We start from the raw sequence: 54,445 nt of genomic DNA on the forward strand, positions 1-54,445 counted from the left end.
TGTCATGGCCCAGGTGAACAGGGTCGCCGCGCCGTGCCAGTTCAAACTCGCCCTGTCGAGAAATAGCCAAAGGGCCGCGTAAGCCAGCAGCACCAGGAATGCTGCCGGCCGAGAGGTCAACGTGCCAATTGAGGTGAGCACGCTCGTGATCGGGCGAGTTGCCATCATCAAGAACTTTCGACTGCAACGCAGGTTCCCGTTGTGCCAAGCTCTACAATGCATGCCGGCGGAGCGCCAAGCAGTGGTGGGAGCGCATGTTCCATTCCAAGCGGCGTTCGATCATCTTTTTAGGAGCAGCCTGCGAGCATTCTCTATCTCACCATTTCGGCAGCAACGATCACCGTGGTTTGTGTTCCTCGATTGCGCGTTCGATAGCCTTTACGCGTCTCACCCAAGCGAAGGTCGGCAGTCTGGAAATCGTCTGATGGCCGCGCCACTGACAGTCTCCGAAGCCGACAGTTCCTCAACACGGGTTCGGGCGTCCAGCCGTGTGAAGATGCAATCGCTTCCAGTTCGGCGGCGGTTTGCGTCGTCGGCGCCCGCCAAACGGTGAGTACCCCGCAGCCGTGAGCGAGGCGGCCCATCAAATGACCGAAGATGTTGTCGCTCGACATCGCTGCATCGTACTTCAGCTGCCGAACCTCACGATTTGAGCTTCTATTGTGCAGCTTGCATCCGGAACCAAAGTCTGAGGAGCAAGTTTGGCCGTGAATGCCGAAGTTTGGCATGGCCATTCAAGGAAGGAAAATCCGATGAAAGTACAATGTGGGACGACGGCAGCTGCCGCTGCTTTGGTCATGTTAAGCTTGCCGGCGCTGGCCCAGACGAGTGGGACACCGGAGCTTAAGCCGCCGCCGCAGCAGTCTGGATCCACACCACTGCCAGGCCCTAACAAACAGACAGAAGACCAGACGCGTGAGATGATGCGGCAGATGATGGACGAGATGTTACAGGACAAGCTGCAGGGAGATCGCGGCCCCGAAGAAAGGCCTCCGCATCGGCAAGATTGGCACCGGGACACAGGGCAAGGGCCGCACGATGGGGACAGGATAGCTCGAAAGCCTGATCGCATGGGGCCTCGCATGATGCACGCGGCCAGGATGAAAATAATGTTTGCGATAATGGACGCCGACGGCGATGGAGCACTTTCGCAGAGCGAGATCCAGGATGTGATCGGGAGGATATTTGACGTCGTCGACGAGAACGGCGATGGCAGGATTGATTTGGAGGAGATTGAATCCTTCTCACATAGTCGCGGAAGTGGAGAGATGCAGTAGCACTTCGAACTTAGGCGCTTTTTTGGACGCTATCCCTAGCATCGGTTGGTAGTATGCCCGGCTGGTCGATCGGACCTCCACACCGATGCGAGCATGCTCGTGCAGTGACCCGAAGCAGGCAAGCGTCTCTTCAATTCGTGGAACGTGCCAGAGGCCGAAGTGCCTCGGCGCTTCCAGCAAGGTTTCATGAATTGGCTCAGTTCCGCACCCTGATGGGCGGCTGGTGCAGGCAAAGCACGTCTATTCAAATGCAGGACTGCACAAAACCCGGCGCAAGCCGAACATCCGCCTCACACACCCGACCTTGCGCGTCTCCGATGCCGCGGCGGCGCGGACTCGCCACGACTGATCAGATAATTCGCGACGATTCTCCTGTGGCAGCGCCACCAAAGCGTTTCCGAGCACATGATGGCGCACCGCTGCTGCCTGCCGACGGACAAACGAACCTTAACGGAGACTTTCATGGGCAAAAATCAGCATGTCGTACCTCGCGACGGTCAGTGGGCGGTGCTCGGCGCCGGCAATAACCGCGCCACTTCGCTTCATCCGACCCAAGCCGGTGCGGTCGCCTCGGCAAGAGACATCGCCATCAACCAGCACAGCGAGGTGGTGATCCATCGCCCCAACGGGCAGATCCGCGACTCGAACTCTTACGGCAACGATCCCTTCCCGCCGCGCGGTTAGCGGCTTCAACACAAGGATATCCTGCGCACGTAAAAATAGGCGCTCTTCTTTCTTATCAGACCAGCGACTTTTGCCAACCAAAACCACCCAAATGTTGGAGCCAATGTTGGAACCATACAGGGCGGAAAGCGCTTGGAAACAGCAGTTTGTAGGATTTACAAGGGGTCTAGAGGACGATGGTGGGCCCGGAGGGACTCGAACCCCCAACCAAGCGGTTATGAGCCGCCGGCTCTAACCATTGAGCTACAGGCCCCACGCGGGCTGGATTAATGTTTTTCGCATCGCGGCACAAGGCTTTCCGGGACCGCTGGTCACAATCGTCCAAATCAGCCCATAATCGCGCCATAAGGAGCCGCGTGCGCCCGCTGGGCGCGGATATGCTTACCCGAGGAGATTTCATGACCAGACCTCTTTTGCCCCTCGCACTCGCCGCCGCCATCGCCTTTCCGGCGCTGGCCGCGGCCGCTGAGTCGCCGACACCGCCCCGTATCGTGGTTTCGGGCGAAGGGGCGGCGACCGTAGCGCCCGACCTGGCGGTCCTGACGCTCAGCGTCATGCGCGAAGCCAAGACGGCGCGCGCCGCACTGGATGCCAACAACGACGCCATGGCGGCCGTGATCGCCGCGATGAAGTCGGCCGGCATCAAGGACCGCGACCTCCAGACCGCGGGCATCCAGATCAATCCGCGCTATAACTACACAAACAAGCCCGACGGCGGCCAGGAGGCCGAATTGATTGCCTACCAGGTAACCAACACGCTGTCGGTGCGCGTGCGCGATGTCGACAAGACCGGCGAGATCCTCGACAAGGCGGTATCGCTGGGCGTCAACCAGGGCGGCGGCATCGTCTTCACCAACGACAATCCGGCTGCCACCGTCACCGAAGCGCGCAAAAAGGCGGTGGCCGATGCCATGGCCAAGGCCAAGACGCTGGCGGAAGCCGCCGGCGTCAGCATAGGCCGGGTGATCGAAATCACTGACCAGAACATCGCGCCGCCACCGATGCCGATCAACGCCAAGGCCTTCGACGCGGCCGTCGGTGCTGCTCCGGTGCAGGCCGGCGAGAACGCCTACAATGTCCAGGTCACCGTTACCTTCGAACTGAAATAAGCGTCTTCGATGGTCCATGGCCGAGCCCGACCCTGAACCGTCCGCCGTGGTGCATGAAAAACCCGCGGGATCGCTCCCGCGGGTTTTTTGAGCCGCATTCTTCCCGAAGGAAAGCGGCTCCACTACTCCAGACCGACCTTCGCAGAAGGTCGTGTCTCCAGACTGATCCTGAAAGGATCATGTCTCCAGACGGATCTTCGCAGAGGGTGGTGTCTGCGACTGACCCCGCAGAAGATCATGCCGCTACCAACCCTCGCAGAAGGTCGCGCCTTAAGAGGCTCAGCGGTTGATGATCGGGCAACCACGCTCATTGGCGAACACGATGACGACGCGGTCGCCATACTGGCGGCCCATCACCTTGACCGTGCGGCGGCTGACGTCGACGACGCGGGCACGGTGCAGCCCCATGCGTTCGGCCTTGTTCAGGGCCCAGTCGGGCGAACAGCCGCGGCGCCAGTCGTCGCGGCGTTCATCGCGGCGGTGGCGATAGCCGTCATCGCCGGCATAGACGCCGAAGCGCGGATCGTTGTTGTTGCCGAAGCCCAGGTAAAGGCTGTCGGCATGGGCGGGAACGGCCGCCAGCGTGCCGAGGCCGACGAGGGCCGAAAGGGCTGCCGTTTTCACCGAGTTGAACATGGTCTTCTCTCCTTGTTGCGGGCTCTCGCCCGTCCTCTTGAAATCGATGATGGGAGAATGCACCCGCCTGTCTGAACTATTTACGAACCTGCCGTTCATCGGCGGTTCATGTGGCGGAAAAAGGAAGCTTCTACGGGTTTTCCAACAATGTGCCCCAAACGTCTCGCATGGTTCCTGGTTCCTGCGCGCCCTTACGGACACGGCCTCAGGGCTCGTCATCCCGATGCGAGCTATGGTTCCTCGTCCCGATGCGAGCTTATGGCTCGTCGTCAAGCATATAGTCGAAATAATCCTCCGCATCGGCCAGATCCGTCTCGTTGGCCTTGACCCGGCCGCGCATCGACATGCCGGCCTCATGCACCGTCTCGGCACTGCCCGACACCAGACGGTGCCACCAGTAGAGATCGTGCCCCTCCGCGACCAGCCGGTAGGCGCAGGTGCTGGGCAGCCAACTGATGGTGCGTACATTTTGCGGCGTCAGCCCGACGCAATCGGGAACGCGCGCCAGCCGGTTGTGATAGTCCGAACAGCGGCATGTCTGCGCGTCGAACAGGCGGCAGCCGACGCTGGTCCAGTAGATGTCGCCAGTATCCTCGTCCTCGAGCTTCGACAGGCAGCATTTGCCGCAGCCGTCGCAGAGCGATTCCCACTCGGCCGGGCTCATTGCTTCCAGCGTCTTTGTTTTCCAGAACGGCGTTTCCATCTCCGGCATGTGGCCCCAGCCGCCGCGAAGGTCAAGCAGGGCAAAGGCTGGAATGGGGCGGCACCCCCGTCGAAAGACATGAAGTTGCCTTCAAAAGGCCGGCCAATCGCCCCGTACGGTCCCTAACCATGAGCCGCCGGAACCAATTTCGTTAAAATCGGTTTCGGCAAGGATGGGACCCCACAAGGAGAATTTCGATGAAACGCCAACCACGGATTCTGGCAGGCACCGCACTCGGCCTGCTGATGGCATCCGCGCCGTTGGGCGCATCCCCGCTTCAGGGAAGTGCCGCGTTCGGCCCCATGCGAGACAGCGCAATGCCGCTGGTCCTGGCCCAGGACACCCAGACTGACGATGCACAGCAGAGCGACCAGGAACTGCTACGCAAGAAGAAGCGCGATCAGCAACAACAGCAGAGCGAACAGGCACCCGCACAGCAGCCCGCGCCAGCCGCCGAGGAACAACAGCCACGCAGGAAGAAGCGCGATCAGCAGCAGGTCGAGCAGGCGCCCGCTGGTGAAGCCGCGCCCGCCGTCGAGGAACAACAACCGCGCAGGAAGAAGCGCGATCAGCAACAGCAGACCGAACAGGCCCCCGCGCAGCAGGCCGCACCAGCTGCCGAGGAACAACAGCCACGCAGGAAGAAGCGCGACCAGCAGCAGGTCGAGCAGGCGCCCGCCGGTGAAGCCGCGCCCGCCGTCGAGGAACAGCAGCCGCGCAGGAAGAAGCGCGACCAGCAGCAGCAGACCGAGCAGGCGCCAGCCGGTGAGGCAGCACCCGCCACCGAGGAACAGCAGCCGCGCAGGAAGAAGCGCGACCAACAACAGCAGACCGAACAGGCACCGGCGGGCCAAACGGAACCTGCCAACGACAACCAGCGCAAGAAGCGCAAACAGGAGCAGCAGGCCGAGCCCAGCGCCGTGCCGACACCGAAGGAAGCACCTGCCGCAGAAGCACCCAAGGCAGAACCGGCACCCTCAGGCGAGAGGCCGGCAGCCCAGGGCGAACAACCCCAGGACAAGAGGAAAAAGAACGCCAGACAACCGGCTAGCGAGCAGCCGGCGAATGGCGAACAGCAGCCGGCCAATGGCGAACAACAGCAAACCGGCAGGCAGCCTGCAACGGGCGAGCAGCCGGCCACGGGTGAACAGCCCAGTGCCGGCAAGGCCGCGCCTGTCCAGGGGCAAAACCCCGAGCAGGCCGAGACGCCCGCCGACAAGAACGCTGCCCCCATTCTCGACAGCCAGAAGGATGCCCGACGCCGCGGCCGCGGCGAGAACGGCCAGGCCAGCAGGAACCCCGCCAACCAGAATGGCGAGCAGCAAAATGGCGAGCAGCAGAATGGTGGGCAAAACGCCCGGCAGGGCGGTGCTCAGGGCCGCCAGCCCGCGGTCGCTCCCGTCGACCAGGGTCCGCCTCCGACCGACGATAGAGCTGCTCAGCAGGAGATCAAACCGGAAAAAATCGTCCCGGTTACCGAGGAGAAGGGCAAACGCCTCGAGCGCGCACCGGACGAGAACATCCGCGACCGCCGCCGCCCCAAGGGTGTCGACGTGCTCAAGGAGATCGGCGATCGCGTCATCATCCAGCTCAACGATCAGACATACGTTCAGAGCAGTGACCGCCCGCGCCTGACCCGCGGCGCCAAGGATGTCTACTATGAGGATCTCTCGCAAGGCCGCACGCGCGAGACAGTCGAGCGCGACAATGGCGTGCAGATCGTCACCATCCGCAACCGCTACGGCGACATCATCCAGCGGTCGCGCATCATGCCCGACGGTCATGAGTATGTGTTGAGCTATGTCGACGAACGAAGCTACGACGACGATAATGATTGGCGCGATCCCGGCGACGACCTGCCACCGATGCGGCTGACCATTCCGCGCCGGGACTACATCCTTGACTCCGAAGAGGTCGAAAGCCCGGACGACTACTATACCTTCCTCGAGCAACCGCCGGTGGAGAAGGTGCAGCGCCTCTATTCGATCAACGAGGTCAAGCGTTCCGCACGGGTGCGCGACATTGCCCGACGCATCGATCTTGACACGCTGAACTTCGAATTCGGCTCTTCCTCGATCTCCGATGCCGAGGTGCAGAAGCTCGAGGGTGTCGCCACGGCCATGGAGAAGCTGTTGAAGAAGAACCCGGCCGAGACCTTCCTTATCGAAGGCCACACGGACGCTGTCGGCACACCGGAGGCGAACCTCGCTCTGTCGGACCGCCGCGCCGAAGCGGTGGCCGAAGCGCTGACCAACGCCTTCGGCATACCGCCTGAAAACCTGACCACGCAGGGCTATGGCGAGGAATATCTGAAGGTCGACACCTCAGGCCCCAATCGCGAGAACCGGCGTGTCGCCATCCGCCGCATCACCTCGCTGGTGGCGCCGGTGGCGAGCAACAACTGACCACGATCCGGGAGCCGGAAACCGGCTTTCGGAAAAGATCATGGTCCACAAATGTCTGCATTTCCAGGCGCTTGAGCAGGCTTCTGGAATCGGATCGGTAAAAAGCCCATCCCGGTTTCGCCGGGATGGGCGAGATCGCGGCAACGGCCCAAGTTCAACAAGAATTGTCCTGGCGTCGGGTCCCGCTCATTGAATCGCGAGATGGCCTACCCCAGATTCAGGATCGGGCGTTCCCTGCCCCGTCCCGACTCCAGCGGGACGCACTGAGCCCCGCCGGCCCTCTCCGGCGGGGCTTTTTGCTCAGAGCAACTCCAGGAATGTCTGAAACCGAGTTCCATCCGGAATTTGCGCCTCGATACATCTTTAGAAAGCCGTCCTGATCTTCGTGTCGGAATTGGCAAACACCTCGTCCGGGACAAAAAAGTCGCCGGCCAGCGGCCCGGCCGCACCCGGCGCATACACCGAAAAATCGCTGATCCCCTCGGCGCGCAGCACTTCCTCGTCGATGTAGAAATTGCCGGTCGCTTCGCGTGATGGCCGCATGAAGATGGCATGCGCGGCATCGGCCATGATTTCGGGCGAACGGCTCATCGCGGCCACCGTCGCGCCGCCCAGAAGATTGCGCACCGCCGCGGTATCGATGGTCGAGATCGGCCACAGCGAATTGACCGCGATGCCGTCCTTGGCGAACTCCGCGCTCATGCCCAGCGTGCACATGGACATGCCGAACTTGGCCATGGTGTAGGCGACATGGTTCTTGAACCACTTGGCCTTCATGTCGAGCGGCGGCGCCAGATTCAAGATATGAGGATTCCCGGCCAACTTCAGGTGCGGAATGCACATTTTGGAAACGAGAAACGTGCCGCGCGTGTTGATCTGGTGCATCAGGTCGTAACGCTTCATGTCGGTTTCCAGGGTCCCGGTGAGCTGGATAGCGCTGGCATTGTTGACACAGATATCGATGCCGCCGAATTTTTCGGCCGTCTTCGACACCGCTTCGGCCACTTGCGCCTCCTCGCGAATGTCGCACAGGACCGGCAGCGCCTTGCCGCCGGCTTGCTCGATCTCTTCAGCGGCGGTGTAGATCGTGCCCGGCAGCTTCGGATGTGGCTCAGCGGTCTTGGCCGCGATCGTCACATTGGCGCCATCGCGCGCGGCGCGCAAAGCGATCGCCAGCCCGATGCCGCGCGACCCGCCGGAGATGAACAGCGTCTTTCCCTTGAGCGACATTTTTCCTCCGCTTGCTTGTCTCGTAGCGCGATCCTTGCCTGTGGCGGTCCCCGGATACAAGAGCTTGCGGCAGCGGCTGACGGTGACGCTGCGGAGGGTCCGTTCCTTGCCGCTGTAAATGATCTGGAGCTATAGGGGCAGCGCTGACTTTGACGATGATCGTCAAATCCTGGCTGAGACGGCACCCTAGACCAGCACCAGCCCCTGCCGCATCGCAATGGCGATGGCATCCGTGCGGTTGGCAGCGCCCAATTTGATCAGAATCGCGGCGACATGGAACTTCGCCGTATGAACGGAAATGTCGAGCCGCCGCGCGATCACCTTGTTGGGCGCGCCTTCGGCCAGCAGCGCCAGCACTTCCGCTTCTCTCGGCGACAGCGTCGGGCGGGCGGCATGCTCGTCGGGATGCTCCTCGTCGAAAAGGCCGTCGCCGCCAATATCGCCGCCTTGGAAATCATCGCGGCGGCCAGGAACGGATCCGCTGTCGCCAAAGACGCGGTAGCCGGCCGCCGCCAGCCTGGCGGCGGCCGCAATCAGCATTGCATCCGCCGCCGTCGGCAGCACGGCGAACACCTGCCCCTGCGGCCGTGCCAGGCCGGCCTGCGAAGACAACAGCACCCGCGCGGTCGCGGCGGGAACGGCGTCGCCCTTCCCTGTTCCCGCACCCGTGGGGCCGGCGGTCTCGTCGACGATGGCGACATCAACCGCTTCGCTGCTGCCCGGCGTCACCGGCAGCAGATCGTCGGTCGCGGCAAGCGACGCGGACAGCCGCTCGGCGCGCGCGGCATCACCGAGCGCCACCAGCACGACCAGCTGCCGCTCGCCGGTGCCGCTTTGCGTCATCTCGCCTGTCGCGATCGCGTCCATTAATCCTCTCAGCTGAGCGGCTTTTCGCCGATCGTCAGCGCCACGTCTCGCTGTTCTCCGCCGCGCACGACACCGAGCGTAACCGAAGCTCCGGCGCTGTCGGGCCCGAGCCTGCGGATCAGCTCGCGCGGGCCGCTCACCGCCTCGCCGTTCCAGGCGACGATGATGTCGCCGAGGGAAAGGCCGGCGGCCTTGGCCGGACCGTTGTCATCAAGGCTCATGACGATGGCGCCGCGGGCCTCGCCGTCGCGGATCGGATGCAAGCCGGCGCCGAGATAGCCGCGGGCGACATGGCCTTTCTCTCGCAGCGTCGCGACCGCCCGCTCGATCGTCTCGTAAGGCATGACCAGCGCGCGGCCGCGCGGCCCGAACAACAGCATGCCGATCAGCGCGCCCTTGGCATCGAGCACCGGGCCGCCCTCGAAACGGCCGCCGGCGCCCACCGCCAGGTTGATGCGCCGGTCGATGGTGCCGCCGCGCATTGAGCGCCAGGCCGGGCCGACTTCGCCGACCGAGCCTGAAACTGCCAACGCCGAACCCCGGCTGTTGCCGATGGCGACGGCAATGTTGCCGGGCCGCACCGCATCCGCCCTGGCCAACGGCTCGGCATTGGTAGCACCGGCCGGCTTGAGCAGGGCGACGCCGGTCGAGGGATCGCGGCCGACAAGATCGGCCTTCACCGTCTCGCCCGAAGCCAGCGTCAGCTCGATCTCCTCGCCGGCCTCGACGGCTTCCTCGGCGGCAACGAAGTAGCCGTCGCGCCAATGGAAAGCGCTCGCTGTGCGATGATTGTGGGTGGTGAAGCTCGCGGTCGCCGGCGCCGCCTTGGCTGCCAGATCGGCAATGGCTTCCGAAAAGGCACTTAGATTGAATTCGCTCATAGCAGTCTCCTGGGTTCATCCATGCCCCAGATATCGCGCGGCAGCGCGCTTGGAGATACTCGCCTGACGGCTAGTCGGCCGGGCGACTGGCCATCTGGTCAGGTCGCGGCGGATGAAGCCGCTCCGCACATATAGTCATCGTTGCGCCTGAAAACATGGAGCCTGCCAATGGCCGTTGCTGCCGCCAAATTCCAATCCGACGACGCGCTGCTCGACGCCTACTCGACGACGGTGGCCGATGCTGTCGACCGCATCGGCCCGGCTGTCTGCCGCATCGAGCGCATCGGTGGCCAGGGCGGGCATGGGTCGGGCTTCGTCATTGCGCATGATGGGCTCGTCGTCACCAACTTCCACGTCGTCGGCGATGCCAGAACGGTGCGCGTGTCGATGCCCGACGGCGCCTCCAGCGAAGGCCGCGTGCTCGGCCGCGACGCCGACACCGACATAGCGCTGGTGCGCGCCGACGGCAGCTTTGCCGATGTCGCTCCGCTGGGCGATTCCAAGCGCCTGCGGCGCGGCCAGATCGCCATAGCCATCGGCAACCCGCTCGGCTTCGAATGGACCGTCACCTCGGGCGTCGTCTCGGCGCTCGGCCGCTCGATGCGCGCTTCCACCGGGCGGCTGATCGACGACGTCATCCAGACCGACGCCGCGCTCAACCCCGGCAATTCCGGCGGACCGTTGGTATCCTCGGCGGGCGAGGTGATCGGCGTCAACACCGCCATGATCCATGGTGCGCAAGGCATTGCCTTTGCCGTCGCCTCCAACACCGCCAATTTCGTCATTTCGGAGATCATCCGTTTCGGCCGCGTCCGTCGCGCCTTCATCGGGGTGTCGGCCGACACCGTCAACCTGCCCCGTCGCGCGGCCCTTCTGTCGCAAGTATCGAGCAAGACCGCGGTTCGGCTGCGCGGCGTCGAGAAGGAGGGCCCTGCGGCCAGGGCCGGCCTCAGGGAAGGCGATATCGTCGCCGCGATAGACGGCCGACCGGTCACCGGCGTCGACGACCTGGTGCGTTTGCTCGACGCCGAGCGGATCGGCCGCGAGACGCGGTGCACGGTGGTGCGCCGCACCGGTGTCAGCCAGGTGACAGTGACGCCAGTGGCAAGGGCTGGTTGAGGGTTTCCACTCAGGCGCTCACTGCACCCTGCGCATACTGTGCCAGGAATTCCTCGCTTGGCGGGATCGGCTTGATGACATCGATCAGGACGCCGTTGGGATCCCTGGTGATGAAATGGCGCTGGCCAAAAGGCTCGTCGCGCAGGGACCGAAGGATGGGCAGGCCGGCGGCTGTGATCCGCTCATAGACCGCATCGGGATCACGGACTTCGAAGTTGATCAGCAGGCCCGAGCTCCGACCCCGTCCCTCTTCCGGGATCGTCTCATGGTCGCCTTGCACGATACCGAGATTGACGCGCTTGCTCTCCACCGATTGCAGATGCACGTACCAGTCGCTCGTAAACAGCGGCCGGAAGGCGAAATGTTCGACATAGAACGCCGCTGTGCCGGCAACGTCCCCGGTCATCAGCACCGGATAATAGCTGGTCGTCTTCAACTTTCCTTCTCCCGTCAAGCAACATACAGTCTGCATGTAAATTGAATTAACATACAGGCTGCATGTATGCAACAGAGATCAGCGCGCCGTTCCAACCGTGACCGCACCGAGGCGACACGCGCCGATCTGATCGCCGCGGCGCGAAAACTGTTCATCGAAAAATCCTACGCCGAGACCGGCACACCAGAGATCGTCGCCGCGGCCGGCGTGACGCGCGGCGCGCTCTACCACCACTTCTCCGACAAGCAGGCGCTGTTCGGCGCCGTCGTCGAGCAGGAGGCAGAGGCCGTGGCGCGGGAGATCGAGGGCGCAGCGCCGCCTTCGCTCAATGCCCGCGACGCGCTCATTGCCGGCTCCGACGCCTATCTTGCCGCCATGCGCGCGCCCGGCCGCACGCGGCTCCTGCTGCTCGACGGCCCGGCCGTGCTCGGCCGCGCCGAAATGGACGCCATCGACAACCGCCATGGCAATCGCTCGCTGCGCGAAGGGCTGGTCGCGGCGATGCGGGCGCGGACCATAAAGAAGCTTCCGGCCGAAGCGACGACCGCCCTGCTCGCCGCCGCCTTCGACCGCGCGGCACTTGCCATTGAGGCGGGCGGTTCGGCCGAAGACTACCGCAACGTTCTCACGGCACTGATCGATGGGTTGTCCCGCGCGTGATCCGAGGCTTCCCGCCGATGAGATCCAGGGCAAAGGTTGGAATCAAATCTGTGCGCTGGAAATTTCCGGCTCTTCGTCGGGCACCTCGCCCGGCTCGAACTCGTTGAAGCAGCCAAGTTGGCGCTTGAACTGGTCGATCAGCCAGGCCGCCGCCGGCTTCGGGCTGCGGTCGGCGCGGTGCATGGCATAGAGCGGCGAACGCACCTCCCTGAAAGGCTCGAGGTCGAGTTCCACGAGACGGCCGGTAGCCAGATCGTCAGCGATCAGCCAACGCGGCAGCCCGCCCCAGCCCAGCCCCTCACGCATCAACATATGTTTGGTGCGCAGGTCCGTCAGTCGCCAGGTTCGGTAGGCGAAGACGCCAAAATCGCGCCCCTTGGTACGCTCGGACTGGTCGGTGACGACGAGTTGTGTGTGTTCGCGCGCGTCCTCGATCGCTACCGGTTTGGGCAGCAGCGCCAGCGGGTGGCTGGGCGCGGCTGCCAGCACTATCGACATGAAGCCTATACCCACCAGGTGGACGTCGACATCGCCCAGCAGGCCGCCAATACCGAGATCGGCCTGGCCACCGACAACGTGGTCGGGGATTAGGCCGAGTGTGCCGATGTGCAGGCGCAGCATCACGGTCGGAAATTGCGCCTCAAACGCCTTGAGCACCCGCACCAGCACTGGCGAAGGCAGCGCCGCATCTACCGACAGCGCGACTTCCGCCTCCAGCCCCCGATGGTGACCATCGACGCGTGAGCGTATGCGGTGCAGCACGCCGATCATCCGCCGCGCGTCTTCCAGCATCGCCCGACCGATCTCCGTCAGCTGCGGCTCTCGCGTGCCCTCGCGCTCGAACAGCTTCAGCCCAAGCTGCGCCTCGAGATTGGCGATGCCGTAGCTGATGACGGATTGCGCCCGGTTAAGCTTGCGGCCGGCAGCGGAAAAACTTCCGGTGTCGGCAACGGCCACGAGGATCTGAAGCTGGTCGAGTGTCGGGTTGGGTTGCATTATTGTATCTAATTAATGGATGGATCGTATAGAAAATATACCAGTTTATCTGATGGATCGAAAGCCCATATGTAGCGGGACAATCCAATTCCACTGGAGAGACCCACCATGTCCATTCTTCTCGTCACGTCGAGCCCGCGCGGCGCGGCCTCGCACTCGACCCGTATCGCCACCGAATTCGCTCAGAAGCTGCTCGCCGCCGACCCGTCGAACACGCTTGTCGTGCGCGACCTCGTCGCCAACCCGCTGCCGCATATCGATACCGACTATGCGACCGGCATATACACCCCTGCCGAAGCCCGCACGCCGCGTCAGGCCGAAGTGGTCGGGGTCTCGGATGCCGTGCTCGACGAACTGTTTGCCGCCGACACGGTGATCCTGGCCACCGGCTTCATCAACTTCAACATCTCCTCGACGCTGAAGTCCTGGGTCGACCATGTCGCCCGATCCGGCAAAACCTTTGCTTACGGCGAAAATGGCCCCAAAGGCCTCGTCACCGGCAAGAAGGTCTATATCGTGCTGGCATCCGGCGGCATCTACTCGGAAGGCGCGGCTGTGCAGTTCGATCACGCCGTTCCTTATTTGCGCTCGGTGCTCGGCTTCATCGGCATGACCGACGTCGACGTCATCCGCATCGAAGGCGTCGCCAAGGGTCCTGACGCAGTCAGCGAAGCGCTCGCCAAGGCAACCGCCAAGGTCGACGCCGTGGTGGCTGCCAGCCGGGATGTCGCGGCAGCCGCGTAAAAGCTCTGATTGCCAACCAGATCGAAGGCAGGCGCCCGCGCCTGCCTTTTTTGGCCTATCCAATGATGTGCCGCAGCAGTCCCGCCGAAGCGACCCCGATCAGCACGGTCGGCAGCATCGAAAATCGCGTGGCGGCAATCAGCGTGACGGCCAGAGCCAGAAGATCGGCCGGGTTTTTCGAGACGAAGGCAGGCGCGATCACCGAGATCAGCACGCAGCCGGGCGCCGCCTCCATCACGGCCGTTGCCCGCGCGCTGAGCACCCGATTGCGCAGCACGACATAGCCGCCGACGCGGCTGAGGTACGTGACACCGGCCATCAGCACGATGGTGAGAAGCGTCTGCGCGTCGATCATGCCTCATCCCTCCACAACAGCCAGGCCGAGACCAGCCCCGCCAGCGCGCCCGCCGCTACATACCAGGCGCCGGGAACGAAAAGGTAGGTCAGCGCCGCGATGATCAGACTGACCAGCCACGGCCGCGCAGCGGCAACATCCTTCCACATGCCGCGCAGCAGTACCAGGAAGACGGCCGCGAACGCCATGTCGAAGCCGTAGGTCTCGGCTTCGCCCAGCACCGGCCCGAGCAAGGCGCCAATTGTGGTGAAGGCCACCCAGGTCAGGTACATCGCCACTGCCGCGCCCATATAGTAGCGCGGGCTGAAGGCTGGCGCGACGCCGTCGGCGGCGCGCCGTTTGGCGTCGGCCAGGCCGAGCGCCCAGCTTTCGTCGCACATGAAGAACAGCGCGGAAAACGCCTTGCGCCGCGGCAGGTCGCGCAGGAACGGCGCCAGTGCCGCCCCCATCAGGAGATGGCGGCTGTTGACCAGGAAGGTAATGGCGACGATGAGCAGGACATGCGGCGGCGACGTCCACAGCTGGATCGCCGCGAATTCCGAGCCGCCGGCGAAGTTCAGTCCCGTCAGCAGCGACAGTTCTGCGGTGCTGAGCCCCCTTTGTGTGGCCTGTGCACCAAGCACCAGCGCATAAGGGATGGTGCCGAACAGCACGGGCGCGCAGGAGGCCACGCCGCGCCGGAACTCGGAGTTCAGTCCGCCGCCCGCCGCCGATCTGGTCTCTGCAATGCTCATGATCTTCCTCCGGCCGCGCCGCGCGGCCGCCTCTGCCGGTTCCGTTGGATGCCGCCGATGTCAGGGCAACCATAGCCGCCAGGTCTCGCAATTTGGTTGCGAAGATTGTTGTCTTTTACCAGATTTTGGCATCTTATGCCATGAATCAACAGATAAACGGAATTTAGAGCCATGAAACTTGACGAGATCGACAGGCGCATCCTGCGGGCGCTGCAGCGCGATGGGCGCATGGCCAACAATGAGCTGGCCGCTGAAGTCGGCCTGTCGCCGTCGCCGTGCCTGCGCCGCGTCAAGCTCCTGGAGGAGGCCGGCGTCATCGACCGCTACGTCGCAGTGCTCAATCCGGCCCGCATCGGCAAGGGCCTGACCTTCTTCACCCGCATCTGGCTGAAAGCGCAGGACGAAGACACGATCGAGCATTTCGCCACCGAAGTGGCCAAGCTGCCGCAGGTGATGGAATGTTATCTGATGCTCGGCGACTGCGACGCCATGGTGCGCGTGGTGGCGGCCGGCATCGACGACTACCGCCGCTTCCAGTCGGAACATCTCAGCCGCATCAGGGGCGTGCAGAACGTCAAGACCGACGTTCCCAGCCAGACCATCAAATACACATCGGAACTGCCGATCTAGGCGCCGGGAAATGGCCCATCCCGGACTGGATAAAAAATGCAACCGGATTGTAGGATTGGTGCCGCCGCCGGCGTCCTTCGGACGCAAGCGGCAGGCCAAGTCAGGCCTTGCCGCACAACAAATGCCTTACGGCATGGGAGAAAACCATGAACCTTTCCTATCGTTGGGTCATTGTCGCGGCCGGCGCGCTGATGTCCTGTGTCGCCATCGGCACCATGTTTTCGCTGGCGATCTTCCTCGAGCCGATGGCGCTCGATACCGGTTGGTCACGCGCCGGCATATCGAGCGCGATGACGCTCAATTTCCTGGTCATGGGCCTTGGCGGCTTCGCCTGGGGCGCGCTGTCGGACCGCTTCGGCGCCCGCATCGTCGTCACGGTCGGCGCGGTGCTCCTCGGCCTGGCCTTGGTGCTGGCCAGCCGTGCGGGCTCGCTTGTCACCTTCCAGATCACCTTTGGCGTGCTCGTCGGGCTCGCGGCCAGCGCCTTCTTCGCACCGATGATCGCGCTTACAACAGGCTGGTTCGACACCAATCGCGGCCTTGCCGTGTCGCTGGTCTCGGCCGGCATGGGCGTCGCGCCGATGACGATCTCGCCCTTCGCCCGCTGGCTGATCTCGGCCTATGAATGGCGCACCGCCATGTTCGACATCGGCATCATGGCTTGGGTGCTGCTCCTGCCGGCGGTGCTTCTGGTGCGCCAGCCACCGAAGCCTGTCGTGACCGACACTGGCTCCTCGCCGGTTGCCGAGGGCGCCGGCCTGAGCGTCGGCCAAGCGCTGCGCTCGCCGCAATTCATCGTGCTGGGGCTCACCTTCTTCGCCTGCTGCGCGGCGCATTCGGGGCCGATTTTCCACATGGTCAGCTATGCCATGCTGTGCGGCGTGGCACCCATGGCCGCCGTCTCGATCTACAGCGTCGAGGGCCTTGCCGGGCTTGGCGGGCGTCTGCTCTACGGCGTGCTCGCCGACAGGCTTGGCGTCAAGCCGGTGCTGATCGCCGGCTTGTTGATCCAGGCCGTGGTGATCGCCGCCTATCTCTCGATCAGTCAGCTCGGCCAGTTCTACATGCTGGCCGTCGTCTTCGGCGCCACCTATGGCGGCGTCATGCCCCTCTACGCAGTGCTGGCGCGCGAATATTTCGGCCAGCGCATCCTGGGCACCGTGTTCGGCGCCGCCACCATGCTGTCCAGCCTCGGCATGGCGCTCGGCCCGCTCGCCGGCGGCATGGTGTTCGACGCCTACGCCAACTACCATTGGCTGTTCATCGGTTCGGCCCTCATCGGGCTGGGTGCGGCGGGCATCGCCATCGCCTTCCCGCCACTGCCGCGCAGAGCGTTGCAGCCGGCATAGCGGAGCAAACGAAAGGGCCGGCCCATATCTGGACCGGCCCTCGGATCTCTGGAATTCTTGAGCCGTTCGTCGGCGGTCTACCCGAACATCCGCTCGCCCTGCTCGTCGACGAGCTGGATGCCCTTCTTGATCGAGATGTCGACGGCGTCGTCCAACCCGGCGAAACGATCGGCGCGGATGAATCTGTGTTCCTTCAGGACGCCGTCGACGTCCTTGGAGACGACGCCGCAGGTCTGGTACTGGCCATCGGCCTTGTAGGGCGTGGCGCTGATCGTGAAACCCTTGTGCTCCACCTGCTTGGCCGGTGCGGCGCTCTTTGGCTCGGCCGCTTCATCACCGCCACCGCCGAAAAGACGCTTCAGAAAAGACATCGGGCTTCCTCCAACACCATTCATCCCGCACCACATAATGTGGCGCAGGATGAATTTCACTATCGCTCCTTGCTCGGACGGGCAAGGGCCGTGCCGGTTGGACCGAAGCCGGGTTATTTGCGCGACAGCGCTTCGAGCGCCGCGGCGGCGTCTTCGAGGATGCTCATCGCCTCGGCCTGCTTGTCCGCCGGCGCATCGACGATGTCGCTCAGCGCGGCGCGCAGCCGGTGGCGCAGCGCACGGAATTCGTCGCGCTTTTCCGAACGGCCGCCTCGGCCGTCGCGCCGATCCTCGCTATCGTCGTTCCAGCCGAACCAGTCGCGCGCCTTGGCCATCTTGCGGCCGAAGCGCTCGAGATGGTCTAGCACGCCGTCGATCATCTCACGGTTGTCGGCAAGATGCGCCTGCCCGGCCTCGGTGATCGAAAACACCTTCTTGTTGCCTTCGCTCGAGGACACGGCATAGCCTGCCTCTTCCAGGAAGGTCAGCGTCGGGTAGACCACGCCCGGGCTCGGGCTGTAGATGCCGCTGGTGCGCTCCTCCAAGGCCTTGATGATGTCATAGCCATGGCGTGGCGCCTCGGCCAGCAGCGACAGCGTGATCAGCTTGAGGTCGCCGTCGGCCAGCATGCGCCCGGCGCGGAACATGTCGCCCGGGCCGCCGCGTCCGCCGCCCCTGCCATGGCCGAACGGGCCAAAGCCGCCGCCCCCGCCTCTGCCGCCAAATTTGCCGGCCATGTGCATGAAGACGCGCTCGGCGCGATCGCCAAAATGATTGTGTCTGTGCATTGATTGTTCCTTGAGTTCTATCTTACGATATATCTCAACTAGGCGCACGCCAGCATGGAGTCAAGATATATCTTACGATGTATCGGGCCGGAAGCGAACAGCATCTGTCGGACGCCGACCCGTCGGTCGCGCGCGAACATGCCTTCATCATGATTGGAGTAGCCGGCGCTACCAGCGGCCGTTGCGCCGGTTCCAGGCATAGAGCAGGTCGGCGAAGCGGTCGTAGCCGAAGCGAGCGAGCGGTAGCGTAAGGGCGTTGCCGAGCAGCTTTGCCAGCCAGCCCTCGCCCGGCGTCAGCGCCCACACGGCGATGGCGACATCGGCGCCGACCAGCAGCCTGCCCTGAGCATCGGTCGCGTGCAGCCGGCGGCGGATGTCTTCCAGCGAAGCGCCAAATCCGGCCAGTGCTTCCGGTTCATGATTGATGTCGCGAAATTCGATCCGCCCGGCCTTGATCGCCTCGATCAGCCGCCGCTTCTGCCTGGCAATGCCGGCATCGCAGACCGGGCAGCGCGTGTTGTACCAGACGGTCAGCAAGGGCCTGGTTCTGCTGTCGATCACTTCAGGCCCATCACCGTCTTCGGCCCGACGCATTTGTTGTCGCGAAACAGCTCCCACTCTTCGCACAGCCGCCGATTGGGCAAGCGGCAAAATCCATATTCATTGCCAGCCTTGTCCTTCTTGATCACCAGGCGCCCGCCGATCTCTCCGCAATGGACCGATGCGGGATTGGACATGCCGACCGGTTTTTGCGGGGCAGTGTGGGCATCGATCGGCATCGACGACCACGCGGCAAGGCTGATAGCCAATATCGAAACTTTCTTCATCGCGATCTCCGCTGGCTGCACTCTATCACGATGGAGCGCACCGTCTTGCCGCAAGGCGCCGTCGAGCCGGCACCTGCTCATCGGCTCCGGAACGTCCCGATTTGCATCATCCAAGCGACGAGATGATCTCGCGGTAAGCAAGCTCCGGGAAAGCCTTCAGGGTCCGTGACTTGACGTTGCCGCCCGCGGCCAGCATCAGCGCGAAACGCGCCAGCACCGCATCGTCGGGCGCTTCGACCACCGCCACCATGTCGAATTCCCCCATGGTCAGGTAGAACGACTTGAACGATCCCCCCATCTCGCCCAGCTGCGTCTTGGCGGCATCGAGGCGCTTGGGGGATTCGCGCACGTTCTTCGCGCCCTGCTCGGTCCAGTTCATCAGCATGATGTAAGTCGTCATGGCACGCCTCCTCCGGGGCCACGGAGCACGGTGCTCAGGCCATGGCGATGTCGACACGGCCTCGACCGGGGCGGGCTTCCCGGGTTGTCGCCCAGAAAAATGCATCCGACACCAAATTATTCTCCCTAAGGGCGCGTGCCGCAATGGCGAGCGCCAAAGAAAAAGGGCGCCACGATGGGCGCCCTTGATCTCTTCGCAATCGGTAGGCCTCAGCTATCCAGGAAGCTCCTCAGCTTGCGCGAGCGGCTCGGGTGCTTGAGCTTGCGCAATGCCTTGGCTTCGATCTGGCGGATACGCTCGCGGGTGACCGAGAACTGCTGGCCGACTTCCTCGAGCGTATGGTCGGTGTTCATGCCGATGCCGAAGCGCATGCGCAGCACACGCTCCTCGCGCGGCGTCAGCGAGGCGAGCACGCGCGTGGTGGTCTCGCGCAGATTGGCCTGGATCGCCGCGTCGATCGGCAGGATCGCCATCTTGTCCTCGATGAAGTCGCCCAGATGCGAATCCTCCTCGTCGCCAACCGGGGTTTCGAGCGAGATCGGCTCCTTGGCGATCTTCAGCACCTTGCGCACTTTTTCGAGCGGCATTGCGAGCTTCTCGGCCAGTTCCTCCGGCGTCGGCTCGCGGCCGATCTCGTGCAGCATCTGGCGCGAGGTGCGCACGATCTTGTTGATCGTCTCGATCATATGCACCGGAATGCGGATGGTGCGCGCCTGGTCGGCGATCGAACGCGTGATCGCCTGCCTGATCCACCATGTCGCGTAGGTCGAGAACTTGTAGCCGCGGCGATACTCGAATTTGTCGACGGCCTTCATCAGGCCGATATTGCCTTCCTGGATCAGGTCGAGGAACTGCAGGCCGCGATTGGTGTATTTCTTGGCGATGGAGATGACGAGGCGCAGATTGGCCTCGACCATTTCCTTCTTGGCGATAGCCGCTTCGCGCTCGCCCTTCTGCACCTGGTTGACGATCTTGCGGAATTCCAGGATCGAGATGGCCGTTTCCGTGGCCAGATTCTGGATCTCGGCGCGCAGGTCCCTGATCGCGTCCTTCTCGTTCTTGGTGAACTCCTTCCAGCCGCGCGAGGTCAGATTGGCAATTGAGCGCGTCCAGTTCGGGTCGAGCTCGGAGCCCTGATATTCCTTCAGGAACTCCTCGCGGCGCACGCCATAGCTTTCGGCGAGACGCAGAAGCTTGCCCTCGTTCTGCACCAGGCGCTTGTTGATGTCGTAGAGCTGCTCGACCAGCGCCTCGATGCGCGCCGTGTTGAGCGACAGCGACTTCACCGCCTTGATGAGCTGATCCTTCAGCTCCTTCAAGCGGCGGTCCTGGCTGGGCGACAGCGTGCCGGCCGCGGCCAGCCGGTTCTCGACCTGCTGATCCTGCAGCTTGCGCAGCTTCTTGTAGGTGTCGGCGATGACGTCGAGCGTTTCCATGACCTGCGGGCGCAGCTCGGCTTCCATTGCCGCCAGCGACAGGCTGGCCTCGTCCTCGTCCTCCTCGTCGTCATCTCCGATGCCGCGCGTGTCGGCGCCGACATTGGTGATGTCGTCTTCATCGTCGCGTCCGCGGCGCGGCTTTTCCTCGACCTTGGGCGCTTCCTCGACGCGCTCCACCACCGGCGCCTGCTTGGCCTCGGGGCCGGCATAGGTGGCTTCGAGGTCGATGATCTCGCGCAGCAGGATCTTGGATTCGTTGAGCTCGTCGCGCCAGATGATGATGGCCTGGAAGGTCAGCGGGCTTTCGCACAGGCCCGCGATCATCGTCTCGCGGCCGGCCTCGATGCGCTTGGCGATGGCGATTTCGCCCTCGCGCGACAACAACTCGACCGAACCCATTTCGCGCAGGTACATGCGCACCGGATCGTCGGTGCGGTCGGTCGGCTCTTTCTTCGTGGTTGTGGCGGCGACGGCGGTGCCGGTCTGCTCGGCCAGCTCGTTGGCGTCTTCCTCGGCATCCGCCGCGGTGTCGCCGGCCTCGGCCTCTTCGCCCTGCTCGTCGTCCTCGACGACGTTGATGCCCATGTCGGACAGCATCGCCATCGTGTCCTCGATCTGCTCGGAGGTCACTTCCTCGGAGGGCAGCACCGAATTCAGCTCGTCCATGGTGACATAGCCGCGCTTCTTGGCGGCCTTGATCATCTTCTTGACAGCATCATCGGAAAGGTCGAGCAGAGGGCCATCGGTGGCGCCTTCGCGTTCGGTCTCGACCTCTTCCTTTTCCTTTGTCGCCATAGTCTTTATCTTCTCCTAGCGGCCCGACATCGAGGCCGCGCAAGCTGTCGGACCGGTCAAATCGGCTGGGCTCGCTTTTGCAACGCGCTTCACCGGGCCAATAACTGCATCATCTCTTTGTTGGTGCCCTGTCGTCGCCCAAAACCGGTTTCCATTTTTGGGCGACATGCATTAAGTCCAGATTAACCCTGATATCTGTGGCAGGCTGGCTGCCTGTCCAGTGACCAAGACCTCACATCGCTGCTTTTCCCGTCGACGCGGGTGCGGGTTAACGTTTCGAATCGTCCTGATTCCGCCATTCTGCCGGAAGGTCAAGCGCCTCTCGCATGATTCGCATGAAAAAAGCGAATCAATTACCCGACTTAGCGCGGTCCGGCTCTAGAAGATCCATGACAACGCCGTCATTCCTGCACTTGCTGGCACGAGCCCGTCCCAACCCTCGGGACGGAATGAGCTCCGCCTTTCTTCTGCTGGAGCATGATCGTTCCCGAAAACCGGGTCCCGCTTTTCGGGACCATGCTTCAGGCCCGACCAGCCCTGCCCGACGAAACACCGAAGCCTTCGATCAGCGCTTCCGTCGCTTGTACATCCCGAAATTGCGCTTGAATTTCGATCAGATGGCGAAAATTCTCGTCCGAAGGATCCGCATCCATCGCCGCTTCCGCCTGTTTCAGCTCCTTATGTAAGGTGCGCGCGCTGCGCTGCAAGTGCAGCGCCTGGTTCAGAGCGTCGCGGGCATCCTCGAGCGCTGCCGTCTCCAGCGCCGGCCACTGCCGCGCCCGCCTGATCAGGCCGACGGCACGCTCCCAGATCTCGGCGCAGCCGGCGCGCTCGATCGTCGCCACCACGGCGTGGCGGTCATTGGCCATGTCATGTGCCATCGCGTCGAGGATGGCGCCGTGCAGCCGCCTCAGCTCGGGGTTGGCGAGATCAAGGAACTCGACATGGGCGAAATTCTCGTCGATCAGCGCCGGGTGGTTGACCAGTGCCACGATGATCGTCGCTTCGCGCACCGACATTCCTTCGTTGCCGCGCTTGACCAGTGCCGACTGGCCGAGACTTTCCGTGATGGCGATGCGACCACCGCCGGCTTTGGCGAATTGTCCGCCGGGAGCGGGCGCCTTGCCCTGCCCCGGCTTCCAGTCCGGACGACCTTGCCGCGTTGCGCGCTGAGAACCGAAGAAGCTCAGCACGCGCTCGCGCATCTCCTGCTGGTAGTGATATCGCAGGCTTTCATCACGGATGCGGCTGGTCAGTTCGCGCAGCCGCTTCTCCAGTTCGGCCCGCCGCTCCGGCGTGTCGAAGACGCCGCCCGCCGTCTCGCGCATCCATAACAGATCGGCAAGAGGACGCGCTTCCGCCAGCACGGCGCGGAAGGCATCCGGCCCCTCCGCCTTGACCAGGTCGTCGGGATCCTTGCCTTCCGGCAGCAGCGCGAAACGCGCCGTGCGCCCGGCTTGGACTACGGGCAGCACCATGTCGGCGGCCCGCCATGCGGCCTTCAGCCCGGCCTTGTCGCCGTCGAAGCACAGCACCGGCTCGGCGGCCATACGCCACAACAGTTCGAGCTGGTTTTCGGTTAGCGCCGTGCCGAGTGGCGCGACGACATTCTCGAAGCCGGCCTGCGCCAATGCGATGACATCCATATAGCCTTCGACGGCGATGACCGTGCCGCCCTTGGCCAGCGCTTTTCGCGCGCGGGCGAAATTGTAGAGTACGTTGCCCTTGTGGAAGAGCTCGGTATCGGGCGAGTTGATATATTTGGCGAGCGCATCCGGCGCCAGCGCTCGCCCGCCGAAAGCGATGATCTTGCCGCGCGAATCCGGAATCGGGAACATGATGCGGTCGCGGAACCAGTCATAGGAAACCGGAATGTCGTCGCCATGGCGCACCAGCCCACAGGCCTCGATATCGGCCTTCGGCACGCCCTTTGCGGCCAGATGCTCCTTCAGCGCATTGCGGCTGTCGGGCGCATAGCCCAGCCGGAACGCATGCTGCGTCGCAGGCGTCAGTCCGCGGTCGCGCAGATACGCACGGGCTTTGGCGCCCTCCGCGCCCTGTAGCCGCTCCTGGAAAAAGGCAGTCGCCATTTCCATGACGTCGGTAAGGCTGGCGCGTTCCTTCTCGCGCCGCTCCTCCTGCACGTCGCGAACCGGCATCGGCACGCCGGCCATGTCTGCGATCTTCTCGACCGCCTCGGGAAAGCTCAGTCCGTCAAGTTCGGTCAGGAACTTGAAGTGATCGCCCGAGACCGAGCAGCCGAAACAATGGTAGCGGCCCTTCTTGTCCTCGCAATGGAAGGATGGGCTCTTCTCGCCATGAAACGGGCAGCAGGCCCAATAATCGCCGCGTGACGCATTGGTCTTCTTGCGATCCCAGGCGACGCGCTGGCCGATGACCTGCGAAATCGGCACGCGGTCGCGTATCTCGTCGAGGAAGGCGGGCGGAAAGCGCATCGGGGAACTCGTTTATCCCCCATATAATCATGCCCGCGAAGTCCGGCGACCCCTAATGCTGACGATGCCCGGTTTCCACAGGGCAAAAGGAAAGGCGGCCGTTGCGGGCCGCCCTTCCTCCAGTCTGGCACTATCGGGACTTTACTGCGCGGCGATGGCGCCAAAGATGATGCCGGAGAGGGCGCCGACCAGCACATAGTCATTGCCGACGCGGATCCATTCCTGGCCACGGCCCGGACGATGCAGGCCGTAGCGCCCATAATCGCGGACCGGCTGATGCTGCCGCCAGCCGGAATATTTCTGGCCATTGCGCCAGTTGTTCCGCTTCACGACGACCTTCTTTTGAATGATGCGCTTCTGGATGACCCGCTTCTGGATGACGCGCTTCCTGACATCCCGGTTGGTGGGCTTCTGCCAGTCGACATTGGTATAGTTCGACTGCGGCGCGACCGGCGCATTGAGCGGCGCGGCCTGGCCCGTCAGGGACGTGGCGGCCAGCATCGAGAAAGCAAGACCGGAAAGAACGATGCGTTTCATGAAGGAATCTCCTTGGTTGTCGATGCCGCAGAAATAGCCGTCGAAGAATGAACCGAAACTGAACATGAGCATTACAATTCCGTAATAAATCCGAAGCTTTAGATCGATTGGTTGAACATCTTCGCAAATTCCGGGCGAAGGGCGGGCGGCAACACCGGCCGATCCGCCGCGTCAAGGCGGCGAGGCTCATGCAACCATTTCGGCATCCGTCCATTCTCCGACACGCCCCGTCGCGCGCCGGCAGCCCTTGAAATCGACAAATTTTTATTATCCGGCTAAAATATTCGAGCTATTATCGGCCAACGTCATGATCATGATTCGCACCCCTCCTCTTTCTCCCGACCGCCGCGCTGCCCGTGTCGCCGGCCTTGCCCGTATCGGTGCGCCGCAATGAGCGGCTCCGTGGTTCTCCTGCATCTGGCCGGCGCCGTGGCGCTGATGCTGTTTGCCACGCGCATGGTGAAGACCGGCGTCGAGCGCGCCTATGGCGACGTGCTGCGCCACAAGCTGCGCGCCACCATGCGCAATCCTGTCATGGCGGTGCTGGCCGGCACCGGCCTCGCTATAGCGCTGCAGAGCTCCACCGCCGTCACGCTGCTGGTCGGCTCCTTCGCGGGCTCCGGCATCGTCTCGGGCGCGGCCGGGCAACTGGCCGTGCGCGGCGCCGAGATCGGTTCGGCTCTGGTGGTCAAGCTGCTCACCTTCGATCTCACGCTGCTGGTGCCGCTTTGCCTGATCACCGGCACGGTCATGTTCATGGCCACCGAGCGGCGCGACTGGCGCCAGACCGGTCGCATCCTGGTCGGCATCGGCCTTTTGATCCTGTCGCTGGAAATGATCGGTCAGGCATCCGAGCCGCTGCGCAACAGCCAGTTGATGCCGGTCATCATCAATTACTTCTCCGGCGATTCCATCACCGCCTATCTGCTGGCGGCGCTGATCACCTGGCTGTTCCAATCGAGCATCGCCGCGGTCCTGTTGATGGCGACGCTGGCGGGCCGCGGCCTGATCACGCCCGAACTCGGCGTCGTCCTCATCCTGGGCGTCAATCTCGGTTCGTCGATCATCGCGCCCATGCTGACCCGCTCCTCCGGCCCCGAAGTGCGCGTCGTGCCGATCGGCAACCTCTTGATGCGCGGGCTTGGCTCGCTGGTCATGCTGATCCTGGTCATGATCTTCAGGCCGCATTTCGCGTTCCTTGGCGCGACGGCAGCGGACCAGATCGTCAATGCCCACATCCTGTTCAATGTGCTGATCCTGCTCGCCGGCCTGCCGCTGGCGGGTCTCGTCTACCGAGCCTCGGAGAAGATCGTGGCGCTCGGCACCAAGACGCCAGCCGCCACGCTCGACGTCGTCGAACTCTCGGCGCTCAACGAAAGCGCGCTCGACGTGCCGAGCCAGGCGCTGGCCAATGCCACCCGCGAGGTGGTGCGGGTCTGCGAGACGGTCGAGATCATGCTCAAGCGCATCATCGAGCTCTACGAGAGCGCCGATGCCGACAAGATCAAGGCGCTGGCCGCCCTTGACGACCGCGTCGACCGCAAGCACGCGGCGATCAAGCTCTACCTCGCCAAGGTCACCAAGAACCCGCTGACCGAGGACGAGGCGTTGCGCTGCCAGGAACTGATCGGCGCCTGCGTCAAGCTGGAGCAGGTCGGCGACATCATCGTGCGCAACATGCTGGTACATGTGAAGAAGAAGTTCGACCGTGGACTGGAATTCACCGACGAGGGTTGGAGCGAGCTGTGCGCCTTCCACGCTTCGGTGCTCGCCAATGCGCGGCTTGCCTTCAACGTGCTGGTGTCGCGCGATGCCGAGACGGCTCGCCAATTGGTGCTGGAGAAGGAACGGCTGCGCGACGCCGAAAAAGAGACCAGCGCCAGTCATTTCCTGCGGCTGCGCGAAGGCACTGCCAAAAGCGTCGAGACCAGTTCGATCCACCTCGACACCATCCGCGATCTCAAACAGATCAACTCGCTGCTGGCATCGATGGCCTATCCCGTGCTGGAAGAACGCGGCCTCCTCGGCGGATCCAGGTTGAAGGCGAGCTGATCAACGACATCTCTCCCTTCTTTGAGACACCTCATCCCCACCTCGCTTTGCGACGCCACCTCCCAACAAACAAGGGCAGAAGGAAGAGCGCCGCACTCTGCCGAAAAAATTGTATTGCGGCAGAATTGCATGGCGTCGGTCCTTCGGCGGCAAAATTGCCATTGCCGCGTTTCCATCGCTCGGGCTAGGCATATCAGCCAAAGCTTTCGGAGGAGATCGATGGACACCCATTCGCGCAGTTTCGCCAAGGCGCTTTCGTGGCGCGTGACCGGCACCATCGATACGATGATCATCTCGCTGGTGGTGACCGGAAGCGTCGAGCTGGCGGCCGCCATCGGCGTGACAGAAGTCTTCACCAAGTCGCTGCTCTATTATTTTCATGAGCGGGCATGGCTGAAGGTTCCTTATGGACGCAAGACCCCGTTCTGAACCCGGGGTCAAGATTTTGAACCCGGAGATCAAGAAAAGCTAAAGCGGCGACAAAAATTTCTGGATTGCCGGCAGCGCGCATCCGTGGTTTGAGGCCTGCATTCGAGGATTTAATTCCCGCCATGTCGCTTCCGCTCATCGCCCTGTTCATCGCTGCCTTCGCTTTCGGCACCACCGAATTCGTCATCGCCGGCGTGCTGCCGCAGGTGGCGCAAGGGCTTGGCGTTTCGGTTCCGACATCGGGCTATCTCGTCTCCGGCTATGCCTGCGGCATTGCCATCGGCGGTCCGCTTCTGGCACTTGCCACCAAGTCCTTGCCGCGCAAAACCTTGCTGCTCGGCCTCGCGGTCGCCTTCACCATCGGTCAGGCGGCCTGCGCGCTGGCGCCCGACTTCACCTCGATGCTGCTTCTGCGCATTGCCGTCGCAGTCGCGCATGGCGCTTATTTCGGCGTCGCCATGGTGGTGGCGGTCGGGCTGGTGCGCGAGGACCAGCGCGGCATGGCGGTGGCCGTCATCCTGTCGGGCCTCACCGTCTCCAACGTGATCGGCGTGCCGGCGGGCACTGCCATCGGCAACATCTGGGGCTGGCGCGCGACCTTCTGGGTTATGTGCGCATTGGGCGTGGCGGCCACGCTTGCCATGGCAGCCCTTTTGCCGCGCACCACAGGTTATCAGGCCAAACCCGCCGGCCTCGCCCGCGAGGTCCGCGTGCTTGCCCGCCAGCAGGTCTGGACCTCGCTGATCCTGATGCTGATGCTGATGATCGGCCAGTTCGGCCTGTTCACCTACGTCACCCCGACATTGATCGAGATCACCGGCCTCGACGAGAACCTGGTGCCCTGGGTGCTCTTGCTCAACGGCGTCGGCGCCACGCTTGGCGTCTTCCTCGGCGGCAGGCTAGCCGACTGGAAGCTGATGCCCTCGCTGATCACCATGCTGGCCCTGCAGGCGGTGACGCTTGCGGTGATCTATGCCGTCAGCCCCTATCCCGTGCCGATGGTCGTGGCGATCGTCATCTGGGGCGGCCTCAACTTTGCCATCGGTACGCCGATCCAGACCCGCATCCTGTCCTGGACTGCGGATGCCTCGAACCTGGCCTCCTCGCTGATCCCATCCGGCTTCAATGTCGGTATAGCGCTCGCGGCATCGCTCGGTGCCGCCATGCTCAATGGCGGTTACGGTTATCGCAGCCTGCCGCTGCTTGGCGCTGTGGCGATGCTCGTCGCAGTCGCGGTGGCGCTCGCCTCGCACATCTGGGAGTGGCGCAGCAACGCCACGCCACCGCTGACGGCAGCGGCTGAGTAGATTATCCGCGTCAGGACATCCACCACCGATCATGCCTGATCCGGGCGTGCACCGGCGCAAGCACGACGCGATGAACAGTCATGTCTCGCCCGGCAGCTGCGCAGCTCCAACGCATTACAGATCGATGCGGAACCGCAGGCTCTCCGCTCCGCCATAGGCGGCATCTTCGAGGAAACGTTCGACCAGTCTGCCGCCGTTGGCCAGGATCACTTTGTGCGAGGCCGGATTGCCAGGTTTTGCGGTGATGTCGACATGAGCCAGGCCGACCGCCCTCGCCTCATCCAGCATAAGCCGCAGCGCTTCCGTCGCGTAGCCGCGTCGCTGTTTCCACGGCACCACGGCGTAGCCGATATGGCCAAGCACGTGCGGCGGCAGCGCCGACGTGCCCTTCTGCCAGCGCAGGCCGATCGAGCCTGACGTCTCGCCGTCCCACATCCAGCGCCTGAAGCCCGGCAGGCGCGGGACCTGTCTGCCGTCAGGCAAGGTGATCGGCGGCCCCTTGGCCTCGGGATCATCGAGGCTGGCCAGGAACGCCGCCGGATCCTCCTCGATTGCGGCAAGCTGCTCGCGAGCTGCCTCCATGAGCCGTACATTGTCGGGCGACCAGCCGCGCTCGAGCGCAGCCTTGTAGGACGCCAGATGCTTGAGCCCGGGCTTGACGATTTCGATCATGATCCATGCTCCCTCGCAGGCCAAGCAGGCATAGCGATGGCCACTGGAACGCTCAAGCGGGCTGGAAGCGGATCGCGCCCTTGTTGAGGAAACACGCTTTGCTGAACAGCGACAGATCCAGCGGGTTCGGTAGCCGAACGTCGCTGATATCGGGAAACGGCTTCGTTGACGGATCGTAGGAGCGGTCGATCTGCGAGATGAAGACCAGGATCACGCCCCTGTCACGCGCAAAAGCCTTCAATGTCCGGACCTGGTCCATCAGCTCCGGATTTTCCCGCTTCTGGTCGAGCAGTTGCAGATAGTCGATGACCGCGAGCGTCCCGCGCGCCACCGATCCCAACACCTCGACGATGTAGTCGGCGCTGATGGCTTCGGAAGTGTCGGACGCGAACAATCGGTCGAACTGGGCGGGGTCCGCCCCGATGGCGCGAAACCGGTCCAGCACATCGCGATGCGTGTATTCCAACGAGAAGAACACGCTGCGATGGCCACGCTCCATGGCTTCGACCGCGAGCTCGAGGCTCATCAGCGTCTTGCCGTGGCCTGGTCGCGCACCGACCAGAACCAGGTCGCCGGGCATCAGCCGCGAGAACAGCCTGCCGGCGGCCGTCGTCTCGGCTGCCTTGGCCGCAAGCAGACTCCAACTCGCAGAACCTTCGCGGGCTGCAACACGGTCAAGCGCCTGATGGAGCGGAATCTTCTCCTTGCGGGACAACAGCCTGGCTTGACGCTTCAGATGGTAAATGGGCGCAATCATCGCAAACCTCCTGGTGCGAGCAGTCTTCGCAACCCCTCCTTATGCTTGGTGCTCGAACAGTCGGTTCGATGATCGGATTGCCCCGCATGAATGATGCTTTCCCGACGGAGGGAGGAGGCGTGGGCGCGCCGGAATCAGACAATACCCCAATGCTGGCGGGTCGAAAACGCGCATACGTGCCGGGAATGCTGAACAAGATGTGTTTCGCCGGCCGGCATAAGCCGATTTATGATCGTGCCGGGGGTGATTCACCGCCAAAACACAAACGCTTCGACAGGAGAACGGGTCTGGTGCGGTTGAGATCTATCCCGCTGGGTGTCGTCGCCAGCCTCTTCCTCGTTGTCGTCGCTTTGACGGCACGGTCCTTTGCCGCGCCCTCGGCCATTCCGGCCTGGCTGCAGGCCCATGTCGGCGAAGGTGATGGCCAGATCTCAGCTGTGGTCCTGGAGCGGGCCCGAGCGCTTTACCTGAAGAAAGTCGGCGCAGGAGCCGTTAACAATCCCTGCTACTTCGCCATGGATGCGACGCGCCCTAGCGATCTGGGCAACAACAAACTGGGTCACCGTTATTACATCATCTGCGAGGCCAGCCAGGCGTTTCGCGCCGTTTCGGCGGGCCACGGCAGCGGCCGGAATCTGAAGGGCGTCGCAGATTTCGCCAATGGCAAGCGCTGCGCGAAGAACTTCGGCAATGCGCTGGATTCGTCACTAACCGCCGGCGGCGCCTATATGATCGGCGAGGCGATAACCTCGTTCAAGGGCTATCATCGCACCGCAGCGAAGCAAGACGTGGCTTTCATGCGTACCTTCGTGCAGTTCGATGGCGAGGGCGAGGCCGCGAACGCCAGGCAGCGCGTGATCGGCGGGCATCCGGCGGAAGTGCTGAAGGGAATGTGTCTTCGCAAAGATCCGGCCAGTTCGCATGCCGACCATGACGGCTACGTGCCGTTCGGCAAGCTGGTGGATTATGCCGGCGGCCGCAGCAATGGCTGCACCAGTTGGTCGGCGGCGGATGCGCAGCAGATCATCCCGATGGTGAAGGACAATCCGACGACGCTCTACATCTACCCTGAATCGCGCGACATCGCCGCCGTTGCGCAAATCGTGGCGGCGGGCCGTTCGCTGTCGGACGCTGGCCCCTATTGGAACGCATCCTGCCTGAAGGAAATCGGCACGCCGAAATTCTGGCCGCGAAAGACGCTCGAGCCGATCATTGCCCAATACAGGAAGGACCACCCGGCACCGCCGCCGCAGCCGGTGCCGATCTGCAAGGAGCCGTGAGGTCCGTCCCGGCTCCGGGGATGCGGGGTCTACGGGATCGCATCCCTCAGCGCAGAAAATCGAACACCGCCTGCATGAAACCGGATGGATATTCGACATTCGACAGGTGAACCGCCGGCAGGACGACCAGTTTCGCGCCGGGCACCGCCGCGGCGATCAGTTCGCTGTGGCTGGCCGCCGTCACCGTGTCGTGCTCGCCGGCGATCACCAGCGTCGGCCGCGAGATCAGCGCCACGGTGCGGCGAAGGTCGGCGTCGCGCACCGCCGCAAAGAGGCCCGCCAGGCCTTGCCGGTCGATGGCGAGCAGCATGGCGCGAAATTCCTCGATGACGGGCTCGTTGGCCGCCACCATTTTTGCCGGGAACCAATTGTTGAGGAACGTTTCGGCGGTTTCGGCCATGTCGGGCGCCTGCCGGACGGCGGCAATGCGCTCGTCGAAATAGCTTGCCGGTCCGAGATGCGACGAGGTGTTGCTCAGGATCAGCCGGTCGATCCGCTCCGGCGCGTGGATGCCGAGCCATTGCCCGACGAAGCCGCCCAGCGACAGGCCGAGGAAATGCACGCGGCCAAGGCCGAGCGCGTCGAGCAGTTCGATCACGTCGCCGCCGAGCCGATCGAGCGAATAGGCGCCGGCCGGCACGCTCGATCCGCCATGGCCGCGAAAATCATAGCGCAGAAGATGGAAATGCCTGGACAACTCGCCGACCTGTCCATCCCACATATGCAGCGTGGTGCCGATGGAGTTCGACAGCATCAGAACCGGCTTTCGCGCATCGCCGTCGAAACGGTAGGCGATGCGCGTGCCGTCGCCAACAGTCACAAAATTCAGCTCACTCATGATGAAAGATCCTTCTGGAAGGGTTGAATGACAGAGCGTAGTCAGATCGTTGGTTTGTTGATATTACAAAGTCAGGACAATCTCTGTAATCAAAGCTGACATGGCTGAATTCACCTTGCACGACCTGCAGTGCTTCGACGCCGTGATCCGCACCGGCGGCTTTCAGCCGGCGGCGGCCCTGTTGCATCGTTCACACCCGGCTGTATTCGCCGCTGTCGCCAAGCTGGAACGGCAGCTCGACCTCGTTCTCCTGGACCGCAGCGGCTATCGCGTGCGCCCGACCGAGGCCGGGCTGTCGTTCCACCGCCGGGCGCAATCGCTGCTGCGCGAACTGGAAGGCCTGCGCGTGCATGCCGCCCAGCTCTCGATGGGCGAAGAAAGCGAAATCCATGTGGTGATCGGCGACCTATGCCCACGACCGCAGGTGCTGGGCCTGCTCGGGCGGTTCTTCGCGCAATGTCCCGGCACGCGTCTGCACCTGCACTTCGAGGCCGTCGGCGGCCCTTGGGAACGCCTTTTCGACGACGAGGCCGATCTGGTCCTGCACTGGATCGACAAGGGCGATGCGCGGGTGGAATGGATCGATTTGTGCAAGGTGCCGTTCATTCCCGTGGTGGCACCGGGCTTTCTGCCGGAGCGCATCGAGCCGCCGATCACACCCGACCAGATGCAGGCGCTCACCCAATGCGTGATGCGCGACACTGCCCGCCATTCACCGCAACAAGACTACTTCATGGTCGAAGGCGCGCCGCAATGCCTGGTCGCCGACCAGGGCATGAAGAAGGAGATCATCCTGCAGGGCCTCGGCTGGGGCCACCTGCCACGCTTCCTGATCGAGGAGGAGCTGCGTGATGGACGCCTGCGGTCCATCGCCGGCCCTCATATGCCGGGCCGCACCGACGAACTGGTGGTTGCGCGTCGCCGCGACCGTCCCCACGGGCCGGTCGCCAACCGTTTGTGGGATCATATCCAGCAGGAGGCGCCAGCATTGCGCCACGCGTTGGAGCCCCAGAAGGTTGTTCCATAGGGCAGGCAAGCACCGACGGTCGCGCCGGCTACTGCAGCAGTCCCTTGACGATGCCGCTTGCCTTGCCGAAATCCATCTGGCCGGCATATTTCTGCTTCAGCGCCGCGATCACCTTGCCCATGTCTTTCTGGCTGGCGGCACCGGTCGCCGCGATCGCCTCGCGCGCCGCGGCGGTGATGGCGGCATCGTCGAGCTGCGTCGGCAGGAAATCGCGGATGATCTCCATCTCGCCGCGCTCCTGCGCGGCCAGTTCCGGACGCTTGCCGTCTTCGAAGGCCTTGGCCGATTCTTCGCGCTGCTTCACCATCTTGGCCAGGATCTGCAGGATCTCCTCGTCGCTGGCCGGTTCCTTGCCGGCACCGCGATTGGCGATATCGCGATCGTGGATGGCGGCCTGGATCAGCCGCAATGTCGGCAGCCGCTGCTTGTCCTGCGCCTTCATCGCGCTCTTCAGGGATTCGGCGATTTTTGCGCGCATCGTGCTCTCTCCTTCGGTCGGCGCGGACAATAGCGCCGGCTGCAGACCAACGCAAACCCTGATATGTCGAGGCAAGCCTATGATATTGCTCAATGAAATAAATCGCAGCAGCATTTCCCATCATCATTGACCGACCTGCCCCCTTCCCCTATGTACTGGGCCTTGCATGAACTGAAGCTTGAGTGCGTGGAGGCCGCGAATTCGCCGCTCCGCGCCGTTTGCCGCGCAAATGGTCCGCCGGGCCAGTTTGAAGCGCGCGGCCTGATAGGAGTGCCGCCATGGCCGAGATGACGCCCGCCTGGGCCACGCAAAAGCCGACCGCCCTGCTGGTGCTGGCCGACGGCACCGTCATTGAGGGTCGCGGTCTCGGCGCAACGGGTTCGGCGGTCGCCGAGGTCTGCTTCAACACCGCGCTTACCGGCTATCAGGAGATCCTCACCGATCCGTCCTATGCCGGCCAGATCGTCACCTTCACCTTCCCGCATGTCGGCAATATCGGCACCAACGGCGAAGACGTCGAGGACCTCAATCCGGCTGCTCGCGCCGGTGCCGTCGGCGCCGTGTTCAAGGCCGATGTCACCAATCCCTCCAACTACCGCGCTGCCGGCCATCTCGATCAATGGCTGAAGAAGCGCGGCATCGTCGCCCTCTCGGGCATCGACACCCGCGCGTTGACCGCGTTGATCCGCGAAAAGGGCATGCCCAACGCCGTTATCGCGCATGCGACCGACGGCGTCTTCGATCTCGACGACCTGAAACGCCGCGCCGCCGCGTGGTCCGGCCTGATCGGCCTCGACCTCGCCAAGGAGGTCACGTCAGGCCAGTCCTCGGTGTGGCGCGAGACGCCTTGGGTGTGGGACGAGGGCTTTGGCGAACAGGACGAGCCCTCCATGCATGTCGTCGCCATCGACTATGGCGTCAAGCGCAACATCCTGCGCCTGCTTGCGGGGCTTGGTGCCAAGGTGACCGTGGTTCCGGCCAAGACCGGCGCCGAGGAAATCCTCGCCATGCAGCCGGACGGCATCTTCCTGTCCAACGGCCCCGGCGACCCTGAAGCCACCGGCGCCTACGCCGTGCCGGTCATCCAGGACCTGCTCAGGACCGAGATTCCGGTGTTCGGCATCTGCCTCGGCCACCAGATGCTGGCGCTGGCGCTGGGCGGCAAGACCGCCAAGATGCATCAGGGCCATCACGGCGCCAACCATCCGGTCAAGGACCACACTACAGGCAAGGTCGAGATCGTCTCGATGAACCACGGCTTTGCCGTCGACGCCGACTCGCTGCCGTCAGGCGTCGAGGAAACCCATGTCTCGCTGTTCGACGGCTCGAATTGCGGCATCGCGCTGACAGGCCGGCCGGTATTCTCGGTCCAGCACCACCCCGAGGCCTCGCCCGGCCCGCAGGATTCGCATTATCTGTTCCGCCGCTTCGTCAACCTGATCCGCGAAAAGCGCGGCGAGGAACTGCTGGCCGAACGGGCTTAGTTCCGACAGATCCTCATATTCGTGCCCCATCTTCCGCGACGCCTTTGGTGACGGTTCCGAGTGCCGCGGGCCTCGCCACTTTCGTAACGAAGACAACGAGCGCCAGCACTAGGAAAACCGCGCCAACCAGGTAAGGCGCACCGCCGAAGGTCACTGGCGCGCTTGGCCCGGTGAACCAGGAAAAGATCGCGGTATAGAGCAGCGGCGTGACGATCGATGTGATCGAGAAGATCGACGTCATCGCGCCTTGTAATTCACCCTGCGCCGAAGGCGGCACCTTGGCGGCGGCGAGGCTCCTGAGCGGCGGGTCGGCCAGCGCTTCCAGGCAGCCGACGACGATCACCGCATAAATCATCCAACCCTGCGTCGCGAAGGCGTAGCCGAAAGCACTGAGCGCCGTGAACGCCAGACCGATCACCGCCGTCCTCCACTCGCCAAGCCTGGGAATGATGCGTGGCAGCACCGTTGCCATGACGATGGCTCCGCACAGGCCGAAAGCGCCGAGCGAAAAACCGATCTGCTGCTCGTTCCAGCCATAGCGATAGTTGGAGACGAACGACCAGACCGCCGGATACATCATGTGGCCGAGCGTCATCAGGAAGAAGACGAGCCCGATCCAGCCAATGCCTTGATATTGGCGCATCTGCAGAAGCGTGCCGACCGGGTTGGCGCGTTTCCACTCGAAGCGCCGGCGGTGCTTTTCATCGAGCGTTTCGGGCAGCAGGAACAGCGCGATCAGGAAGTTCACAAAGGCAAGTCCGGCGGCGAAATAAAACGGCACGCGCGGCCCGAAGGTGCCGAGCAGCCCGCCAAGGACCGGCCCGATGACGAAGCCGACGCCGAAGGCGATGCCGAGCAGGCCGAAATTCTTGGCCCGGTTCTCATCGTTCGAGATGTCGGCGATGAAGGCTGATGTGGTCGAATAGCTGGCGCCTGAAATGCCGGCCAGCACGCGCCCGATGAACAGCATCGGGTAGGACCAGGCTATGGCGCAGATCAGATTGTCGATGGAAAACGTCAGCACGGAGGCGAGAAGGATCGGCCGCCGGCCGAACCGGTCGCTCAACCCGCCCATGACGGGCGCGAAGAAGAACTGCATGGCCGCATAGACGAAGAACAGCCATCCGCCCTCGATCGCCGCCTCCGAGACGCCGACGCCGGTCAATTCTTGCAGGTAGGCCGGCAGCACCGGCATGATGATGCCGAATCCGATGATGTCGAGGAGCAGCGTCGTGAAGACGAGCGCAAGCCCCCGCTTGGCGGTTTTGGGATCGATCATGGTTTCGTCTGCTCCTTCCCGGCGCCTGGCGCGCAGGCGGAGGCACTTATAGGCGAGCAGGCCGTCAGGAACAATGAGGGAACAAGCAGGACGTTCGCATCCTGACACCCCCTGACGACATCCTTGCCGTCAGGTCACCCGTGAAAGAACCGGATGCTCAGATCGGGTTGTTGAACGTATCGCAGTCGGAAAGCTTGCCGCTCTTGTAGCCGCGCGCCAGCCAGGTCTGCCGCTGCGCCGACGTGCCGTGGTTGAAGCTTTCCGGCACTACGTAGCCCTGCATCTTCTTCTGCAGCGTATCGTCGCCGATCTGCCTGGCGGCATTGAGCGCGCTTTCCATATCGCCTTGCTCCAATATGCCCTTCTGCGCCGTGTAATGCGCCCAGACGCCGGCGAAGCAGTCGGCCTGAAGCTCGACGCGCACCGACATTTGATTGGCTTCGGCCTCGCCCATGCTTTGCCGCATCTGGTTGAATTTGGACATGATGCCGGTCAGATTCTGCACGTGATGGCCGACCTCATGCGCGATCACATAGGCCCGCGCGAACTCGCCCGAGGCGCCGAACTGCTGGTCCAGCTGCTGGAAGAATGTCATGTCGAGATAGACCTTGTGGTCGCCGGGGCAATAGAACGGTCCGGCCGCCGACGAGGCGAAGCCGCAGGCCGAGCGGATCTGCCCGCTGAACAGCACCAGCTTGGGGTCCTCATAGGTCAGTCCGTTGGCCTTGAAAATGCCTGTCCATGTGTCCTCGGTCTCGGCCAGCACGGTTGCCACGAACTGCTTCATCTCGTCGGAAGCCGGCGCACCGGTGCCCCCGCCCTGGCTGCCGCTGTTGTCCGTTATCTCGCCGCCGCCAGGCAGCAGGCCTCCACCGCCGCCGCTCAGCACCTGGATCGGATCGATGCCGAAGGCTTTCAGGCCGAAATAGAGCACGACGAGGATGATGATGGTCGAGATCGACATGCCGCCGCCGCTGCTGCCGCCGATCGGAATGCGGAACTGGCCGGGTCCGCCGCCACCAAATCCGCCGCCGCCGCTGCTGCGCTGGTCCTCGACATTGTCACTCTGACGACGGCCTCTCCAGAGCATGGCAACTCCCCGCGCTGCGAATTTACTGGTCGATCCGGCGCGAGGCCGGCTCCACCTCATAAACAATTATCTCAATGGTTGCGCCAAGTCACAGCATTTTTCGCAGCCGTGGCCGTGCTGGCATGTTGGCTCCGCTGCTCTGGCCGCGACTGTGGAATGTCTATGGCATCGCCGGCGAAACGAGCCAACGGCTTGGCAAAGTCCCTAGCCCGCCGTCATCGCCTTGCGGAACGCTTCCAGCGTCTCGGCACTGACATGGTGCTCTATGCCCTCGGCATCGATGCGCGCCGTCTCGGCGCTGACGCCGAGCGAACGCAAAAAAGCCTCCACCGTCTGGTGGCGAATGCGGCTCTCTTCCGCGACCTTGCGACCTGCTTCGGTCAAGAACACGCCGCGATAAGGCTTTCTGGAGACCAGCCCGTCGGCACACAGCCTGGTCAGCATCTTGGCCACTGTCGGTTGGGCGACCCCCAGCCTGGCCGCGATGTCGACCTGGCGAGCCTCGTTGCCGTCCTCGATCAGGTCGGCGATCAACTCGACATAGTCCTCGACCAGCGCGCTGCGGCGCGCTTCGCGCGTCTGCCGGAACCCTTCCGAATGGACATCGGCATCGGGCAGCGGCTCACGCGGGACCGGTCTGTTCTTCAGCGCCAATATGCGCTCCTCCTTGGCTGCCCGAAGATTGAATCGGCCCGCATTCATAGCACGGGCCCCCACAATCCTGGCGTTTATTTGCATTCGGGCCCAGGCGCAACCGCATCGCCGCCGCGTCGGAGCACGATCGATCACATCACAAAAGCATGATCAATGAAATATAGCATATTGCATAATGTTGAGCCGCGACATAGATAGGAGACATCATCCATTGCATCAAGCGGAATTCGCCATGTCCGAGACCGACGCCACCGCCATAGCCAGACCCGCGTGGCGGTTCGACAGGCCAGGCGACGAGCAGCCGAGTCTGCGCGAGGTCAATTCCTCGATCGCCGTGCCGAATTCGGGCGTCTGGTTCCGTCGCCTGTTTGCCTTCATGGGGCCGGGCTACATGGTCTCGGTCGGCTATATGGACCCGGGCAACTGGGCGACAGACCTCGCCGGCGGCGCCCAGTTCGGCTACACGCTGCTGTTCATCATCATGCTGTCCAACCTGATGGCGATCCTGCTGCAGGCGCTGGCCGCGCGTCTCGGCATCGCCACTGACCGCGACCTCGCCCAGGCCTGCCGCGCCTACTACCCGCGTCCGGTGAACTTCGTGCTGTGGATCGCCTGCGAGCTCGCCATCATCGCCTGCGACCTCGCCGAAGTGATCGGCACCGCGATCGCGCTGCAGCTCCTGTTCGGCATTCCGCTGATCGGCGGCGCCATGCTCACCGCGCTCGACGCCTTCCTGGTGCTTTTGTTGATGAACAAGGGCTTCCGCTATCTCGAAGCCTTCGTCATCGCGCTTCTGATCATCATCTTCAGCTGCTTTGCCATCCAGATCTTCGTCGCCGCGCCGCCGGCCGGCACGATCCTGCATTCGATGTTCGTGCCGTCATCCGAAATCGTCACCAATCCGGCGATGCTCTACATCGCCATCGGCATCATCGGCGCCACCGTCATGCCGCACAATCTCTATCTGCACTCCTCAATCGTGCAGACCCGCGCCTATGAACGCACCGACGAGGGCAAGCGCGACGCCATCAAATGGGCAACGACGGACTCGACCATCGCCCTGATGCTGGCCCTGTTCGTCAACGCCTCGATCCTGATCGTGTCGGCGGTCGCCTTCCACAACACCGGCCACCAGGACGTCGCCGAGATTGGCCAGGCTTTCGAACTGCTGTCGCCGCTGCTCGGCCTGAGCATCGCCTCGATCCTGTTTGCCGTGGCGCTGCTCGCCTCCGGCCTGAACTCGACGGTGACCGCCACGCTTGCCGGCCAGATCGTCATGGAAGGCTTCCTGCGCCTGCGCATTCCGCAATGGGCGCGGCGCCTGCTGACGCGCGGCCTCGCCATCATCCCCGTGGTGGTCGTCACCGCGCTCTACGGCGAAAAGGGCACCGGCCAGTTGCTGGTGTTCAGCCAGGTGATCCTGTCGATGCAACTGCCCTTCGCGGTAATCCCGCTGGTCCAGTTCGTCTCTGACAGGAAGAAGATGGGCAGCCTTGCCATCCCGCGCGGCGTTGCGGCGCTCGCCTGGGTGGTCGCCGCCATCATCCTGGTGCTCAACTTCAAGCTGCTCTACGACACGCTGTTCGGGATCGGCTGAGATCGGCCGCGACAAAGACGCGGCCCGCGCTATTTCTCGGTCGATCATGACCACGATAGCCCAATCCCGAAGCTTCTATGCCAAGCTGATGGCTGCCCAGGCGCGTTCCGCCGATCCGCGTCTTGAAGAGGTGTTCGCGGCCGTGCCGCGCGAGGCGTTTCTCGGTCCCGGCCCATGGACGATCGTCGCCGGCCAAGGCGCGGTCGAGACCCCGAGCGCCGACCCGCGCTTCATCTATCAGAACGTGCTGGTGGTGCTCGATGCCGACAAGGGCATCAACAATGGCGAGCCGTTCCTGCACGCCATGTGGATCGGGAAACTCGCGCCCAGGCCCGGCGAGGCTGTCACTCACATCGGCGCCGGCACCGGCTACTACACGGCTTTGCTGGCCAGGTTGGTTTCACCTGGCGGCACCGTTGCCGCCTTCGAACTGGACGCCGATCTTGCCTCGCGGGCAAAGGCAAACCTTGCGGGCTACGAGAACGTCACTGTCATTCCTGGCGATGCCGTCACATCGGATTTGCCGCCGTCGGACGTCATCTATGTCAATGCCGGCGTCGCGGCACCTCCACCCGGCTGGCTCAAGGCGCTGAAGCCGGACGGCCGCATGATCTTCCCGTGGCGCCCGGCCGAGCGCGTTCCCCTGGCCGTTCTGGTGACCCGCACCGAAAACGGTTTTGCCTGCGACCCTTTCATGCGCTCCTGGTTCATCCCTTGCTCCGGCGCGTCGGTTGCAAGTCTCGCGGCAAAAATCCCGACGCGCGACCAGGCCGCGCGCAGCCGCTCGATCTGGCTGACAGCGGACAAGTTGCCGGACCGCACCGCCACCGCGATCTTTGAGCATGTCTGGTTTTCGTCACGCAGCCTCGATGCGCGGCCTCGGGTCTGACGAACCGAAATTCGGCACGCCCTGTCGGACGGCCAGCCAGTCATCCGTCCTTGGGCTGAAGTCCGGCCCTGACGGCGTGGATCGAAACAGGAGGAGCATCCCATGAGAAAGATCATAGCGGCGACATTCGTCAGCCTCGACGGCGTCATGCAGGCGCCGGGCGGCCCGGAGGAGGATCCCGTCGGCGGCTTCAAGTTCGGCGGCTGGACGTTCCACTATTTTGACGAAGTGGCGGGCGCGGCAATGGATGAACTATTCTCCAAACCCTTCGCCCTGTTGCTCGGCCGCAGAACCTACGACATATTCGCCGCATACTGGCCGTATCAGAAAGATCCGATCGCGGATGCCTTCAACCCTGCGACCAAATACGTAGCGACGCATCGTCCGGATTCGCTCACCTGGCAGAACACGCAATCGCTTGGGCCTGATATCGTCCCGGCGTTGCGCCGCCTCAAACAGGAAGATGGACCTGACCTGCTCATCCAGGGATCGGCCAATCTGATCCAGACCCTGCTCGCCAATGGGCTGATCGACGAGATTCGGCTGATGATCTTCCCGCTGTTGCTGGGCAAGGGCAAGCGGCTGTTCGGCGATGACGCGATGCCGGCCGCCTTCAAGCTGACCCGCTCGCAGGCTTCCAGCACCGGCGTCATCATGGCGACCTACGAGCGCGCCGGCGAAATCAAGACCGGTTCCTTTGTCACGGGGGAGCCATCCGACGCCGAGCTCGAGCGGCGCAGGACCTGGAAGTAAACGCTTCTTTTCCTCTCCTCCACGAACGTGGAGGAGAGGAAACCAGGTTCTGAAAATTCCCTCAAGCCGCCTGCGGCCGGCGCGCCAGCCCGTCGCGTATATGCCGTGCGAACGCTTGCGCCGCCGGGCCGACGCCGTGCCTCGGCAGATGCAGGTTGATCGAGAAATTCGGCAGCGGCGGCAGGCCGGACTCGGACGGCAATATGTCGAGATCGGCCGGCACCGTGGAGGCCAGCCAGGTGGTGACGGCCAGATCGGAACGCACCGTTGCGGTCGTCGCGTCGATATTGCCGTTCTCGAACACGGTGCGCCATTCCAGCCCATGCTCGTGGAGCGCCGAAAGCACAACCGGCCGGAAGGCGCAGCTGTCGGCGACCATCGAGACCGGTAGGGGGCGCTTGGCGCGCGCGACACCGCCCTTGGCGCCGACCCACACCAGCCGATCGATGGCGAGGCACTCGCCATCCGATGCCCCCACCCGCTCCTCGATGACCGCCAGGTCGATAGTGCCGGCCGCGAGCGCCGCGGCCAATTCCGGCGAGGAGGCGCAGACCAGCGATATCTCGACCTGCGGATAGGTTTGCGCATAGGCTTTCAGCACCGGCGCCAGCGTCGTGCCGACAAGGTCGTAAGGCACGCCGAACCGCACCTGGCCGGCCACGACATTGGCAGCCATTTCGGCCCAGATCTCGTCGTTGAGGCTGAGCAGCCGCTTTGCCTTGCCGAACAGCCGCTCGCCGGAAGAGGTCAGCCGCAAGCCGCGCCGGTCGCGCTCGAACAGGCTGCGGCCGAGCGCCTCCTCCAGCCGCCGGACTTGCTGGCTGACGGCGCCTTGCGTCAGGTGCAGCGCATTGGCCGCCGCCGTCATGCTGGCCTTGTCGGCGACGGTGACGAAGGTGCGCATGAGCGTCGTATCGAGGTTGCGGATCATGCCTGCATTATAGATGCTAATGCCCATCATCGCAAATATTGCATTTACTGATATTCGGCTGCATCTACCATGGGGCCTCCGACTGAGGACGCCGCATGCTCCAACCCGTCATCCCCCTGATCCTGTTCGCCCTGATGGCGACCAGCACGCCCGGCATCGCCACCACCTTGTCGACGGCGTCGGGCGCGCAGTTCGGCTTTCGCCGCTCCATCCCGCTGGTGGTCGGCAGCGCGGCCGGCTTGGCCACCGTCACCGGGGCGGCGGCCGCCGGGCTGGCCGGCCTGCTTCTCGCCATGCCGTCCTTGCAGCTTGCCATGAAGATCGCCGGCTCGCTCTACCTCGTCTGGCTGGCGCTCAAGATCGGCCGTGCGGGGGCCCCCAAGCTCGATGTGACGATGATCAAACCGAACAGTTTTCTCGGCGGTGCCGGCATTCAGTGGCTGAACCCCAAGGGCTGGGCGATGGGGCTTGGAGCCGCGGCATCCTTCGCCGCACTCGCCGACGGGCCGGCGCGGCTGGCCCTGCTGCTCGGCTCCACCTTCGGCCTCACCGCCGCCTTCTCGCTGTCGCTATGGTGTGTGGCCGGCATGCTGCTCGCCCGGCTGCTGAAGACCGAGCAGCAATGGCGCGCGCTCAATATCCTGCTCGGCCTGGTGCTGGCGGCATCGATCATTCCGATGTGGCGGCAGGCGTAAGATGGGCCTGCAGAACCTGGGTTCCTCGCCCCCGCAAGGCGAGGCGAGGAACCCGAATCCTGTCAAGCCGCGTAGCGTGCGGCTGGCTTGTCGGCGTGCAGGCTGCCGTAGAAGGTCTGCCGGGCGCCAAGGAAGGCGTCCAGCTTGGCCGTATCGGCAAGCGCGGGCACGGTGACGGCTTCGCCCCTGGCCAGGCCGACAAGGGCAGCATCGACCATATCGTCGGCGGTCATGATGATTTCCTTCGGAAGCTGGTCGATATCGCTTCCCGCGACTTCCCAGAAATCGGTCCGGGTCGCCCCCGGCAGCACCACCTGCGCCTGGACATGGGTGCCGGCAACCTCGCGCTGCAGGGCTTCGGTGAAGTTGACGACATAGGCCTTGGTGCCGCTGTAGATGCCGCCGAACGAGGTGTCAAAGGCCAGCACCGAGGCGATGTTGACGATAGCGCCGCGGTTGCGCGCGAGAAATCCCGGCAGCACAGCACGCGTCAACCGCGTCAGGGCGATCACATTGACCTTGATCATGCGTTCAGCCGCATCGGCGTCCGCCGTCGCAACCACCTGCGCACCACCAAGCCCGGCATTGTTGACCAACAGCGTGACGCTGTCATCCGTCGACACCGTCCGCTCCACCCGCCGCACATCATCGTCGTTGGCCAGATCGGCACTGATCACGCTGACCTTGCGGCTGTAGGCATAGCGCAGCCTTTCAGCCAATTCCTCGAGCCGGTCCGCGCGGCGCGCCACCAGCACCAGGTCATAGCCCTGCCCCGCCAGCCGGTCGGCATAGACAGCGCCGATGCCGGAGGAAGCGCCGGTGATGACGGCGGTGCCCTTGTTCTCATTCTTGCTCATTGTCCTGTTCCTTTCGCGCTCTTCGCTCTGGTTCGGCTTCGACGGATGCGCCGGCTGCCGAGCTTCTCGATCGTCAATTGGTGGCATATGCCACTTTCGGCGAAGTAGGTATATGCCACTATCTTGTCAACGGCGGCCGCGAAAACTATTTCTGCGGCAGGCTGGCACAGGCTTTGCCAGCGAGGAGTTGACATGACCGATCTTCAGCAACCGGGATTCAGCCGATGCAACAATGCCACCTTGCGGCGCACCGCGCGCAGGCTCGGCCGCTTCTACGACGACGCGCTTGCGCCTTCCGGGCTGAAAGGCACGCAATTTGGCCTGCTCTTTCAGATCAGTGCCAGCAGCGAACCGGCGATGGGGACCGTTGCCGAGGCGCTGATCATGGATCTCTCGGCGCTCGGCCATACGCTGAAGCCGCTGGTCCGCGACGGCTATGTCGAAACTTTCCCCGATAAGGACGATCGCCGCGTCAAGCGCGTCCGGCTGACGCCGCACGGCCAGGCCAAGCTCGAAGAGGCGATCAGGCTGTGGAGTGTCGCCCAGCAGCGCTTCGAGGAGATGATCGGCGCGGAGCAAGCCGCGAAGCTGCGTGCGACGCTGGATGATGTGGCCTCTCTGGACCTCGAAACGCCGGCGGCCGCTCCCTCCAGTTGAAGCGGCCGCGTAAGAACCAGTGACGAAAAGCTCGGCGCCCTCTACTCCGCCGGCATGGCGACCGGCCGCGCCAGCATCCGGCCGGCCAGCACGATGCCGAGCCCGACGACGGGGAAGACGGCCGCGATGAGGCCCAGATCGGCCGGACCGCCATAGCGCAGCACGGCGCCGCCAACCACCGCGCCGAGCGCCACGCCGAGGTAGAGCGCCGAGGCATTGAGCGACAGCACGATCGGGGCAGCGTCGGGGGCGAGCTTGATGATGCGGCTCGCCTGCGCCGGCGGAAAGGCCCAGCCGACGATGCCCCATGGCACCATCATGCCCATCAGCGCCGGCCCGGCGAGATGATGCGGCAGAAAGGCCGGGATCAGCGAGAAGGTGACGAGCATGGCAGCGCTCAGCGCCAGCGACCAGCCGACGGTGCGCGTCGCGCCAAACCGGTCCGCGGCCTGGCCGCCGGCGATGTTGCCGATGACGGCGCCGACACCGAAGGCGAGCAGCATGCCGGGCAGCGCTATCGGGGAGAGCCCGCTGGCTTCGATGGCCAGCGGCGCGATGAAGCTGAACACGGTGAAGGCGCCGATGAGGGCAAGCGTGGTCGTCACCAGGATCGGCATCACGCCGGGACGCATTGCCGCCGCCAGCCGGCGCTTCAGCGGCAGCTTGGTGCCGATGATGCCGCGCGGCAGCCGATACCAGAGGATGGCGCCGGCGAGCGCGCCGAGGCCTGCGATGGCATAGAACGTGCCGCGCCAGCCGGCTATCGCCGCGACCAGCGCGCCGAGCGGGGCGCCCACCGCTACCGCCACCGTGGTGCCGCCGACGACGACGGCAATGGCGCGGGCCCGGTGATGGTCATCGACCAGCGCCACCGCCGTGCCTTGCGCGGTCGCCGCGAACAGGCCAGACGACAGCGCCATGATGATGCGCGCGGCGAGCAGCACTTCGAAGGAGGAGCTCAAGGCCGCGGCAACGTTGCCAATGACGAAGAACACCAGCGTCCACAGGATGACGCGGCGCCGGTCCCATTCGCCGGTCAGCGTCGCCAGGATCGGCGTGCCGACCGCATAAGCGAGCGCGAAGGCGGTGATCAGCGTGCCGGCGAGCGGAACGGAGATGCCGGCATCCCTGGCGATGTCGGGCAGAAGGCTGGAGACGACGAAGCCTTCGGTCGAGATCGCAAACGATCCGAGCGCAAGCCAGAAGATCCGCTTGTCCATGGCGATGTGTCCTTAGTTCAAAGGTTATTGAACAATTGGACATAACCCGGCAGGATGTCAATGAAGCCAGGAAAAAATAGCACAACCATCCTGACAGCCCTGTGTCAGCACGATCGTGAAAGGGAGAGCGGTGTGCACGGCAGACGCGGAGCGGGTGCGTTGAAATCGGCCGGAACTGTGCTTAGGTTGCAGCCATGAGCCTGCCACATCCCAATACGGACCAGATCAGCCTGCCGATCGTGCTCGCCGTGCTCGGCGACCCGACGCGGCTGGCGATCGTGCGTTATCTCGCCAGCAAGGAAGGCGTGCCGCTGAACTGCAGCAAATTCCTCGATCTCGCCTCCAAGACCAATTTGAGCTACCACCTGGCAAAGCTGCGCGAGGCCGGCGTGACCCGCGCAGAAGTGGCCGGCACCAACCGCATGATCACGCTGCGCCGCGCCGATCTCGATGCCCGCTTCCCCGGCCTGCTCGACAGCATTATTGCCGCCGCAGGCGACGATCCAGCGCTGCCGGCCGTCGGCGGCCATGATATCGAAGTGACGGCCTGACTCGCGGGATCTGGGTTCTCGCCCCACGGCAGTGGGGAGAGGAAACGCTGCCTCACAACCGGAGTTCCCATGCGCATTGCTGTCCTCGCCGATATCCACGGCAATGTGCTGGCGCTTGACGCCGTGCTCGCCGACCTCGAGCGGCGCGGCGGCGCGGATATCACGGTCAATCTCGGCGACAGCGTTTCGGGTCCGCTCTGGCCGCGCGAGACGTTTGCGCGGCTGGAAGCGCTGGACCTGCCGACCGTGCGCGGCAATCATGACCGCCGCGTCGCCGCCGATCCGGCCGATGAGACCATGTGGGCCTCCGACATCTACGCGCGGGAACGGCTGACCGGGGCGCAGCGCGAGGTGCTGTTCGCCCAGCCTCTGACGCTGGAGATCGCGCCCGGCGTGATCGCTTTCCATGCCAGGCCCGATCATGACGAGAAATACCTGCTCGATGCGATCACCGATGGCCGGCTGGTGCGTGCGCCGCTGGCGGCGATCCGGCGGCGGTTGAAGGCGCTCGATCCGGCCTGCCGCCTGGCCCTGTGCGGCCATAGCCACCGGGCCGAACTGATCCGCTTGCCCGGCGGTCCGGTGATCTTCAACCCGGGCAGCGTCGGCTGTCCCGCCTATGAAGACTCGACGTCGCCGGCGCATTCCTCCGAGCAGGGCGCGCCGCATGCGCGCTATGGCATCGTCACTTCAGGCGAGCCCGGCCGGCCCGACCGTTTCGAGGCCATCGCCGTCGACTACGATCACGAGGCGGCCGCCAGCCAAGCCGAACAGGCGGGACGGCCCGAATGGGCCCATGCGCTGCGAACCGGCTTCATGCCCGGCTGAATGCTCTTCGCATTCATGCCGCCCGGCTGAATGCTTTTTGCGTTCATGCCGCCAGGCTGAATGCTCTTTGCATTCATGCCGCCAGGGCTGAATGCTCTTTGCATTCATGCCGCCAGGCTGCTCGCTCCCCCGCTCCTCCGATCATCGCCCTCACGCAGCTCCGTCCCTGCCGGAAGAAAATCTCGCTTCTGGACATGGCGCAGCGTCGTCGCCTATAAAATCGGCTTCGCGTGTGGCGGCGTTTTCGTATCTGGCGGTGCCTTTGGTAATGCAATCTATCGGCCACGGCGAAGCGATGAAGCGCTGGTCTACGCTCCGAACGACGCTCTTCGCGCTGATCGCCGCTCCTTTGCTTCTGACGGTGGCCCATGCCGAAGAGGGGCCGTTCATCTCCATCGTCACCGGCCTCGCCCCCGACGATCTCCTCAACGTCCGCGCCCAGCCATCGCCGATCGGCAAGACCGAGGCGCGTCTGGCCAATGGCGCCAGCGTGAACAATCTCGGCTGCATCGACGTAGACGGCCGGCAATGGTGCAAGGTCGAGGCCGAGAACCCGAAAATCAGCGGCTGGACCCCTGCCCGCTACCTGAACCCCGTCAATCCGGCTTCGCCGCCCGATCCGGATCAGGCGGATGCGGCCGCTGCCGCGACCAACAATGCAGGCCAGGCGCTCGGCGCCGCCAGCCCCGCGGCCGCTCAGCCGCCCGACCTGACGGCGCGGCTAGGCGGAGCCGACAATGCGGCTGCCCCCGCAACCACGCCGAAATCCGCCGCGGTGATCGCCATGCAGGATGCTTACGGCCTGGCGCTGGTGGCGAATGAACCGCGCACTGGGGAGAATCCGGCACAGGCGGAGGCCACCGCCGGAGGCGCCGCCATTGAAATTCCCTGTGCGCGCAATGTCGGCCAGCCGATGACCCTTTGCGCGGCAAGCGTCGAGCACAAGGGCAGCGACAAGGCCGATGTCACCGTGACCTGGCCGGACGGCGGCAGCCGCGTCATCTCCTTCTATGGCGGACTGCCCGCCGGCTCCGACGGCGACAGCGATTTCCGCTTCACCCGCGAAGGCAGCCTCAGCATGATCCGCGTCGGCGTCTCGGAGCGATTCGAGATTACGGACGCGGTGGCGTTTGGGCATTAGTTTGGAAGGCAATAGGGCAGTAGGGCTGTGTGAAGTGCCTGGAGTGACTGCCCTACTGCCCTACTGCCCTACTGCCCTACTGCCCTACTGCCCTACTGCCCTACTGCCCTACTGCCCTACTGCCCTCATTTTCGGGGTTACATCAGGCAAAACTCTTCCCTATAAGGCCCTCCTAGCCTGATACCAGAATCGCAAGCACAACCGGCCGGGTCTCCCGTCCCGGTTTTTCGTGCAAGCCGCTCGCCGAACGGAATTCATAAAGATGCCAAGACGCACCGACATCAAGTCGATCCTGATCATCGGGGCCGGCCCCATCGTCATCGGCCAGGCCTGCGAATTCGACTATTCCGGCACCCAGGCCTGCAAGGCGCTGAAGGAAGAGGGTTTCCGCGTCATCCTGGTCAATTCCAACCCGGCCACCATCATGACCGATCCGGAACTGGCCGATGCCACCTATATCGAGCCGATCACCCCCGAAGTCGTGGCCAAGATCATCGCCAAGGAGCGGCCCGACGCGCTGCTGCCGACCATGGGCGGCCAGACCGCGCTCAACACCGCGCTGTCGCTGCGCCGCATGGGCGTGCTGGAGCGCTACAATGTCGAGATGATCGGCGCCGACGCCACGGCCATCGACAAGGCCGAGGACCGGGCGCTGTTCCGCGAGGCGATGAAGAAGATCGGCCTGGAAACGCCGAAGTCGATGCTGGCCAACGCCACCGACGTCAAGAACGCCGACCGCAAGACGCATGAGGCCGAGCGCGCGGCACTGAAGGCCGAAAAGCCCGACAACCTCGACGCCGCGCTCGACGCGCTGGAGACAAGCTGGAACCTCGGCGAAGGCGACCGCAAGCAGCGCTACATCAGCCATGCCATGGCGATCGCCGCCCAGGCGCTCGACCATGTCGGCCTGCCCGCCATCATCCGCCCCTCCTTCACCATGGGCGGCACCGGCGGCGGCATCGCCTACAACAGGGCCGAATTCTTCGACATCGTTCAGTCCGGCCTCGACGCCTCGCCGACCACCGAAGTGCTGATCGAGGAGAGCGTGCTCGGCTGGAAGGAATACGAAATGGAGGTCGTCCGCGACAGAGCGGACAATTGCATCATCGTCTGCTCCATCGAGAACATCGATCCGATGGGCGTGCACACGGGCGACAGCATCACCGTCGCGCCGGCGCTGACCTTGACCGACAAGGAATACCAGATGATGCGCAACGCCTCGATCGCGGTGCTGCGCGAGATCGGCGTCGAGACCGGCGGCTCCAACGTGCAGTTCGCCGTCAACCCGGCCGATGGCCGCCTTGTTGTCATCGAGATGAACCCGCGCGTCTCGCGCTCCTCCGCACTGGCCTCCAAGGCGACCGGTTTCCCGATCGCCAAGATCGCCGCCAAGCTTGCCGTCGGCTACACGCTGGACGAGCTCGAGAATGACATTACCGGCGGCGCCACGCCCGCCTCGTTCGAGCCCAGCATCGACTACGTCGTCACGAAAATCCCGCGCTTCGCCTTCGAAAAATTCCCCGGCGCCGAGCCGGTGCTGACCACCGCCATGAAGTCGGTCGGCGAAGTCATGGCCATCGGCCGCACCTTCCAGGAATCCTTGCAGAAGGCTTTGCGCGGTCTGGAGACCGGCCTCACCGGCCTCGACGAGATCGAGATCCCCGGCCTTGGCTCCGCCAACAGCGCCGACGACCGCAACGCGATCCGCGCCGCCTTGGGCACGCCGACGCCCGACCGGCTGCGCATGGTGGCGCAGGCGATCCGCATGGGCACCTCGCTCGAAGACGTGCACGCAATGTGCAAGATCGATCCGTGGTTCCTCGAGCAGATCGCCGGCATCCTGGCCATGGAAGCCCGCATCCGCGAGCACGGTCTGCCTGAGGACGCCGCCAATCTGCGCATGCTGAAGGCCATGGGTTTTTCGGATGCCCGCCTCGCGTCGCTGACGAAGAGCGACGTGGAAGTCGTTCAGAAGATTCGCGAAAAGCTCGACGTTCATCCGGTTTATAAACGCATCGACACCTGTGCGGCCGAGTTCGCGTCGCCCACCGCCTACATGTACTCCACTTATGAAGTGCCCTTCGCCGGCGCGCTCGCCAACGAGGCGCAGGTGTCGTCGCGCAAGAAGGTGGTTATCCTCGGCGGCGGTCCGAACCGCATCGGCCAGGGCATCGAATTCGACTATTGCTGCTGCCACGCGGCGTTTGCGCTGCGCGACGCCGGCTATGAAGCGATCATGATCAACTGCAACCCGGAGACCGTGTCGACCGACTACGACACGTCGGACCGGCTCTATTTCGATCCCCTGACGGCGGAGGACGTGCTGGAGATCCTGCGCGCCGAGCAGGCCTCGGGCGAGCTGGTCGGCGTCATCGTCCAATTCGGCGGCCAGACGCCGCTGAAGCTCGCCGATGCGCTGGAGAAGGCCGGCATCCCGATCCTCGGCACCTCGCCCGACATGATCGATCTGGCGGAGGACCGCGACCGCTTCCAGAAGCTCTTGCACAAGCTCAATCTCAGCCAGCCGAAGAACGGCATCGCCTATTCGGTCGAGCAGGCCCGCCTCGTCGCCGGCGAGCTCGGCTTCCCCCTGGTGGTGCGCCCCTCCTATGTGCTGGGCGGCCGCGCCATGCAGATCATCCATGACGAGGGCATGCTGCAATCCTACCTGCTCGACACCGTGCCCGGCCTGGTGCCGGAGGACATCAAGCAGAAATACCCCAACGACAAGACCGGCCAGATCAACACGCTGCTGGGCAAGAACCCGCTTTTGTTCGACACCTATCTCTCGGGCGCAATCGAGGTCGATGTCGACTGCCTCTGCGACGGCAAGGCGACCTTCGTGTCGGGCATATTGGAGCACATCGAGGAGGCCGGCATCCATTCGGGCGACTCGGCCTGCTCGCTCCCCGTTCACTCGCTGCCTTCGGAGCTGGTCGAAGAGCTGGAGCGGCAGACGGCGGCCCTTGCCCGCGCGCTCAATGTCGGCGGATTGATGAACGTGCAATACGCGATCAAGGACGGCACGGTCTATGTGCTGGAGGTCAACCCGCGCGCCTCGCGCACCGTGCCCTTCGTCGCCAAAACCATCGGCCGCCCCATCGCCAAGATCGCCGCCCGCATCATGGCCGGAGAGAGCCTGGAAGACGCCTTCGCCCATTACGGCGCCATGCCCGACCCCAGGAACCCGGGCCACATCGCGGTCAAGGAAGCCGTCTTCCCCTTCGCCCGTTTCCCCGGTGTCGACATTCTGCTCGGCCCGGAAATGCGCTCGACCGGCGAGGTCATGGGCCTCGACCGCGACTTCGCGCTGGCCTTCGCCAAGAGCCAGTTGGGCGCCGGCGTCGACCTGCCCCGCTCCGGCACGCTGTTCGTCTCGGTGCGCGACGAGGACAAGAAGGGCATATTGCCGGCGGTCAAACGCCTCGCCGGGCTAGGCTTCAAGGTGATGGCCACCTCCGGCACCGCCCGCTTCCTCGCCGAAAACGGCGTCGTCGCCGAGAAGATAAACAAGGTGCTCGAAGGCCGCCCCCACATCGAGGACGCCATCCGCAACCGCCAGGTCCAGATCGTCTTCAACACGACGGATGGGCAGAAGGCGGTGTCGGACTCCAAGTCGCTGCGCCGCGCGACGCTGATGCAGAAGGTGCCGTATTACACGACGCTGTCGGGCGCGGCCGCGGTGGCGGAAGCGATCGCGGCGCTGAAGGCGGGGAGCCTGGAGGTCAGGCCGCTGCAGGAGTATTTTGCTTAAGGCGACAGCCAATCAGTAAAAAATTCCGAGACGATGACTCCCACGGGAAATCAAAGGTCACTTTCTCCTCGGATTCTTAAGCGCTATCAAATAGTCGGCAGACGAATCGACACTGTTCTTTGGAAACGTTAGGCTCTTTTTATTCCGGTTCGTTTTAGAAACACCTTCAATTTGCTTCGACCATTGACCGAACGTATCTAGAATCTGCTGTATCTGCGACAGAGAAAACTTCTCCCCCTTGGCGAGGTAGAGGAGTGGGGTTACTCTTCACTTGGATGCAGGCCATTGGAGCCTGCTCACCCCACCGCCACACACTCAATCTCGATGTCAAACTCCATCGGCCAAGAAGCCACCGGCACAAAGCTCCGCGCCGGCGGGTTGGTCGAGAAATACCTGGCATAGACCCGGTTGATCGCGTTGTAGAAGCCGGAATTGACGGCGTAGATGCGCACCATCACGACATTGTCCAGCGAGGTGCCGGCCGCTTCCAGGCAGTGTTTCAGCGCCTTCAGCGACGCCTCGGTCTGCACCTCGATGTCGCCCCGCACCATCTCGCCGGTCACCATGTCCACCGGCGGTGTCGCCGAGATGAACACGAAGCCGTTGGCCCTCACCGCCGTCGAACAGGGCACGCCGAGCGCCCGCACCTTGTCCGACATGACGGGCACTTCGATGATTTCTTTTTTCATGGTGATGTTCCCTGGGTTTGGGGGAGCTTATAGTGCCGGCCGGGGAACGCCAGCGCCGACCCGCAGTCCAGAGCCGGAACTCGTCCCTCGCCTGCGAAATCTCGTAGGGCGCTCCCCCTCTCCGTCCCGGCTTCGCCGGGCCACCTCTCCCCCATTTCATGGGGGCGAGGAAAAGCCAATCACTGAGGTCGCGACACCGGAACGCTTGGGTTCCTCGCCCCCACAAGGTGGGGGAGAGGTGGCCCGGCGAAGCCGGGACGGAGAGGGGGCTGGCGCCGACGCGTTGTCCAGCCTTCACCCTTGTCCCGGATAGGGCGTGCCATCCTTGTGCAGGAAGCGTCCATCCGAAGTCGGGCTCATCATGTCGATGTCGGAGCAGGTGATGACATCGTCGGGGTTGCGCGAGCCGACCTCGAGATAGAGCGCCGTCGTGGATGAGCGGTTGATCAAATGGTGGCCGTTGCCGCTGTTCTTGGCGAAGGTGGCACAGTCGCCGGGCTTGAGCAGCGTCTCGCCGCCATCCTCGACCAGCGTCAGCTCGCCTTCCAAAACATAGACGAACTCGTCCTCGTGGCTGTGCCAGTGGCGCTGGCTGGACCAGCCGCCGGGCGGCAGCGTCATCAGGTTGACGCCGAAATCGGTGAGCCCGCCGGCATCGCCAAGCCGGCGGCGCGTGCGATCGACGCAAGGGGCATCGAAGGGCGCGGGGTAGCCCGAGCCCTTGCGGATGGGCAGGGATGCGAGGCCGAGTTTGGGCATGGGTGCTCTCGGGGTGGTGCGGCAGTGTAGTGCCACGCATGCCTGGGAAGAACCCTGTTGCGATATGTGAGCCGTCGCGCCCTACGGCGCCCCCCTCTGTCCTGCCGGACATCTCCCCCTCAAGGGGGGAGATTGGCAGCTTCGGCCCCGGCGCTCTTTCTGCCCACGCCGAAAATTTGGCGAAAGCATTCGCAACAGCCAATCTCCCCCCTTGAGGGGGAGATGTCCTGCAGGACAAAGGGGGGCGCCGTAGAATGCTATCGTCTGCCGTTCAGCTCCTGTCGAAACACCCTCACCCCTGATGCGCCGCGCCCAGTTCCTTCACATGCTTCTCGTGCATCTTCAGCGTCGGCAGCGTCTTCTTGGCGAATTCCTTCATCGCCGGATCATCGCCCGATTGGGCGTAGGTGCTGAAGAGCGCGACGGCGTCCTTGTGAGCTGCTGTCTGCATCATGATGTATTTGGTATCGAAGTCCTTGCCGCTGGCGGCCTTGAGCTCGTCGAGCTGGCCCTGTTCTTTCGGCTGAAGCGCCGGGCCGGCCGGTTTGGTCGAGGCGGTGGTCTGGCCCTGCGCGAGCGCCGCCTTGAAGTCCTCGCCGGCCTTGGTGTGGTCCTCGATCATCTGTTTGGCGAAGGCCTTGACGTCGGCCGACGCCGATTTCTGCTCGGCGAGCTTGCTCGACTGAATCTCGAACTCGTTGGCGCCGGGCACCGTCTTGATGAAGGTCTGCGTGTCGACCTTGCTGTCGGCCGCCAACGGCGTCGTTTGGGCGGTGGATTGGGCAAGCGCGGCGGGCGCGGCGGCAAGCAAGGCCGCGGCGGTCATGGTCAGAAGCGTTTTCATCTGCAATCTCCGGTCGGAATGGTTCCCTCGGGATTCCAACGCCGCAGATGAGCGGAAGTTGCGCCGGGCGCCTTGCCGTCAATGGCAGCATGCCTCGCCATATTGCAGCTGCTCGTGCCAGTTCGGCCTTCCTTCCGGGGTGAAATCCATCAGGTTCCACAGGATCTCGCAGGTGCCGATGGCGCGCGGGTCCTGGCCGGGCTCCGGCGGGGCGAAGCCGAGTTCGGACGACCAGAAATGCCTGATGCCGTCAGCGTCGCGATGAAACACCGACAAAAGCGGGATCTGCGCACCGTCGGCATCCTCGGCATTGTAGTCGCGCTTGAAGCTGTTGGAGGCCGACGACACCAGCCGCATCTTTTGCCACCCACGGTCCCGGCCGAGCGTGACGAGGTTTTCGAGCGCCGTTTTCGCCACCACGGCGAAGTTGAACCCGGCCGCCTGGAGATGGCCGACCGCGCCGTCGAACTGGTCGAGCAGCGCCGTGCAGGACGGGCATGGCTGG

The 54,445-nt window shown here is 63.9% G+C and carries 56 protein-coding genes, 1 tRNA gene and 1 pseudogene (1 of these 58 cut by a window edge); 24 read left to right on the top strand and 34 right to left on the bottom strand.

Translation table 11 applies throughout. The features are described from left to right. Nucleotides 1-707: 707 nt before the first annotated feature. On the top strand, nucleotides 708-1,277 hold the full coding sequence (locus FJ986_RS20960) for an EF-hand domain-containing protein (RefSeq protein WP_246681816.1): 570 nt from the start codon (nucleotides 708-710) through the stop codon (nucleotides 1,275-1,277). Nucleotides 1,278-1,609: 332 nt separating this feature from the next. On the opposite strand, the pseudogene FJ986_RS30970 reads toward FJ986_RS20960, so the two are convergent. Next, nucleotides 1,610-1,714: pseudogene (locus tag FJ986_RS30970) on the bottom strand (DUF488 family protein); the annotation flags it as partial. A gap of 25 nt (nucleotides 1,715-1,739) precedes the next feature. On the opposite strand from FJ986_RS30970, the gene FJ986_RS20970 reads away from it, so the two are divergent. Continuing rightward, on the top strand, nucleotides 1,740-1,961 hold the full coding sequence (locus tag FJ986_RS20970) for a DUF2188 domain-containing protein (RefSeq protein ID WP_140495891.1): 222 nt from the start codon (nucleotides 1,740-1,742) through the stop codon (nucleotides 1,959-1,961). Between the two features lie 177 nt (nucleotides 1,962-2,138). Here FJ986_RS20970 and FJ986_RS20975 read toward each other — a convergent pair. After that, nucleotides 2,139-2,214, bottom strand: a tRNA-Ile gene (locus FJ986_RS20975). A gap of 145 nt (nucleotides 2,215-2,359) precedes the next feature. On the opposite strand from FJ986_RS20975, the gene FJ986_RS20980 reads away from it, so the two are divergent. Next, entirely contained in the window at nucleotides 2,360-3,070 is a 711-nt protein-coding gene (locus FJ986_RS20980) for an SIMPL domain-containing protein (protein WP_140524832.1), read from the top strand. Between the two features lie 279 nt (nucleotides 3,071-3,349). Here the strand turns inward: FJ986_RS20980 and FJ986_RS20985 are convergent, their stop codons facing one another. The 3 genes from FJ986_RS20985 to FJ986_RS30975 all read right to left on the bottom strand — a co-directional run bounded on the left by FJ986_RS20985 (nucleotide 3,350) and on the right by FJ986_RS30975 (nucleotide 5,230). After that, nucleotides 3,350-3,706 carry a hypothetical protein gene (locus FJ986_RS20985; RefSeq protein WP_140516721.1) on the bottom strand — a complete coding sequence of 119 codons (357 nt, stop codon included), beginning with the start codon at nucleotides 3,704-3,706 and terminating at the stop codon, nucleotides 3,350-3,352. Nucleotides 3,707-3,962: 256 nt separating this feature from the next. Then, nucleotides 3,963-4,409, bottom strand: coding sequence for a YcgN family cysteine cluster protein (locus FJ986_RS20990; protein WP_140675674.1), 447 nt, complete (start codon nucleotides 4,407-4,409; stop codon nucleotides 3,963-3,965). A 380-nt stretch (nucleotides 4,410-4,789) separates the two neighbouring features. Continuing rightward, a complete protein-coding gene (locus tag FJ986_RS30975; RefSeq protein WP_246681814.1) occupies nucleotides 4,790-5,230 on the bottom strand; it encodes a hypothetical protein in 441 nt (146 codons plus the stop codon). Nucleotides 5,231-5,329: 99 nt separating this feature from the next. On the opposite strand from FJ986_RS30975, the gene FJ986_RS20995 reads away from it, so the two are divergent. Then, nucleotides 5,330-6,814, top strand: a complete 1,485-nt coding sequence (locus tag FJ986_RS20995; RefSeq protein ID WP_224684773.1) for an OmpA family protein — start codon at nucleotides 5,330-5,332, stop codon at nucleotides 6,812-6,814. Between the two features lie 363 nt (nucleotides 6,815-7,177). Here the strand turns inward: FJ986_RS20995 and FJ986_RS21000 are convergent, their stop codons facing one another. The 3 genes from FJ986_RS21000 to FJ986_RS21010 form a co-directional block, all read right to left on the bottom strand. Further along, the gene (locus FJ986_RS21000; RefSeq protein ID WP_140675486.1) at nucleotides 7,178-8,044 is read right to left on the bottom strand and encodes an NAD(P)-dependent oxidoreductase; all 867 of its coding nucleotides are present in this window, start codon (nucleotides 8,042-8,044) and stop codon (nucleotides 7,178-7,180) included. 186 nt (nucleotides 8,045-8,230) lie between these two features. Next, complete coding sequence (locus tag FJ986_RS21005) at nucleotides 8,231-8,911, bottom strand: helix-turn-helix transcriptional regulator (protein ID WP_140675489.1); 681 nt, start codon at nucleotides 8,909-8,911, stop codon at nucleotides 8,231-8,233. A gap of 8 nt (nucleotides 8,912-8,919) precedes the next feature. After that, a complete protein-coding gene (locus FJ986_RS21010; RefSeq protein WP_140675492.1) occupies nucleotides 8,920-9,792 on the bottom strand; it encodes a S1C family serine protease in 873 nt (290 codons plus the stop codon). 168 nt (nucleotides 9,793-9,960) lie between these two features. Between FJ986_RS21010 and FJ986_RS21015 the strand changes: the two genes are divergently transcribed. Further along, a complete protein-coding gene (locus tag FJ986_RS21015; protein WP_140675495.1) occupies nucleotides 9,961-10,911 on the top strand; it encodes a trypsin-like peptidase domain-containing protein in 951 nt (316 codons plus the stop codon). A gap of 10 nt (nucleotides 10,912-10,921) precedes the next feature. On the opposite strand, the gene FJ986_RS21020 is transcribed toward FJ986_RS21015, so the two are convergent. Next, nucleotides 10,922-11,347, bottom strand: coding sequence for a VOC family protein (locus FJ986_RS21020; protein ID WP_140495899.1), 426 nt, complete (start codon nucleotides 11,345-11,347; stop codon nucleotides 10,922-10,924). 66 nt (nucleotides 11,348-11,413) lie between these two features. On the opposite strand from FJ986_RS21020, the gene FJ986_RS21025 reads away from it, so the two are divergent. Then, on the top strand, nucleotides 11,414-12,007 hold the full coding sequence (locus tag FJ986_RS21025) for a TetR/AcrR family transcriptional regulator (RefSeq protein WP_140675499.1): 594 nt from the start codon (nucleotides 11,414-11,416) through the stop codon (nucleotides 12,005-12,007). Nucleotides 12,008-12,049: 42 nt separating this feature from the next. Here the strand turns inward: FJ986_RS21025 and FJ986_RS21030 are convergent, their stop codons facing one another. Further along, nucleotides 12,050-13,003 (bottom strand): LysR family transcriptional regulator, encoded by a 954-nt coding sequence (locus tag FJ986_RS21030; RefSeq protein WP_140581999.1) that lies wholly within the window; start codon nucleotides 13,001-13,003, stop codon nucleotides 12,050-12,052. Nucleotides 13,004-13,111: 108 nt separating this feature from the next. Here FJ986_RS21030 and FJ986_RS21035 point away from each other — a divergent pair, with 108 nt between their 5' ends. Then, a complete protein-coding gene (locus FJ986_RS21035) occupies nucleotides 13,112-13,747 on the top strand; it encodes an FMN-dependent NADH-azoreductase (protein WP_140495902.1) in 636 nt (211 codons plus the stop codon). A gap of 55 nt (nucleotides 13,748-13,802) precedes the next feature. Here FJ986_RS21035 and FJ986_RS21040 read toward each other — a convergent pair whose 3' ends face one another. Next, nucleotides 13,803-14,102, bottom strand: coding sequence for an AzlD family protein (locus FJ986_RS21040; RefSeq protein ID WP_140495903.1), 300 nt, complete (start codon nucleotides 14,100-14,102; stop codon nucleotides 13,803-13,805). Further along, nucleotides 14,099-14,836, bottom strand: coding sequence for an AzlC family ABC transporter permease (locus FJ986_RS21045; RefSeq protein ID WP_140555975.1), 738 nt, complete (start codon nucleotides 14,834-14,836; stop codon nucleotides 14,099-14,101). Before FJ986_RS21045 ends, FJ986_RS21040 begins: the two co-directional genes overlap by 4 nt. A 171-nt stretch (nucleotides 14,837-15,007) precedes the next feature. On the opposite strand from FJ986_RS21045, the gene FJ986_RS21050 reads away from it, so the two are divergent. After that, complete coding sequence (locus FJ986_RS21050; RefSeq protein ID WP_140524836.1) at nucleotides 15,008-15,466, top strand: Lrp/AsnC family transcriptional regulator; 459 nt, start codon at nucleotides 15,008-15,010, stop codon at nucleotides 15,464-15,466. Between the two features lie 146 nt (nucleotides 15,467-15,612). Then, nucleotides 15,613-16,815, top strand: coding sequence for an MFS transporter (locus FJ986_RS21055; RefSeq protein ID WP_140495906.1), 1,203 nt, complete (start codon nucleotides 15,613-15,615; stop codon nucleotides 16,813-16,815). Nucleotides 16,816-16,892: 77 nt separating this feature from the next. Here FJ986_RS21055 and FJ986_RS21060 read toward each other — a convergent pair whose 3' ends face one another. The 8 genes from FJ986_RS21060 to FJ986_RS21095 all read right to left on the bottom strand — a co-directional run bounded on the left by FJ986_RS21060 (nucleotide 16,893) and on the right by FJ986_RS21095 (nucleotide 24,428). Then, nucleotides 16,893-17,186, bottom strand: coding sequence for an HlyU family transcriptional regulator (locus FJ986_RS21060; RefSeq protein ID WP_140495907.1), 294 nt, complete (start codon nucleotides 17,184-17,186; stop codon nucleotides 16,893-16,895). Nucleotides 17,187-17,299: 113 nt separating this feature from the next. Further along, complete coding sequence (locus FJ986_RS21065; protein ID WP_140555979.1) at nucleotides 17,300-17,974, bottom strand: PadR family transcriptional regulator; 675 nt, start codon at nucleotides 17,972-17,974, stop codon at nucleotides 17,300-17,302. A 168-nt stretch (nucleotides 17,975-18,142) separates the two neighbouring features. Next, nucleotides 18,143-18,511, bottom strand: coding sequence for a DCC1-like thiol-disulfide oxidoreductase family protein (locus FJ986_RS21070; protein WP_140496404.1), 369 nt, complete (start codon nucleotides 18,509-18,511; stop codon nucleotides 18,143-18,145). Nucleotides 18,512-18,531: 20 nt separating this feature from the next. Beyond that, nucleotides 18,532-18,801 carry a DUF333 domain-containing protein gene (locus tag FJ986_RS21075; RefSeq protein ID WP_140495909.1) on the bottom strand — a complete coding sequence of 90 codons (270 nt, stop codon included), beginning with the start codon at nucleotides 18,799-18,801 and terminating at the stop codon, nucleotides 18,532-18,534. A 106-nt stretch (nucleotides 18,802-18,907) separates the two neighbouring features. Continuing rightward, nucleotides 18,908-19,201: a GYD domain-containing protein gene (locus FJ986_RS21080; protein ID WP_140495910.1), complete on the bottom strand. Its 294-nt coding sequence runs from the start codon at nucleotides 19,199-19,201 to the stop codon at nucleotides 18,908-18,910. Between the two features lie 209 nt (nucleotides 19,202-19,410). After that, entirely contained in the window at nucleotides 19,411-21,435 is a 2,025-nt protein-coding gene (rpoD, locus tag FJ986_RS21085) for an RNA polymerase sigma factor RpoD (protein WP_140495911.1), read from the bottom strand. 521 nt (nucleotides 21,436-21,956) lie between these two features. Beyond that, nucleotides 21,957-23,891: a DNA primase gene (gene dnaG, locus FJ986_RS21090; RefSeq protein WP_140675502.1), complete on the bottom strand. Its 1,935-nt coding sequence runs from the start codon at nucleotides 23,889-23,891 to the stop codon at nucleotides 21,957-21,959. 141 nt (nucleotides 23,892-24,032) lie between these two features. Then, nucleotides 24,033-24,428, bottom strand: coding sequence for an RcnB family protein (locus FJ986_RS21095; protein ID WP_140495913.1), 396 nt, complete (start codon nucleotides 24,426-24,428; stop codon nucleotides 24,033-24,035). 390 nt (nucleotides 24,429-24,818) lie between these two features. Here FJ986_RS21095 and FJ986_RS21100 point away from each other — a divergent pair, with 390 nt between their 5' ends. The 3 genes from FJ986_RS21100 to FJ986_RS21110 all read left to right on the top strand — a co-directional run bounded on the left by FJ986_RS21100 (nucleotide 24,819) and on the right by FJ986_RS21110 (nucleotide 28,216). Beyond that, on the top strand, nucleotides 24,819-26,480 hold the full coding sequence (locus tag FJ986_RS21100; protein ID WP_140495914.1) for a Na/Pi cotransporter family protein: 1,662 nt from the start codon (nucleotides 24,819-24,821) through the stop codon (nucleotides 26,478-26,480). Nucleotides 26,481-26,699: 219 nt separating this feature from the next. After that, entirely contained in the window at nucleotides 26,700-26,909 is a 210-nt protein-coding gene (locus tag FJ986_RS21105) for a DUF2061 domain-containing protein (protein ID WP_140675505.1), read from the top strand. A gap of 122 nt (nucleotides 26,910-27,031) precedes the next feature. Next, nucleotides 27,032-28,216: an MFS transporter gene (locus FJ986_RS21110; RefSeq protein ID WP_140675508.1), complete on the top strand. Its 1,185-nt coding sequence runs from the start codon at nucleotides 27,032-27,034 to the stop codon at nucleotides 28,214-28,216. Nucleotides 28,217-28,330: 114 nt separating this feature from the next. Here the strand turns inward: FJ986_RS21110 and FJ986_RS21115 are convergent, their stop codons facing one another. Then, entirely contained in the window at nucleotides 28,331-28,888 is a 558-nt protein-coding gene (locus FJ986_RS21115; protein ID WP_140582017.1) for a GNAT family N-acetyltransferase, read from the bottom strand. Between the two features lie 52 nt (nucleotides 28,889-28,940). Beyond that, complete coding sequence (locus tag FJ986_RS21120) at nucleotides 28,941-29,645, bottom strand: DNA helicase (RefSeq protein WP_140582020.1); 705 nt, start codon at nucleotides 29,643-29,645, stop codon at nucleotides 28,941-28,943. Between the two features lie 290 nt (nucleotides 29,646-29,935). On the opposite strand from FJ986_RS21120, the gene FJ986_RS21125 reads away from it, so the two are divergent. Continuing rightward, nucleotides 29,936-30,925, top strand: coding sequence for a hypothetical protein (locus tag FJ986_RS21125; RefSeq protein WP_140675677.1), 990 nt, complete (start codon nucleotides 29,936-29,938; stop codon nucleotides 30,923-30,925). Between the two features lie 46 nt (nucleotides 30,926-30,971). Here the strand turns inward: FJ986_RS21125 and pcaD are convergent, their stop codons facing one another. Beyond that, nucleotides 30,972-31,763, bottom strand: a complete 792-nt coding sequence (gene pcaD, locus FJ986_RS21130) for a 3-oxoadipate enol-lactonase (protein ID WP_140582023.1) — start codon at nucleotides 31,761-31,763, stop codon at nucleotides 30,972-30,974. A 100-nt stretch (nucleotides 31,764-31,863) separates the two neighbouring features. Here pcaD and FJ986_RS21135 point away from each other — a divergent pair, with 100 nt between their 5' ends. After that, nucleotides 31,864-32,790, top strand: coding sequence for a LysR family transcriptional regulator (locus FJ986_RS21135; RefSeq protein WP_140675511.1), 927 nt, complete (start codon nucleotides 31,864-31,866; stop codon nucleotides 32,788-32,790). 28 nt (nucleotides 32,791-32,818) lie between these two features. On the opposite strand, the gene FJ986_RS21140 is transcribed toward FJ986_RS21135, so the two are convergent. Beyond that, a complete protein-coding gene (locus FJ986_RS21140) occupies nucleotides 32,819-33,268 on the bottom strand; it encodes a GatB/YqeY domain-containing protein (protein ID WP_140516751.1) in 450 nt (149 codons plus the stop codon). Nucleotides 33,269-33,546: 278 nt separating this feature from the next. Here FJ986_RS21140 and carA point away from each other — a divergent pair, with 278 nt between their 5' ends. Further along, a complete protein-coding gene (carA, locus tag FJ986_RS21145; RefSeq protein WP_140516753.1) occupies nucleotides 33,547-34,752 on the top strand; it encodes a glutamine-hydrolyzing carbamoyl-phosphate synthase small subunit in 1,206 nt (401 codons plus the stop codon). A gap of 13 nt (nucleotides 34,753-34,765) precedes the next feature. Here the strand turns inward: carA and FJ986_RS21150 are convergent, their stop codons facing one another. From FJ986_RS21150 to mntR, 3 genes are all read right to left on the bottom strand, one after another. Further along, nucleotides 34,766-36,067: a TCR/Tet family MFS transporter gene (locus tag FJ986_RS21150; protein ID WP_281406981.1), complete on the bottom strand. Its 1,302-nt coding sequence runs from the start codon at nucleotides 36,065-36,067 to the stop codon at nucleotides 34,766-34,768. 121 nt (nucleotides 36,068-36,188) lie between these two features. After that, nucleotides 36,189-37,121: a neutral zinc metallopeptidase gene (locus FJ986_RS21155; protein WP_140555992.1), complete on the bottom strand. Its 933-nt coding sequence runs from the start codon at nucleotides 37,119-37,121 to the stop codon at nucleotides 36,189-36,191. A 204-nt stretch (nucleotides 37,122-37,325) separates the two neighbouring features. Then, nucleotides 37,326-37,775 (bottom strand): manganese-binding transcriptional regulator MntR, encoded by a 450-nt coding sequence (gene mntR / locus FJ986_RS21160; RefSeq protein WP_181165236.1) that lies wholly within the window; start codon nucleotides 37,773-37,775, stop codon nucleotides 37,326-37,328. 232 nt (nucleotides 37,776-38,007) lie between these two features. Between mntR and FJ986_RS21165 the strand changes: the two genes are divergently transcribed. From FJ986_RS21165 to FJ986_RS21175, 3 genes are all read left to right on the top strand, one after another. Next, entirely contained in the window at nucleotides 38,008-39,372 is a 1,365-nt protein-coding gene (locus FJ986_RS21165) for an Nramp family divalent metal transporter (protein WP_140524851.1), read from the top strand. 46 nt (nucleotides 39,373-39,418) lie between these two features. Next, entirely contained in the window at nucleotides 39,419-40,261 is an 843-nt protein-coding gene (locus tag FJ986_RS21170) for a protein-L-isoaspartate O-methyltransferase (protein WP_181167698.1), read from the top strand. A 102-nt stretch (nucleotides 40,262-40,363) separates the two neighbouring features. Then, nucleotides 40,364-41,014: a dihydrofolate reductase family protein gene (locus tag FJ986_RS21175; protein WP_140524852.1), complete on the top strand. Its 651-nt coding sequence runs from the start codon at nucleotides 40,364-40,366 to the stop codon at nucleotides 41,012-41,014. 61 nt (nucleotides 41,015-41,075) lie between these two features. Here the strand turns inward: FJ986_RS21175 and FJ986_RS21180 are convergent, their stop codons facing one another. Continuing rightward, nucleotides 41,076-41,945 (bottom strand): LysR substrate-binding domain-containing protein, encoded by an 870-nt coding sequence (locus tag FJ986_RS21180; RefSeq protein WP_140524953.1) that lies wholly within the window; start codon nucleotides 41,943-41,945, stop codon nucleotides 41,076-41,078. 95 nt (nucleotides 41,946-42,040) lie between these two features. On the opposite strand from FJ986_RS21180, the gene FJ986_RS21185 reads away from it, so the two are divergent. Next, complete coding sequence (locus FJ986_RS21185) at nucleotides 42,041-42,640, top strand: LysE family translocator (RefSeq protein ID WP_140560657.1); 600 nt, start codon at nucleotides 42,041-42,043, stop codon at nucleotides 42,638-42,640. Between the two features lie 62 nt (nucleotides 42,641-42,702). Here the strand turns inward: FJ986_RS21185 and FJ986_RS21190 are convergent, their stop codons facing one another. Continuing rightward, on the bottom strand, nucleotides 42,703-43,497 hold the full coding sequence (locus FJ986_RS21190) for an SDR family oxidoreductase (RefSeq protein WP_140560656.1): 795 nt from the start codon (nucleotides 43,495-43,497) through the stop codon (nucleotides 42,703-42,705). A gap of 192 nt (nucleotides 43,498-43,689) precedes the next feature. On the opposite strand from FJ986_RS21190, the gene FJ986_RS21195 reads away from it, so the two are divergent. Continuing rightward, on the top strand, nucleotides 43,690-44,154 hold the full coding sequence (locus FJ986_RS21195) for a MarR family winged helix-turn-helix transcriptional regulator (protein WP_140495930.1): 465 nt from the start codon (nucleotides 43,690-43,692) through the stop codon (nucleotides 44,152-44,154). 41 nt (nucleotides 44,155-44,195) lie between these two features. On the opposite strand, the gene FJ986_RS21200 is transcribed toward FJ986_RS21195, so the two are convergent. Beyond that, nucleotides 44,196-45,374 (bottom strand): MFS transporter, encoded by a 1,179-nt coding sequence (locus FJ986_RS21200; protein WP_140560655.1) that lies wholly within the window; start codon nucleotides 45,372-45,374, stop codon nucleotides 44,196-44,198. A gap of 194 nt (nucleotides 45,375-45,568) precedes the next feature. Between FJ986_RS21200 and FJ986_RS21205 the strand changes: the two genes are divergently transcribed. The 4 genes from FJ986_RS21205 (at nucleotide 45,569) to carB (ending at nucleotide 51,648) form a co-directional block, all read left to right on the top strand. After that, a complete protein-coding gene (locus FJ986_RS21205; RefSeq protein ID WP_140495932.1) occupies nucleotides 45,569-45,925 on the top strand; it encodes a helix-turn-helix transcriptional regulator in 357 nt (118 codons plus the stop codon). 69 nt (nucleotides 45,926-45,994) lie between these two features. Then, the gene (locus FJ986_RS21210) at nucleotides 45,995-46,753 is read left to right on the top strand and encodes a metallophosphoesterase family protein (protein WP_140560654.1); all 759 of its coding nucleotides are present in this window, start codon (nucleotides 45,995-45,997) and stop codon (nucleotides 46,751-46,753) included. Between the two features lie 295 nt (nucleotides 46,754-47,048). Then, nucleotides 47,049-47,894 (top strand): SH3 domain-containing protein, encoded by an 846-nt coding sequence (locus FJ986_RS21215; protein WP_140560653.1) that lies wholly within the window; start codon nucleotides 47,049-47,051, stop codon nucleotides 47,892-47,894. Nucleotides 47,895-48,156: 262 nt separating this feature from the next. Continuing rightward, nucleotides 48,157-51,648 carry a carbamoyl-phosphate synthase large subunit gene (gene carB, locus FJ986_RS21225; RefSeq protein WP_140675519.1) on the top strand — a complete coding sequence of 1,164 codons (3,492 nt, stop codon included), beginning with the start codon at nucleotides 48,157-48,159 and terminating at the stop codon, nucleotides 51,646-51,648. A 296-nt stretch (nucleotides 51,649-51,944) separates the two neighbouring features. On the opposite strand, the gene FJ986_RS21230 is transcribed toward carB, so the two are convergent. The 4 genes from FJ986_RS21230 to FJ986_RS21245 form a co-directional block, all read right to left on the bottom strand. Beyond that, nucleotides 51,945-52,337: a RidA family protein gene (locus FJ986_RS21230; RefSeq protein ID WP_140675521.1), complete on the bottom strand. Its 393-nt coding sequence runs from the start codon at nucleotides 52,335-52,337 to the stop codon at nucleotides 51,945-51,947. A gap of 294 nt (nucleotides 52,338-52,631) precedes the next feature. Further along, on the bottom strand, nucleotides 52,632-53,096 hold the full coding sequence (locus tag FJ986_RS21235) for a cupin domain-containing protein (RefSeq protein ID WP_140675524.1): 465 nt from the start codon (nucleotides 53,094-53,096) through the stop codon (nucleotides 52,632-52,634). 292 nt (nucleotides 53,097-53,388) lie between these two features. Next, nucleotides 53,389-53,940 carry a DUF4142 domain-containing protein gene (locus FJ986_RS21240; RefSeq protein WP_140516783.1) on the bottom strand — a complete coding sequence of 184 codons (552 nt, stop codon included), beginning with the start codon at nucleotides 53,938-53,940 and terminating at the stop codon, nucleotides 53,389-53,391. A gap of 78 nt (nucleotides 53,941-54,018) precedes the next feature. Beyond that, nucleotides 54,019-54,445, bottom strand: partial view of a DUF899 family protein gene (locus FJ986_RS21245; RefSeq protein ID WP_140675526.1) — the 3' portion only. Its footprint extends 317 nt past the window's final position; 427 of the gene's 744 nt are visible here — the last part of the coding sequence; its start codon lies beyond the right edge, outside the window; the stop codon is at nucleotides 54,019-54,021.

Origin of the sequence: Mesorhizobium sp. B1-1-1 (assembly GCF_006442955.1) — a bacterium.
Lineage (GTDB): Bacteria > Pseudomonadota > Alphaproteobacteria > Rhizobiales > Rhizobiaceae > Mesorhizobium.

What these genes read in the sequence shown, in the direction of transcription:
- FJ986_RS21075 (WP_140495909.1), bottom strand. Translation starts at nt 18,801, where the DNA reads ATGAAGAAAGTTTCGATATTGGCTATCAGCCTTGCCGCGTGGTCGTCG.
- pcaD (WP_140582023.1), bottom strand. Translation starts at nt 31,763, where the DNA reads ATGAGTGAGCTGAATTTTGTGACTGTTGGCGACGGCACGCGCATCGCC.
- FJ986_RS20990 (WP_140675674.1), bottom strand. Translation starts at nt 4,409, where the DNA reads ATGGAAACGCCGTTCTGGAAAACAAAGACGCTGGAAGCAATGAGCCCG.
- FJ986_RS21195 (WP_140495930.1), top strand. Translation starts at nt 43,690, where the DNA reads ATGACCGATCTTCAGCAACCGGGATTCAGCCGATGCAACAATGCCACC.
- FJ986_RS21180 (WP_140524953.1), bottom strand. Translation starts at nt 41,945, where the DNA reads ATGATCCGCAACCTCGATACGACGCTCATGCGCACCTTCGTCACCGTC.
- dnaG (WP_140675502.1), bottom strand. Translation starts at nt 23,891, where the DNA reads ATGCGCTTTCCGCCCGCCTTCCTCGACGAGATACGCGACCGCGTGCCG.
- FJ986_RS21205 (WP_140495932.1), top strand. Translation starts at nt 45,569, where the DNA reads ATGAGCCTGCCACATCCCAATACGGACCAGATCAGCCTGCCGATCGTG.
- FJ986_RS21215 (WP_140560653.1), top strand. Translation starts at nt 47,049, where the DNA reads ATGAAGCGCTGGTCTACGCTCCGAACGACGCTCTTCGCGCTGATCGCC.
- FJ986_RS21240 (WP_140516783.1), bottom strand. Translation starts at nt 53,940, where the DNA reads ATGAAAACGCTTCTGACCATGACCGCCGCGGCCTTGCTTGCCGCCGCG.
- FJ986_RS21170 (WP_181167698.1), top strand. Translation starts at nt 39,419, where the DNA reads ATGACCACGATAGCCCAATCCCGAAGCTTCTATGCCAAGCTGATGGCT.
- FJ986_RS21035 (WP_140495902.1), top strand. Translation starts at nt 13,112, where the DNA reads ATGTCCATTCTTCTCGTCACGTCGAGCCCGCGCGGCGCGGCCTCGCAC.
- FJ986_RS21230 (WP_140675521.1), bottom strand. Translation starts at nt 52,337, where the DNA reads ATGAAAAAAGAAATCATCGAAGTGCCCGTCATGTCGGACAAGGTGCGG.
- FJ986_RS21050 (WP_140524836.1), top strand. Translation starts at nt 15,008, where the DNA reads ATGAAACTTGACGAGATCGACAGGCGCATCCTGCGGGCGCTGCAGCGC.
- FJ986_RS21005 (WP_140675489.1), bottom strand. Translation starts at nt 8,911, where the DNA reads ATGGACGCGATCGCGACAGGCGAGATGACGCAAAGCGGCACCGGCGAG.
- FJ986_RS21110 (WP_140675508.1), top strand. Translation starts at nt 27,032, where the DNA reads ATGTCGCTTCCGCTCATCGCCCTGTTCATCGCTGCCTTCGCTTTCGGC.
- FJ986_RS21015 (WP_140675495.1), top strand. Translation starts at nt 9,961, where the DNA reads ATGGCCGTTGCTGCCGCCAAATTCCAATCCGACGACGCGCTGCTCGAC.
- FJ986_RS21060 (WP_140495907.1), bottom strand. Translation starts at nt 17,186, where the DNA reads ATGTCTTTTCTGAAGCGTCTTTTCGGCGGTGGCGGTGATGAAGCGGCC.
- FJ986_RS20980 (WP_140524832.1), top strand. Translation starts at nt 2,360, where the DNA reads ATGACCAGACCTCTTTTGCCCCTCGCACTCGCCGCCGCCATCGCCTTT.
- FJ986_RS20985 (WP_140516721.1), bottom strand. Translation starts at nt 3,706, where the DNA reads ATGTTCAACTCGGTGAAAACGGCAGCCCTTTCGGCCCTCGTCGGCCTC.
- FJ986_RS21135 (WP_140675511.1), top strand. Translation starts at nt 31,864, where the DNA reads ATGGCTGAATTCACCTTGCACGACCTGCAGTGCTTCGACGCCGTGATC.
- FJ986_RS21120 (WP_140582020.1), bottom strand. Translation starts at nt 29,645, where the DNA reads ATGATTGCGCCCATTTACCATCTGAAGCGTCAAGCCAGGCTGTTGTCC.
- FJ986_RS21040 (WP_140495903.1), bottom strand. Translation starts at nt 14,102, where the DNA reads ATGATCGACGCGCAGACGCTTCTCACCATCGTGCTGATGGCCGGTGTC.
- FJ986_RS21140 (WP_140516751.1), bottom strand. Translation starts at nt 33,268, where the DNA reads ATGCGCGCAAAAATCGCCGAATCCCTGAAGAGCGCGATGAAGGCGCAG.
- carB (WP_140675519.1), top strand. Translation starts at nt 48,157, where the DNA reads ATGCCAAGACGCACCGACATCAAGTCGATCCTGATCATCGGGGCCGGC.
- FJ986_RS21065 (WP_140555979.1), bottom strand. Translation starts at nt 17,974, where the DNA reads ATGCACAGACACAATCATTTTGGCGATCGCGCCGAGCGCGTCTTCATG.
- carA (WP_140516753.1), top strand. Translation starts at nt 33,547, where the DNA reads ATGGCCGAGATGACGCCCGCCTGGGCCACGCAAAAGCCGACCGCCCTG.
- FJ986_RS21025 (WP_140675499.1), top strand. Translation starts at nt 11,414, where the DNA reads ATGCAACAGAGATCAGCGCGCCGTTCCAACCGTGACCGCACCGAGGCG.
- FJ986_RS21165 (WP_140524851.1), top strand. Translation starts at nt 38,008, where the DNA reads ATGTCCGAGACCGACGCCACCGCCATAGCCAGACCCGCGTGGCGGTTC.
- FJ986_RS21235 (WP_140675524.1), bottom strand. Translation starts at nt 53,096, where the DNA reads ATGCCCAAACTCGGCCTCGCATCCCTGCCCATCCGCAAGGGCTCGGGC.
- FJ986_RS21100 (WP_140495914.1), top strand. Translation starts at nt 24,819, where the DNA reads ATGAGCGGCTCCGTGGTTCTCCTGCATCTGGCCGGCGCCGTGGCGCTG.
- FJ986_RS21095 (WP_140495913.1), bottom strand. Translation starts at nt 24,428, where the DNA reads ATGAAACGCATCGTTCTTTCCGGTCTTGCTTTCTCGATGCTGGCCGCC.
- FJ986_RS21055 (WP_140495906.1), top strand. Translation starts at nt 15,613, where the DNA reads ATGAACCTTTCCTATCGTTGGGTCATTGTCGCGGCCGGCGCGCTGATG.
- FJ986_RS20970 (WP_140495891.1), top strand. Translation starts at nt 1,740, where the DNA reads ATGGGCAAAAATCAGCATGTCGTACCTCGCGACGGTCAGTGGGCGGTG.
- FJ986_RS21155 (WP_140555992.1), bottom strand. Translation starts at nt 37,121, where the DNA reads ATGCTCTGGAGAGGCCGTCGTCAGAGTGACAATGTCGAGGACCAGCGC.
- FJ986_RS21045 (WP_140555975.1), bottom strand. Translation starts at nt 14,836, where the DNA reads ATGAGCATTGCAGAGACCAGATCGGCGGCGGGCGGCGGACTGAACTCC.
- FJ986_RS21030 (WP_140581999.1), bottom strand. Translation starts at nt 13,003, where the DNA reads ATGCAACCCAACCCGACACTCGACCAGCTTCAGATCCTCGTGGCCGTT.
- FJ986_RS21080 (WP_140495910.1), bottom strand. Translation starts at nt 19,201, where the DNA reads ATGACGACTTACATCATGCTGATGAACTGGACCGAGCAGGGCGCGAAG.
- FJ986_RS21010 (WP_140675492.1), bottom strand. Translation starts at nt 9,792, where the DNA reads ATGAGCGAATTCAATCTAAGTGCCTTTTCGGAAGCCATTGCCGATCTG.
- FJ986_RS21185 (WP_140560657.1), top strand. Translation starts at nt 42,041, where the DNA reads ATGCTCCAACCCGTCATCCCCCTGATCCTGTTCGCCCTGATGGCGACC.
- FJ986_RS21190 (WP_140560656.1), bottom strand. Translation starts at nt 43,497, where the DNA reads ATGAGCAAGAATGAGAACAAGGGCACCGCCGTCATCACCGGCGCTTCC.
- rpoD (WP_140495911.1), bottom strand. Translation starts at nt 21,435, where the DNA reads ATGGCGACAAAGGAAAAGGAAGAGGTCGAGACCGAACGCGAAGGCGCC.
- FJ986_RS21105 (WP_140675505.1), top strand. Translation starts at nt 26,700, where the DNA reads ATGGACACCCATTCGCGCAGTTTCGCCAAGGCGCTTTCGTGGCGCGTG.
- FJ986_RS21115 (WP_140582017.1), bottom strand. Translation starts at nt 28,888, where the DNA reads ATGATCGAAATCGTCAAGCCCGGGCTCAAGCATCTGGCGTCCTACAAG.
- FJ986_RS21000 (WP_140675486.1), bottom strand. Translation starts at nt 8,044, where the DNA reads ATGTCGCTCAAGGGAAAGACGCTGTTCATCTCCGGCGGGTCGCGCGGC.
- FJ986_RS21210 (WP_140560654.1), top strand. Translation starts at nt 45,995, where the DNA reads ATGCGCATTGCTGTCCTCGCCGATATCCACGGCAATGTGCTGGCGCTT.
- FJ986_RS21200 (WP_140560655.1), bottom strand. Translation starts at nt 45,374, where the DNA reads ATGGACAAGCGGATCTTCTGGCTTGCGCTCGGATCGTTTGCGATCTCG.
- FJ986_RS21175 (WP_140524852.1), top strand. Translation starts at nt 40,364, where the DNA reads ATGAGAAAGATCATAGCGGCGACATTCGTCAGCCTCGACGGCGTCATG.